Annotated in this window: 46 protein-coding genes and 1 pseudogene (1 of these 47 running past the window's edge); 22 read left to right on the top strand and 25 right to left on the bottom strand. The window is 72.7% G+C overall.

Going from position 1 to position 57671, the window contains the following annotated elements; genetic code table 11:
- Positions 1-411: the start of an MFS transporter gene (locus AB0F58_RS28070; RefSeq protein ID WP_357149212.1), read on the bottom strand. The gene continues 774 nt to the left of window position 1, outside the view; 411 of the gene's 1185 nt are visible here — the first part of the coding sequence; its start codon is at positions 409-411; the stop codon falls past the left edge of the window.
- A gap of 171 nt (positions 412-582) precedes the next feature.
- Here AB0F58_RS28070 and AB0F58_RS28065 point away from each other — a divergent pair, with 171 nt between their 5' ends.
- The 6 genes from AB0F58_RS28065 to AB0F58_RS28040 all read left to right on the top strand — a co-directional run bounded on the left by AB0F58_RS28065 (position 583) and on the right by AB0F58_RS28040 (position 7467).
- Positions 583-2184 (top strand): ABC transporter substrate-binding protein, encoded by a 1602-nt coding sequence (locus tag AB0F58_RS28065; RefSeq protein WP_357149209.1) that lies wholly within the window; start codon positions 583-585, stop codon positions 2182-2184.
- 13 nt (positions 2185-2197) lie between these two features.
- Positions 2198-3127, top strand: a complete 930-nt coding sequence (locus AB0F58_RS28060; RefSeq protein ID WP_357149206.1) for an ABC transporter permease — start codon at positions 2198-2200, stop codon at positions 3125-3127.
- Complete coding sequence (locus AB0F58_RS28055; protein ID WP_357149203.1) at positions 3124-4038, top strand: ABC transporter permease; 915 nt, start codon at positions 3124-3126, stop codon at positions 4036-4038. Before AB0F58_RS28060 ends, AB0F58_RS28055 begins: the two co-directional genes overlap by 4 nt.
- A complete protein-coding gene (locus AB0F58_RS28050; RefSeq protein WP_357149200.1) occupies positions 4025-5929 on the top strand; it encodes an ABC transporter ATP-binding protein in 1905 nt (634 codons plus the stop codon). The genes AB0F58_RS28055 and AB0F58_RS28050 overlap by 14 nt, the downstream gene beginning before the upstream one ends.
- Positions 5899-6498: an isochorismatase family cysteine hydrolase gene (locus AB0F58_RS28045; RefSeq protein ID WP_357149197.1), complete on the top strand. Its 600-nt coding sequence runs from the start codon at positions 5899-5901 to the stop codon at positions 6496-6498. The genes AB0F58_RS28050 and AB0F58_RS28045 overlap by 31 nt, the downstream gene beginning before the upstream one ends.
- 171 nt (positions 6499-6669) lie before the next feature.
- Positions 6670-7467, top strand: coding sequence for a potassium channel family protein (locus AB0F58_RS28040; protein WP_357149194.1), 798 nt, complete (start codon positions 6670-6672; stop codon positions 7465-7467).
- On the opposite strand, the gene AB0F58_RS28035 is transcribed toward AB0F58_RS28040, so the two are convergent.
- The 4 genes from AB0F58_RS28035 to AB0F58_RS28020 all read right to left on the bottom strand — a co-directional run bounded on the left by AB0F58_RS28035 (position 7400) and on the right by AB0F58_RS28020 (position 12125).
- Entirely contained in the window at positions 7400-8449 is a 1050-nt protein-coding gene (locus AB0F58_RS28035) for a 5,10-methylenetetrahydrofolate reductase (protein ID WP_357149191.1), read from the bottom strand. The two genes, AB0F58_RS28040 and AB0F58_RS28035, sit on opposite strands and share 68 nt — an antisense overlap.
- Before the next feature lie 98 nt (positions 8450-8547).
- Positions 8548-9525 carry a D-2-hydroxyacid dehydrogenase gene (locus tag AB0F58_RS28030; RefSeq protein ID WP_357149188.1) on the bottom strand — a complete coding sequence of 326 codons (978 nt, stop codon included), beginning with the start codon at positions 9523-9525 and terminating at the stop codon, positions 8548-8550.
- Positions 9522-10403: an isocitrate lyase/PEP mutase family protein gene (locus AB0F58_RS28025; protein WP_357149185.1), complete on the bottom strand. Its 882-nt coding sequence runs from the start codon at positions 10401-10403 to the stop codon at positions 9522-9524. The genes AB0F58_RS28030 and AB0F58_RS28025 overlap by 4 nt, the downstream gene beginning before the upstream one ends.
- A gap of 3 nt (positions 10404-10406) precedes the next feature.
- The gene (locus AB0F58_RS28020) at positions 10407-12125 is read right to left on the bottom strand and encodes a thiamine pyrophosphate-binding protein (protein ID WP_357149182.1); all 1719 of its coding nucleotides are present in this window, start codon (positions 12123-12125) and stop codon (positions 10407-10409) included.
- Positions 12126-12220: 95 nt separating this feature from the next.
- Here AB0F58_RS28020 and AB0F58_RS28015 point away from each other — a divergent pair, with 95 nt between their 5' ends.
- The 5 genes from AB0F58_RS28015 to AB0F58_RS27995 all read left to right on the top strand — a co-directional run bounded on the left by AB0F58_RS28015 (position 12221) and on the right by AB0F58_RS27995 (position 17616).
- On the top strand, positions 12221-13261 hold the full coding sequence (locus tag AB0F58_RS28015) for an amidohydrolase family protein (protein ID WP_357149179.1): 1041 nt from the start codon (positions 12221-12223) through the stop codon (positions 13259-13261).
- A gap of 146 nt (positions 13262-13407) precedes the next feature.
- Positions 13408-14211: an acetoacetate decarboxylase family protein gene (locus AB0F58_RS28010; protein WP_357149177.1), complete on the top strand. Its 804-nt coding sequence runs from the start codon at positions 13408-13410 to the stop codon at positions 14209-14211.
- A complete protein-coding gene (locus AB0F58_RS28005; protein WP_357149174.1) occupies positions 14211-15185 on the top strand; it encodes an aminopeptidase in 975 nt (324 codons plus the stop codon). The genes AB0F58_RS28010 and AB0F58_RS28005 overlap by 1 nt, the downstream gene beginning before the upstream one ends.
- Positions 15182-16264, top strand: coding sequence for an amidohydrolase family protein (locus AB0F58_RS28000; RefSeq protein WP_357149173.1), 1083 nt, complete (start codon positions 15182-15184; stop codon positions 16262-16264). The genes AB0F58_RS28005 and AB0F58_RS28000 overlap by 4 nt, the downstream gene beginning before the upstream one ends.
- Complete coding sequence (locus AB0F58_RS27995) at positions 16261-17616, top strand: FAD-binding protein (RefSeq protein ID WP_357149170.1); 1356 nt, start codon at positions 16261-16263, stop codon at positions 17614-17616. Before AB0F58_RS28000 ends, AB0F58_RS27995 begins: the two co-directional genes overlap by 4 nt.
- 67 nt (positions 17617-17683) lie before the next feature.
- Here AB0F58_RS27995 and AB0F58_RS27990 read toward each other — a convergent pair whose 3' ends face one another.
- Together AB0F58_RS27990 and AB0F58_RS27985 are read right to left on the bottom strand one after the other, a co-directional pair.
- Positions 17684-18514 (bottom strand): M23 family metallopeptidase, encoded by an 831-nt coding sequence (locus AB0F58_RS27990; protein WP_357149167.1) that lies wholly within the window; start codon positions 18512-18514, stop codon positions 17684-17686.
- Positions 18515-18710: 196 nt separating this feature from the next.
- Entirely contained in the window at positions 18711-19250 is a 540-nt protein-coding gene (locus AB0F58_RS27985) for a hypothetical protein (RefSeq protein ID WP_357149164.1), read from the bottom strand.
- Between the two features lie 135 nt (positions 19251-19385).
- On the opposite strand from AB0F58_RS27985, the pseudogene AB0F58_RS27980 reads away from it, so the two are divergent.
- From AB0F58_RS27980 to AB0F58_RS27970, 3 genes and pseudogenes are all read left to right on the top strand, one after another.
- Positions 19386-19662 (top strand): annotated as a pseudogene (locus tag AB0F58_RS27980) (IS5/IS1182 family transposase); the annotation flags it as partial.
- Between the two features lie 50 nt (positions 19663-19712).
- Complete coding sequence (locus AB0F58_RS27975) at positions 19713-20030, top strand: hypothetical protein (RefSeq protein ID WP_357149162.1); 318 nt, start codon at positions 19713-19715, stop codon at positions 20028-20030.
- Positions 20031-20080: 50 nt separating this feature from the next.
- Positions 20081-21454, top strand: coding sequence for a serine hydrolase domain-containing protein (locus AB0F58_RS27970; RefSeq protein ID WP_357149159.1), 1374 nt, complete (start codon positions 20081-20083; stop codon positions 21452-21454).
- Positions 21455-21653: 199 nt separating this feature from the next.
- On the opposite strand, the gene AB0F58_RS27965 is transcribed toward AB0F58_RS27970, so the two are convergent.
- From AB0F58_RS27965 to AB0F58_RS27950, 4 genes are all read right to left on the bottom strand, one after another.
- A complete protein-coding gene (locus AB0F58_RS27965) occupies positions 21654-24560 on the bottom strand; it encodes a beta-N-acetylglucosaminidase domain-containing protein (protein WP_357149156.1) in 2907 nt (968 codons plus the stop codon).
- Between the two features lie 336 nt (positions 24561-24896).
- Entirely contained in the window at positions 24897-25178 is a 282-nt protein-coding gene (locus tag AB0F58_RS27960) for a 2-oxo acid dehydrogenase subunit E2 (protein WP_357149258.1), read from the bottom strand.
- A gap of 124 nt (positions 25179-25302) precedes the next feature.
- A complete protein-coding gene (locus AB0F58_RS27955; protein WP_357149153.1) occupies positions 25303-26769 on the bottom strand; it encodes a dihydroorotase family protein in 1467 nt (488 codons plus the stop codon).
- Between the two features lie 95 nt (positions 26770-26864).
- Positions 26865-27710: a CoA ester lyase gene (locus AB0F58_RS27950; protein ID WP_357149150.1), complete on the bottom strand. Its 846-nt coding sequence runs from the start codon at positions 27708-27710 to the stop codon at positions 26865-26867.
- 245 nt (positions 27711-27955) lie between these two features.
- Between AB0F58_RS27950 and AB0F58_RS27945 the strand changes: the two genes are divergently transcribed.
- Positions 27956-28495 (top strand): RNA 2'-phosphotransferase, encoded by a 540-nt coding sequence (locus AB0F58_RS27945; protein ID WP_357149147.1) that lies wholly within the window; start codon positions 27956-27958, stop codon positions 28493-28495.
- A gap of 34 nt (positions 28496-28529) precedes the next feature.
- Here the strand turns inward: AB0F58_RS27945 and AB0F58_RS27940 are convergent, their stop codons facing one another.
- From AB0F58_RS27940 to AB0F58_RS27930, 3 genes are all read right to left on the bottom strand, one after another.
- Entirely contained in the window at positions 28530-29126 is a 597-nt protein-coding gene (locus AB0F58_RS27940) for a nitroreductase family protein (RefSeq protein WP_357149144.1), read from the bottom strand.
- Between the two features lie 80 nt (positions 29127-29206).
- A complete protein-coding gene (locus AB0F58_RS27935) occupies positions 29207-29971 on the bottom strand; it encodes a pirin family protein (protein WP_357149141.1) in 765 nt (254 codons plus the stop codon).
- 95 nt (positions 29972-30066) lie between these two features.
- Positions 30067-30627: a YceI family protein gene (locus tag AB0F58_RS27930; protein WP_357149139.1), complete on the bottom strand. Its 561-nt coding sequence runs from the start codon at positions 30625-30627 to the stop codon at positions 30067-30069.
- A 109-nt stretch (positions 30628-30736) separates the two neighbouring features.
- On the opposite strand from AB0F58_RS27930, the gene AB0F58_RS27925 reads away from it, so the two are divergent.
- Entirely contained in the window at positions 30737-31198 is a 462-nt protein-coding gene (locus tag AB0F58_RS27925) for a MarR family winged helix-turn-helix transcriptional regulator (protein ID WP_357149136.1), read from the top strand.
- Positions 31199-31262: 64 nt separating this feature from the next.
- On the opposite strand, the gene AB0F58_RS27920 is transcribed toward AB0F58_RS27925, so the two are convergent.
- The 5 genes from AB0F58_RS27920 to AB0F58_RS27900 all read right to left on the bottom strand — a co-directional run bounded on the left by AB0F58_RS27920 (position 31263) and on the right by AB0F58_RS27900 (position 36907).
- On the bottom strand, positions 31263-33494 hold the full coding sequence (locus tag AB0F58_RS27920; protein ID WP_357149133.1) for an ATP-dependent RecD-like DNA helicase: 2232 nt from the start codon (positions 33492-33494) through the stop codon (positions 31263-31265).
- 66 nt (positions 33495-33560) lie between these two features.
- Complete coding sequence (locus tag AB0F58_RS27915; RefSeq protein ID WP_357149131.1) at positions 33561-33980, bottom strand: DUF6234 family protein; 420 nt, start codon at positions 33978-33980, stop codon at positions 33561-33563.
- Between the two features lie 100 nt (positions 33981-34080).
- A complete protein-coding gene (locus AB0F58_RS27910; protein ID WP_357149128.1) occupies positions 34081-34965 on the bottom strand; it encodes an ABC transporter substrate-binding protein in 885 nt (294 codons plus the stop codon).
- A gap of 155 nt (positions 34966-35120) precedes the next feature.
- On the bottom strand, positions 35121-36083 hold the full coding sequence (locus tag AB0F58_RS27905) for a sensor histidine kinase (RefSeq protein ID WP_357149125.1): 963 nt from the start codon (positions 36081-36083) through the stop codon (positions 35121-35123).
- Positions 36080-36907, bottom strand: a complete 828-nt coding sequence (locus AB0F58_RS27900) for an MEDS domain-containing protein (protein ID WP_357149122.1) — start codon at positions 36905-36907, stop codon at positions 36080-36082. Before AB0F58_RS27900 ends, AB0F58_RS27905 begins: the two co-directional genes overlap by 4 nt.
- Before the next feature lie 172 nt (positions 36908-37079).
- Between AB0F58_RS27900 and AB0F58_RS27895 the strand changes: the two genes are divergently transcribed.
- Positions 37080-38522 carry a M28 family peptidase gene (locus tag AB0F58_RS27895; RefSeq protein WP_357149119.1) on the top strand — a complete coding sequence of 481 codons (1443 nt, stop codon included), beginning with the start codon at positions 37080-37082 and terminating at the stop codon, positions 38520-38522.
- A gap of 62 nt (positions 38523-38584) precedes the next feature.
- Here AB0F58_RS27895 and AB0F58_RS27890 read toward each other — a convergent pair whose 3' ends face one another.
- Positions 38585-40159 carry an FMN-binding glutamate synthase family protein gene (locus tag AB0F58_RS27890; RefSeq protein ID WP_357149116.1) on the bottom strand — a complete coding sequence of 525 codons (1575 nt, stop codon included), beginning with the start codon at positions 40157-40159 and terminating at the stop codon, positions 38585-38587.
- 118 nt (positions 40160-40277) lie between these two features.
- Between AB0F58_RS27890 and AB0F58_RS27885 the strand changes: the two genes are divergently transcribed.
- Positions 40278-40691, top strand: a complete 414-nt coding sequence (locus AB0F58_RS27885; protein WP_357149114.1) for a type II toxin-antitoxin system Phd/YefM family antitoxin — start codon at positions 40278-40280, stop codon at positions 40689-40691.
- A gap of 2421 nt (positions 40692-43112) precedes the next feature.
- On the opposite strand, the gene AB0F58_RS27880 is transcribed toward AB0F58_RS27885, so the two are convergent.
- The 4 genes from AB0F58_RS27880 to AB0F58_RS27865 are packed head-to-tail and all read right to left on the bottom strand — an operon-like array spanning position 43113 to position 50530.
- Entirely contained in the window at positions 43113-44315 is a 1203-nt protein-coding gene (locus AB0F58_RS27880) for a VWA domain-containing protein (protein WP_357149111.1), read from the bottom strand.
- On the bottom strand, positions 44312-46606 hold the full coding sequence (locus AB0F58_RS27875) for a DUF5682 family protein (RefSeq protein ID WP_357149108.1): 2295 nt from the start codon (positions 46604-46606) through the stop codon (positions 44312-44314). The genes AB0F58_RS27880 and AB0F58_RS27875 overlap by 4 nt, the downstream gene beginning before the upstream one ends.
- A complete protein-coding gene (locus tag AB0F58_RS27870) occupies positions 46599-47660 on the bottom strand; it encodes an AAA family ATPase (RefSeq protein ID WP_357149105.1) in 1062 nt (353 codons plus the stop codon). Before AB0F58_RS27870 ends, AB0F58_RS27875 begins: the two co-directional genes overlap by 8 nt.
- Complete coding sequence (locus AB0F58_RS27865) at positions 47657-50530, bottom strand: SWIM zinc finger family protein (RefSeq protein WP_357149103.1); 2874 nt, start codon at positions 50528-50530, stop codon at positions 47657-47659. The genes AB0F58_RS27870 and AB0F58_RS27865 overlap by 4 nt, the downstream gene beginning before the upstream one ends.
- A 212-nt stretch (positions 50531-50742) precedes the next feature.
- On the opposite strand from AB0F58_RS27865, the gene AB0F58_RS27860 reads away from it, so the two are divergent.
- The 3 genes from AB0F58_RS27860 (at position 50743) to AB0F58_RS27850 (ending at position 53921) form a co-directional block, all read left to right on the top strand.
- Positions 50743-51570 (top strand): SAM-dependent methyltransferase, encoded by an 828-nt coding sequence (locus AB0F58_RS27860; RefSeq protein ID WP_357149100.1) that lies wholly within the window; start codon positions 50743-50745, stop codon positions 51568-51570.
- A gap of 83 nt (positions 51571-51653) precedes the next feature.
- Positions 51654-52322, top strand: a complete 669-nt coding sequence (locus AB0F58_RS27855; RefSeq protein ID WP_357149097.1) for a TetR family transcriptional regulator — start codon at positions 51654-51656, stop codon at positions 52320-52322.
- Positions 52323-52331: 9 nt separating this feature from the next.
- Complete coding sequence (locus AB0F58_RS27850; RefSeq protein ID WP_357149094.1) at positions 52332-53921, top strand: MDR family MFS transporter; 1590 nt, start codon at positions 52332-52334, stop codon at positions 53919-53921.
- Between the two features lie 24 nt (positions 53922-53945).
- Here AB0F58_RS27850 and AB0F58_RS27845 read toward each other — a convergent pair whose 3' ends face one another.
- Positions 53946-55175, bottom strand: a complete 1230-nt coding sequence (locus AB0F58_RS27845; RefSeq protein ID WP_357149091.1) for a DUF2786 domain-containing protein — start codon at positions 55173-55175, stop codon at positions 53946-53948.
- A gap of 382 nt (positions 55176-55557) precedes the next feature.
- On the opposite strand from AB0F58_RS27845, the gene AB0F58_RS27840 reads away from it, so the two are divergent.
- Entirely contained in the window at positions 55558-57540 is a 1983-nt protein-coding gene (locus AB0F58_RS27840; protein WP_357149088.1) for a ricin-type beta-trefoil lectin domain protein, read from the top strand.
- Positions 57541-57671: the final 131 nt, after the last annotated feature.

Raw genomic sequence — 57671 nt, 5'->3', positions numbered from 1 at the left:
CGCCAGACCGCGCTGCCGGGCGGCACCGGTGAGGGCCTCGCCGATCACGGTCGGAGGGATGGTCAGCAGTCCGGCGAAGCCGACGCCCTGCACCGCCCGCAGCGCGACGGCGACGCCGAACGAGTCGACCAGCGCGCAGGCGGTGCCGGCGACCGTGAAGAGCAGCAGACAGCCGAGCGCCACCCGACCCCGCCCGAGCCGGTCGGAGAGCCCGCCCAGGAGCACGGTCAGGGCGATGCCCGGTACCGCGATCGCGCCCTGGAGCACCCCGACCGCCGGTTCGCCCACCCGGTACGCGGTAGCGAGTTCCGCCATGGCGGGTGCGAACGTTCCGTAACCGGTGGAGGCGACGGCGGACAGGGCGGTGACGGTCAGGAGCCCGCCGGTGCCGAGCGGTGGAGGAGACGCCACGGGCGGTCCATTCAGCGGAACAATGTTTCGATGAACGTACCGCAGACGTGAGCACAGGTCCATAACGGCACGTCAGGCCGTTGACACTGTCGAGAACCCGGTCCTAGTGTGTAGAAACGCTGTTCCGCTATGCGGATCGATGTGTGAATCTCTTGGGAGAGGGGTGCCGGGATGAGTCCGAAGACGGGAGCACTCGGCCGGTTCAGAGCCCTGAAGGTTTCTGCTCTGGTCGGGGTGGTGGCCCTCCTGGCTACCGCCTGTAGTTCATCCAACGGGGACGGTGAGAACCAGTCGAACTCCTCCCCGGGAGCGGCCGGGGCGGACATCGTGGTCGGGGTCGGGGTGATCAACCCCGACCTTGACGCGTTCTCCGCCACCTCACCGCCGCGTTCCTTCTACGCCTACCCGGTCTGGTCCCTGCTGACCCGGGTCGACACCCTCGGCGAGGGGGCCAAGGTGGTCCCCGGCGTCGCCGAGTCCTGGACCCGGGTCAACGACCTGACCTGGCAGTTCGTCCTGCGCAAGGACCTGAAGTTCGCCAACGGCGAGCCGGTGGACGCCGCCGCCGTGGTCTACTCCACCCGGTTCATGCTCGACCCGAAGAACGAGGCGAGCATCCGCGGCAAGCTCGGCATCATCAAGAAGGTCGAGGCGACCGACGACCACACCATCCGCTTCGACATGAGCGCGCCGGAGGCGATCCTGCCCCGGCTGCTCGGCGCGATGCCGATCGTTCCGCCCAAGGAGCACGCGAAGGTGGGGTCGAAGGCGTTCAACGTCAAGCCGATCGGCACCGGCGCCTTCATGGTGGAGAAGTTCGTCCCCGGCAAGGAGCTCGTGCTGGTGCCGAACCCCAACTCCGGTCAGGGCGAGGCGAAGCCGGCCTCGATCACCTTCAAGGCGATTCCGGAGGACGCCGCCCGGGTGGCCGCTCTCAAGGCCGGTGACGTCGACATCATCACCAAGGTCCCGATCGACGCGATCAAGTCCCTGGAGTCGTCCGACTACCAGATCCACGACGCGGTCGAACCCCGGACCTACGCGCTGGACCTGTACACCGACTCCGGACCGCTGACCGATGTCCGGGTCCGCCGGGCCATCGCTCAGTCCCTCGACCTGGACGCCCTGGTCAAGGGCGTGATGGGCGGCAAGGGTGACGTCGGTGAGGGGCAGCTCGCGCCGAAGTTCATGTCCGGCTACTGCCAGGACGTGACCCGCTGGCCGTACGACCTGGCGGCGGCGAACAAGCTGATGACCGAGGCCGGGGTCTCCGGGCTCAAGCTGAAGTTCCAGACCTCGCAGGGCTTCATCCTCAACGACACCCTGCTGGCGCAGGCGATCGGCGAGATGATCGGCAAGCTCGACGCGGTGGAGTCGGTGGAGATCGTCCCGATGGAGTTCTCCAACTACCTCGACGTCTACTACGGCCGCACCCAGCGGGCCGACATGTTCGCCTGGGGCATGAGCAGCTCGCCCTTCGTGGACGCCTCGGTGCAGCTCGAGCGCCTGGTCACCGGGTACCCCCAGCACAACATCGGCTACTCCAACCCGACCTACGACCAGTGGTTCGACAAGCTGCGCGCCGCCGAGGAGGGTACGCCGGAACGGCAGCAGGCGTTCTGCGAGCTGTCGAAGATCTACAAGGAGGACGTCCCCTCGGTGGCGGTCATGACCCTGCCGGACATCTGGGCCAGCTCCGACAAGATCCGGGACTTCACGGTGGACCAGGCGGGCAACCCGGCCTGGGAGCTGATCACCAAGGTCAAGGACTAGGCGGGAACCGACCGTGGTGAAGCTCCTGCGACAGCGGCTCCTCCAGCTGGTCCTGGTCATCCTCGGCCTGTCCAGCCTGGTGTTCTTCCTGGTCCGGATCTCCGGTGACCCGGCGGCGGCGATCGCCGGGGCGGACGCGGACGCGGAGACCCTGGCGGCGATCCGGAGCAACCTCGGGCTGGACGATCCGGTACTGGTCCAGTACCTGAAGTTCCTCGGTGACCTGCTGGTACTCGACTTCGGCGACTCCTACCAGTACCGCAGCGACGCGATGTCGCTGGTGCTGGACCGGTTGCCGGCGTCGGCGCTGCTGACCACCATCGCGATGGTCATCGCGGTCGGGATCGGCGTGCCGGCCGGGGTGCTCGGTGCCGTACACCGGGACGGGCTCCTCGGCCGGGTCGTCAACGGCCTCGCCATCCTCGGGCAGAGCGTGCCGAACTTCGTGCTCGGCCTCCTGCTCATCATGGTCTTCGCGGTCACCCTCGGCTGGCTGCCCAGCTTCGGCGGGGAGGGGGTGATGAGCCTGATCCTCCCGGCCCTCACCCTCTCCGCCTTCATCTGCGCCCGGCAGATGCGGCTGGTGCAGGCGTACACCCTGGAGGAACTGAGCAAGGGGTACGTCCGGACGGCGAACTCGCTCGGTTACAGCACCCGGCGGATCCGGTACCGGCACATCCTGCGCAACGTGACCGTGCCGATGCTCTCCCTGGTGGGGCTGGAACTCGGCCAGTTCATCGCTGGTTCGGTGGTGGTCGAGTCGGTCTTCTCCTGGCCCGGCCTGGGCCGGCTGATGGTCGAGTCGGTCACCGCCCGTGACTACCCGGTCCTCCAGGCGGGCGTGTTCGTCATCGGCGTGCTCGTCGTGCTGATCAACTTCATCGTCGACCTGCTCTACCAGGTGGTCGACCCCCGACTCAAGGCGCAGTTGGTGACCCGATGAGCACACTGGTGACCGTTCCCCGGCCCGGTAGGGGCGAACCGGAGGCCGAGGCCGTCCCCGCGCCCCGGCGGACCCGCCGCCGGCTGCTGCCGAGGTACCTCGGCGCCCGGATCGCCCTCGGCTTCCTGGTGGTCGGGGTACTGGCGGCCATCTTCGCCCCGGCCGTCGCCCCGTACGACCCGAACGAGCAGTCCCTGCTCAACCGGCTCGCCGAACCGGGGCTGTTCGGCGGCGAGGGCGCCCACCTGCTCGGCACCGACGAACTCGGCCGGGACCTGCTCAGCCGGGCCATCTACGGCGGCCGGATCAGTTTCACCATCGGCTTCGTCGCGGCCACCCTCGCCGGCCTGCTCGGCACCGTCCTCGGTGTCGTCGCCGGTTACTACCGGGGCATCGTCGAGGCGGTGATCATGCGGACGGTGGACATCCTCACCGCGTTCCCGTTCCTGATCGTCGCCCTCGCCGTGGTGGCGGTCTTCGGGGCCCGGCTGTCGGTGCTGATCATCGTGCTGGTGCTCTGGGAGTGGGTGCCGTTCACCCGGCTCGCCCACGCCAAGACCCTGCACGTGGTCTCCACCGACTACTTCCGGGCGGCGGTCGCCATCGGCCGCCGGGGCGTGGGCATCCTGGCCCGGCACGTGCTGCCCAACATCGCCGGCCCGCTGATCGTCGTCTGGACCTTCGTGGTGGCCCGGTCCATCGTCATCGAGAGTTCGCTCAGCTTCCTCGGGCTCGGGGTGCCACCGCCCACCGCCACCTGGGGCGGAATGCTGAGCGCCAGCCGTGGCTACCTCGACACCGCCTGGTGGATCCCGCTGGTCCCCGGCGTGGCCATCACCCTGGTGGTGCTGAGCGTCAACATCGTCGGCGACTGGCTGAGTGAGAGGTGGGATCCGCATGGCCGGCGCTGACGCCGTACCGCTGCTCGAGGTCGAAGGGCTCGACGTCACCTTCGACACCCCCCGGGGCCCGGTGCACGCCGTCCGGGGCGCCACCTGGTCGCTGCACCAGGGCGAGACCCTGGTGGTGCTCGGCGAGTCCGGCTCCGGCAAGAGCGTCTCGCTGCACGCCATCGCCGGGTTGCTGCCGTCGAACGGGCACACCGGCGGGCGGGTCCGCTTCCAGGGCCGCGACGTGCTCGGCCTGCGCGGCGGGGAGCTGCGGAAGTTCTGCGCCGAGAACTACGGCATGGTCTTCCAGGATCCGATGAGCTCCCTGGACCCGAGCTTCACCGTCGGCGACCAGATCGCCGAGATCCTGCGGGTGCACCGGGGCGCGTCGGCGAAGGACGCCTGGCAGCGCGCGGTCGAGCTGCTCGAGGTGGTCCGGATCGACGACCCGCCCCGCCGGGCCGGGCAGTACCCGCACCAACTCTCCGGCGGCATGCGCCAACGGGTCATGATCGCCATGGCGATCGCCCTGGACCCGCCGCTCTTCCTCGCCGACGAGCCCACCACCGCCCTCGACACCAGCGTCCGGGGCGCGGTGCTGGAAACCATGATGGAACTGCGGGACCGGCTCTCCATGGGCGTCGTCCTGATCACCCACGACATCGGCGTCGCGGCGGCCGTCGCCGACCGGGTCGCGGTCATGTACGCCGGCCGGGTCGTCGAGTACGGCACCGCCGAGCAGGTGCTGCACCAGCCCGGTCACCCGTACACCGCCGCGCTGCTCGGGTCCCTGCCCCGGCTGCGGCGGCTCCGCTCCACCCTGACCGCCATTCCCGGCTCCCCGCCGAACGCGGCCCGCCTGCCGGCCGGCTGCTCCTTCCACCCCCGGTGCCGGTTCGCCACCGACCGCTGCGCGGAGGAACTGCCGCTGCCGCAACCGACCGGCGCCGGACAGGTCGCCGCCTGCCACTGGACCGTCGAGCTGACCGCCGACGGCGACCTCGGCTACTGGCGCGACGGTGGCGAGGCGCTCGTCGACACCCGCGCCGGGGCGAACGAGACCTTCGTCGTGGTCGAGAACCTGGTGAAGGAGTACCCCCTCGGGTCCGGCCGGAAGGCCCGGGTGCTGCGGGCGGTGGACGACGTCTCCTTCACCATTCCCAAGGGCACCACCCTCGGCCTGGTGGGGGAGTCCGGTTCGGGCAAGTCCACCACCGCGATGATCATGGCCGGGCTGCTCACGCCGACCGCCGGACGCGTGGAGATCGGCGGCGTCGACATCGCCCGCCTCTCCGGTAAGGCCATGCGCGACGTCCGGCGCAACCTCCAGGTGGTCTTCCAGGACCCGTTCTCCTCGATGGATCCCCGGATGACCATCGGCCAGATCGTCGACGAGCCGCTGCTGGTGCACAAGCGTGGGTCGAAGGCGGAGCGCCGCAACCGGGTCGCCGAGCTGCTCGACCTGGTCGGGCTGGACGGTGACTACACCACCCGCTTCCCGCACCAGCTCTCCGGCGGGCAGGCCCAACGGGTCGCCATCGCCCGCGCGCTGGCCCTGGAACCCGCGCTGGTGGTCCTCGACGAGCCGGTGGCCGCCCTCGACCTCTCCATCCAGGCGCAGATCCTCAACCTGCTCCGTGACCTCCAGGCGCGGCTCGGGCTGACGTACCTCTTCATCGGGCACGACCTCGCCGCGGTGGCGTACATCTCCGACCAGGTCGCGGTGATGTCCACCGGGAAGATCGTCGAACTCGACCGGGTCGACACGATCTACCAGCGCCCGGAAGCGGCGTACACCCGGCAGCTCCTCGACGCGGTGCTCGACCCGGAGACCGACCTCGGCCGGTACCGGGACCGGCCGGCGATCCGGGAGGAGGCGCCGTGCGAGCCCTCGGTCCCGGCGACGCCCTGATCGTCATCGACGTCCAACGCAAGTACGTCTCCGGGGAAGGACCGTTGGCGGTCCCGGACGGTCCCGGACTCGTCGACCGGATCGCCCGTTTCGCCGAGGCGGCCCGACGCCGGGACGTGCCCCTGGTCTGGGTGACCCGGGAGCTGCGACCCGGCGTGTCGATGGGCCGGGCCACCACCGCGGCCAACGGCCGCGCGGTCGACGACCTGTTCCGGGGGCCCGCTGCCGAGCTGCACCCCGGCCTCGGCGCCCGGGACGACGAGATCCGGGTGGTCAAGCCCCGCCAGTCGGCCTTCTACGGCACCGACCTCGAGGGGGTGCTCCGGTCAGTCGGCGCGGACCGGGTGGTGCTGACCGGGGTCACCACCAACATCTGCGTGCAGGCCACCGCCCAGGACGCCCGCGCCCGGGACCTGGACGTGCTGGTGGTCGCCGACCTGACCGCCGCGCTGCCGGTCACCACCCCCGGCTTCGCGCTGTCGGCGGAGGCGGTGCAGCGGGCCACCCTGGCCACCCTGGCCCACGCCGTCGGCACCGTCCGCCCGGCCGGGGACCTGCTCACCGGCTAGTCCTCCCGCCGGGGATCGTGGTCGCGGCTCGCCCGGTCCGCCCTGCTGGCTCCACGACAGCCTGACCCGGCCGCCGGCCCTGTCCGGCCGGACGTGGGTGTCGCCAGGGCAGGTCCGGAGCGCGATCATTGGTCCCGGCCGGGTATTCGGGACCACTAGTGGGGACGGGACATGCGTGACGAGCCAGGGCAGCCAGGGGACCCGCTGGCACGGTGGGAGCAGGTCACCGCGGTACCGCTGACCGTGCTGTCGGTGATCTTCCTGGTGGTGTACGCGGTGCCGATCCTCGACCCCGGCCTACCGGCGGCGTGGCGGACGGTGTGCACCCTGACGACGGCCACGATCTGGGTGCTGTTCTGGGGCGACATCCTGGCCCGGTTCCGGCTGGCGGTCGACCGACGGCGGTTCGTGCGGGAGCACCTGTTCGACCTGGCCGTACTGCTCCTACCGATGCTGCGACCGCTACGCGCCGTACGGCTGATCATGGTCGTCCTGACGATCAGTCGACGGACCGAGACGTGGGCGCGGGGCCGACTCGCCGTGTACGTGGCCATCACCACTCTGCTCCTGGTACTGGTGGCGGCCCTGGCGGTGCTGGACGCCGAGCGGCTCGCCGCCGACGCGAACATCACCTCGTTCGACGAGGCACTCTGGTGGGCGACGGTGACGATCACGACGGTCGGTTACGGGGACCACTATCCGGTGACCGCTGCGGGAAAACTCGTCGCGCTCGGCCTGATGATCGGTGGAATCGGTCTGATCGGTTTCGTCACCGGTTCCCTGGCGACCTGGATCGTGGAACGGGTCTCCGCCGACTCCAGTCGGCCGACGGCCGCGACGACCGAGGACGTGGCGGCCCTGCGGGCCGAGATCGTGGCGCTGCGTCAGCGCCTCGACGGCGTCACCGTCCCGGGAGCCCCGGCCGGGGACCCCGAGCCGCAGGAGGCATCTCCCCGGGGCGGTCCGTGACGGCCGACGGGTCGAGCAGCCGGCGGAGCCCCCCGGCGAGAGTGACCGCGGCGTCGATCTCGACCTTGCGGATCGACACGCTCTCCACGTGGAAGCCGAACGGCACCCCGAGCCGTCGGCAGAAGGCGCTCAGCTCCCGGGCGTTGGCCAGGCACTGCTGGTACGACTCGGCGAGCGGGTCCTCGGCGTGCCGCAGGGCGTTCTCCAACCACCGGGGAACGGCGACGCCCAGCCACTTCAGGAACGACAGGGTCTTCAGCGAGCCGCACACCGACAGGGTGAACACGATCGGCTGTGGCGCGACGCCCCGCTCCCGGCAGGCGTAGTGGTAGTCCGAGACCAGGCTCTTGGTCGCGTCGACGTCGTAGATCACCTGCGAGACGAAGAACGCACAGCCCTGCTCCTGCTTGGCCAGCATCCGTAGGTGCTCGTCCCCTCCCCGGCTGTGCCGCTCGGGGATGGCGACCCCGCCGACGGTCAGGTCGGGCCGGGCCTCCCGGCGCAGGGCGTGGGCCCGGGGCAGCGGGGTGCGGACCGCCTTGGTGCTGGAGGACGCGCCGACGAGGACGGTCGCCACCCGATCCGGATCCGTCGCCTCCAGCCAGTCGCGCAGCTCCGGCTCGGGGTACTTGCCGACGCAGCGGTAGATGATGGTGGGCCGGTGCCAGTCGCGCAGGTGTCCGGCGTGGAAGACCGCCGGGTCCATCGTCGGCAGGTAGGGGAACGGGCGCTCGTCCGGATTGCGGTCGCTCTCGTCGTCGATGTCGTAGAGCAGCAACGCGTCCACGTCCAGCGGCGCGAGCCGGGCCAGCGTGACCCGGGCGATCTCCGCGACCTGCTCGGGGGTGGCGCTGCGGCGGGGTGGCGTGAGCCCGAACAGCAGGAGGGGACGCCGCCGGGCGGTGGCGAGGACGTCGGGCACGGTGCGTCCGGGCGGGGCGGCGGGGGACCGCGGGCCGACGCGGTCCGGACGATCCGACATGTCGCCACAGTAGCCGAGCCACCATGCGGCACCACCGCACGGCGGTGTCTGCCCCACCACCTACCGGCGGTGCCCGCCCGACGAGGGCCGGAGCGGGATCAGTACCCCTTGGTCAGGTCGAATTCGCCGAGCAGCGGTTCGCCGGCCCGCCAGCGGCGCAGGTTCTCGCAGAACTGCGCGACCACCCGTTCGGCCCGGCGCGGCGAGCCGCCGGCGATGTGCGGGGTGACCACCACGTTCGGCAGGTGCCAGAGCGGATCGTCGAGGGCGAGAGGTTCCCGGGCCACCACGTCCAGCCCCGCTCCGCCGAGCCGCCCGTCGGTCAGGGCGGCCCGCAGCGCCGTCTCGTCGACCAACTCGCCCCGGCTGACGTTGACCACGATCGCACCGGGCTTCATCGCGGCGATCCGGGCGGCGTCCAGCAGGTGCCGGGTGGCCGGGGTGAGCGGCACGGTGAGCACCACCACGTCGGCGGTCGGCAGCACCTCGTCCAGCTCGTCCGGGCCGACCAGCAGGTCCACGTCGGGGCCCGGGTCGACCCGCTCCGGTTCGACCGCGACGATCCGGCGGAACTCGAAGCCCCGGGCCCGCCGGGCCACCGCCCGGCCCGCACCGCCGAGGCCGACCACCAGCATGGTCCGGTCGGTGAACTCCCACTGGGTCGCCCGCACCGCGATCCGGTACGCGTCGGTCCACTGCGGCTGGCGGAGCACCGTCGCCACTCCCCGGGTCAGGGCGAGCAGCAGCGCGAAGGCGTGTTCGGCCAGGTGCGCGCCGACGATCCCGCCCTTGGCGGAGACCAGGCGGACGTCCCGGCCGGCCAGGTGCGCGGCGATCCGGTCCACGCCCGCGCCGACCGACTGCACCCAGCGCAGGTTCACCGCGGCGTCGAGCACCTCCGGCTGGACGTCGCCGAAGAGGACGGTCGCGTCGGGCGCGTGCCGGAGCTGGGTGGCCAGGTCACGGGCGACCACGACCGGGTCCGGGGCCGCCGCCGCGCGGATCGCGTCGACCTGCTCGTCGGTCAGCGGCGCGATCAGCGCGTGCGCGGCGGCGAGCACCGTCTGGTCGTTCACCGGTCCGTCTCCGTTCCCAGGTACCGGGTCCGCGCCCGGTTCACCTCGTCGTAGCCGATCATGTTGGTGAACTCGCGCAGTGGCACGCCCCGCGCGGAGACCACGCCCGGCTCGGGACCGAGCAGGTCGGCGTAGGCGTCGGCGAGGGCGCGGGCGGTGGCGAGCACCCCCTGGAGGCCGTAGATGACCACGGCGATGCCGAGTTCCCGGGCGATCTGCGGGGTGAGTTCGCGCTCCAGCCAGCTGCCCGGGGCGACCGCCGCGGCCAGCGGCCGGCCGCACGCGTCCCGGGCGGCCTGCCACGCCTCGAACGGGAAGCCCTCGTCGTGGCGCATCGGGAAGACCACGTCCGCCCCGGCCGCCGCGTACGCCTCGGCGCGGCGCAGCACCTCGTCCACGGTGTCGGCGTTGGTCCGGGCGACCACGGCGGCGTGGGTACGGGCGTCGACGCAGGCCCGGACCTTCGCCGCCGCCTCAGGCAGCGGCACCAGGCTCACCCCGGCCTGCTCGCTCAGCGGCCCCGGTTTGGGGGAGACCTGGTCCTCCAGCATCAGCGCCGCCGCGCCGGCCTGCTCGAAGTCCCGGGCGGCGTAGTGCGCGTTGACCGCGTTGCCCCACCCGGTGTCCAGGTCGGCGATGACCGGCAGGCCGCTGGCCCGAGCGGCGACCCGGACCGCGTGCGTCATGTCGGCCCGGGTGTAGAGGTCGGCGTCGGGCAGGCCGAGGCTGGCCGAGACGGCGAATCCGGAGACGAAGAGGCACCGGAAGCCGGCGGCGGCGGCCATGGTGGCGCTGAGCCCGTCCCACACCCCGGCGGTCGGTACGGGTGGTTCGGCGGCGAGGACGGCGGCGAAGCCGACCGGAGCGTGCACCGGCATCGGTCATACCCCCGGCAGGTCGACGACCACGTCGACCAGGACGGGGCGGCCCTCGCGGACGCCCTTGACCGCTTCGGTGAGCGCGGCGGCGAGGGCGTCGCGCTCGGTGACGGTGAACGCCTCGACGCCCTGGGCGCGGGCCATCGCGGCGTGGTCGACCGCCGGCCCGGTGAGGTCCATGCCGTGCCGGGCCCGTTCGAGATCACCGCCCCGGGTCTGCACCACCCGCCGCTGGTGCAGCCAGTCCGCGCCGTAGCTGCGGTTGTTCACCACCACGACCAGCAGCGGAAGGTGGTGGTGGGCGGCGGTCCAGAGGCCCTGCGGGGTGTAGAGCAGGTCGCCGTCGGGTTGCAGGTCGACCACCACCGTGTCGTCGTCGCGGTGGTGCAGGGCCGCGCCGATCGAGCCGCCGATGCCGAAGCCGAGCCCGCCCGCCCCGGAGCCGCCGAGGTGGCAGTTGTAGTCGACCATGTCCCAGGTGCGCCGGGGCCAGCCCCGGAACATGGTGAACCCGATCTGCCAGGGTCCGTCGCGGACCGCCTCGTAGGTGGCGGCGGCGAGCACGCCCTCGGTGATGCCGCCGTGGGGCGACTCCGGCGGTGGCCCCTGGGCGGCGCGGAGCGAGGCGGTGTGCGCGGTGAGCCACTCCCGTCGGGCGGCGATCGCGTCCGGGCGGCGGGCGACCCGCTCGTCGACCAGGTCGGCGAGGACGGGCAGCGCGACGGCGGTGTCCGCGACCAGGTATTCGTCGGCGCGGATCGGCGGTTCCAGGTCGAGGAAGCCGTTGTGCTTCAGGTCGTTGAGGGTGATCACCGCGAGCGTGGTGCCGGGCCGGGTGAGCAGGTGGAAGCCGCGCCGGTCGTTGTCCACCCGGGAGGTCGCCCAGCGCACGTCCCGGCAGTCCAGCGCGAGGACGAGGTCGGCGGCGGCGAGCCGGGCGTCCCGGTCGGCGGTGCAGTCGGCCCAGTGGCCGGTGGGGAAGTTGTGCCGGCTGCCCAGGTCCACCACGGGTACGGCGAGGGACTCGGCGAGCCGGCGCAGCGCGTCGAAGCCGGACCGGCTCCGGCCGACGAAGTCGGCGAGGATCACCGGCGACTCGGCGGCGACGAGCAGGTCGGCCACCGCCTCGAGGCGATCCGGTGGCGCGGTCGGCGGGGCGAGCGGGGACGGGCCCCAGTCGCCGAGGTCGACCGCGGGGGTGGGCGACTCCTGGAGCAGCGCGTCGAGGGCGACGTACGTCGGACCCGGCGGCTGGGCGACGGCCAGCTGGTGGGCCCGGAGCAGCAGGTCGGGCAGGGCGGCGACCGAGGTCGGCTCGGTGTCCCACTTGACCACGTCGCGGACCGCCTGGCCCTGGAGGTTGGCGGTGTGCACCCAGTCGATCCAGGGGCGGCGGCGGGACTGGTCGGCCGGTCCGGAGCCGCCGAGCAGCAGGACCGGCGCGTGGTCGGCGTACGCGTTGAAGGTCGCCATCACGGCCTGTTGCAACCCGACCAGGTTGTGCACGGCGGCGGCCATCACCTCCCCGGACGCCTTGGCGTAGCCGTGCGCGATGGCCACGGCGACGCCCTCGTGCAGCGCGGAGATCAGCTCCGGGCTGCCGCTGGTGGTGAGGGAGTCGTGCAGTCCCCGGAACGAGGCGCCGGGGTTCGCCGCCACGTACCGGATGCCGAGGCGCTGGAGCAGCGCCACCATCACGTCGCTTCCGTAGGTCAGATCCATCGTCACGTCCCTGTCCGTCGGCCTGTCCCGCCTCCGTCGACTGCGCTACCTTATGAAACACCGTTTCATCAACCGGAACAAGAGGGGTGCGCGTCATGCATCGACCTGGTCAGGCCGTGGATCTGCACAGTCACTGGTGGCCCCGGGAGTTCGCGGCGGCCGTCCGCGCCGGCCGGCGCTGGCACGCCTGGGACGCCGACCTCACCGCCGCCACGCCCCGGATCGTGGCGGGGGAGCGGGACGCCCCGGCCCCGGTCGACCTGTACTCGACCGACCTGGTCGCCCGGCGGGAGCGCCGCGCCGCCGAGGGCATCGTCCGCGAGGCCGCGATGGTCCCGGTCTTCCTGTGGGGGTACGAACTCCCGGCCGCCGAGGCCGAGGCGTACTGCCGGGACGTCAACGCCGACCTGGCCGACGCCCAGGCCGCCTCGGGCGGCACCTTCACCGGGCTCGGGCTGCTTCCCCTCCAGGACCACGACGCCGCGCTGCGGGTGCTCGACCACTCGGTCAAGGACCTCGGGCTCTACGCGTTCAGCATCGGCACCAACGTGGAGGACGCCAACCTGGACGACCCGGCGGTGGTCGGCATCCTCGACCAGGTCCTCGCCGCCGGGGCGGCCATCGTCATCCACGCCAACTGGTACACCCGGGCCGGCCGGGAACGGACCTGCCGGCACATGTTCGACAACTCGGTGGGGGTGCCGCTGGAGGCCGGGTTGGCGCTGGCCTCGCTGATCTACTCGGGTCTGCTGGACCGGCACCCGGGCGCCCGGATCTGCTGCTCGCACGGGGGTGGCTGGCTGCCGTACGGGATCGGGCGGCTCAACCTGCGTTACCTCCAGGGGCGGGACAGCGGCCTGTTGGCCGAGGCCCCGGACCGCTACCTGCCCCGGTTCCACTACGACTGCCTGGTGCACGACGAGCGCGCCCTGCAACTGCTGGTCGAGCGGGTCGGCGCGGACCGGGTGGTGATCGGGACCGACCACCCGTACGGCGGGGACATCCCCGAGGTCGGCGCGGTGCGCTGGATCGCCGACCAGCCGTTCCTGACCAGCCGGGAGAAGGACATGGTGGTCCGCGAGAACGCCACCGCCTTCCTCGACGGCGCCCGCCGGGCGGTCGGCTTCGCCGACTGACGCCAGGGACCGCCCCGGGCCCGCCGCGTGCGGCCCTCTACCGCCGACGGTGAAACCCCTGGTCACGACGATATCCGGCCCTTGACACGTTCGGACGGCCGCGCCTAGCGTTGTGGAACGCCGTTTCGCTGAGTGGAAGGAACGCGATGGCCACGCTCCGAGGGTTCGGCAATCCACTGTCCCCGTCCGGCCGGGCGGCACTCGTCGACGACCCCCCGCACCACATCAGCGCCGACGCCATCCAGGTGATCTACCGGGTCGACCCGGACAGGGCCCGCGCCTACCTGCCCGACGGCCTCGAGCTGCATCCGGACGCCCTGGCGTACGCCTACGTCGCCGACATGGTCAAGATCAGTGACAGCCATCCGGACCAGGCGTGGACCGAGCCGCAGTGGTCGCAGTACCAGGAGGGCATCCTCGGCCTCTACTGCACCTACCAGGGGCAGCCGGGCCGGTTCAGCGCGTTCATCTACGTGAGCGAGGACTGGTCGGTGGTCTTCGGTCACTACATGGGCTTCGCCAAGAAGCAGGGCGTCATCCACAAGACCAAGATCCAGCCGGCGAACCCGGCCCTCGGTCCGGTCGGCCCCGGCACCCGCCTGCGCGGCACCGTCGACCGGTTCAGCCGGCGGATCTTCAACGTCGACATCCAGCTCACCGAGAAGATCGCCGACGACGCGGTGCCCTCGCACGGGCACCGGGTCTACACCTACCGGCACATTCCGTCGCCCAGCCCGGACGTGGCCGACCAGCGCCAACTCTTCGCCCTGGACCTGGACCGGGCCACCACCATCGAGGCCTGGCGGGGCACCGGCGGCGTCGAGATCCTGCCCGACCTGATCAACGAGGACCTCGACGGCTTCCAGCCCCTGGAGATCGTCGACGCCTACACCTTCCAACGCGGCTGGACCACCCGGGCCGGCGCCACCCTGCTGCGAGAGGACCACTGATGACCGACTGGGCCGCCATCCAGGTCGCCAAGGCCGCCGACAACATCGTCAACACCTCGCTCGCCGTCCGCCCCGGGGAGCTGGTGGCCATCGCCGCCGACCACAACTCCGACCAGGCGGTGGTCGACGCCCTGCTCGCGGCGGTCGCCGCCGCCGGGGCCGAGGGCACCCTGCTCGTCCAGCCGGCCCGCGCCCGCGCCGGCGAGCCGGCCAACCGGATCATCGCCGCCGCGCTGGCCGGCGCGGACGTGATCATCTCGCCGACGTCGACCGCGCTGAGCTTCACCCCCGAGCTGAAGCAGGCCCTCAACCGGGGCGCGCGGGCCATCGTCATGACCGGGGTGACCCGGGCCGAGCTGACCGGCGGCGCGGGCGTCGCCGACTACGAGGAGGTCCACCGGATCACCAAGCCGCTCGCCGACGCCATCACCGCCGGCTCCCGGATCCGGGTCACCTCCCGGCAGGGCTCCGACCTGACCGCCAGCCTGGAGGGGGTCACCTGCGGGGTCGGGGCGTCCTTCGCCCGCGAGCCCGGCCAGATCTCCAGCTACCCCAGCGGCGAGGCGTGGAGCGCCCCGGCCACCGGCACCGGCCAGGGCGTCCTGGTCGCCGACGGCTCCGCCCACCAGCTCGGCAAGCTGCGCGAGCCGATCCGGGTGCACTTCGACCAGGGCCGCGCGGTGAAGATCGAGGGCGGCGACCAGGCCGAGGAACTGCGCCGGATGATCGACGGCGTGGAGAACGGCGACAACCTCGGCGAGATCTCCATCGGCACCAACCCGGCGGCCCGCTTCCTCGGCAACATCACCGAGGACAAGAAGCAGGTGGGAACCGTCCACTTCGCCCTCGGCAACAGCGTGGTCGGCGGGACGGTCAAGGCGCCGATCCACGTCGACCTGCTGCTGCTCACCCCCACCGTCGAGGTGGACGGCGAGATCCTGGTCCAGGACGGGAAGATCGTGAAGACCGCATGACCGCCGCGTCGACCCCGGTGGCCGACGTACCGGCCATCGACACGCACACCCACTTCTGGCCCCGGGGGCTGCTCGCCGCCGGCCGGTCCGGGCGGGACTGGTACGGCTGGCGGCCGGTCACCGAGGCCGACGGGCGGCGGGCGTTCGCGCTGGGGCGTACGGTGCTGAACTTCGCCCCGCCCGAGGTGGACCTGGACGACCCGGCGGCGCGGCTCGCCACCCGCGCCGCCGCCCAGGGCATCCGCTTCGAGGCCGTCCAGGTCGCCGGCTTCCTCTTCAACTACCACCTGGACGCGGCCCGGGGTGCGGCGTTCTGCCGGGAACTGAACACCGAACTGGCCGAACTGGAGGCCGCCGCCCCGCAGACCTACCGGGGCCTGGCGCAGTTGCCGCTCCAGGACCGGGAGGCCGCCCTGGCCGTGCTCGAACACGCGGTCAAGGAGCTGAAGCTCCGGCACTTCGTGCTCACCCCCGCCGTCAACGGCCGCAACCTCGACGACCCGCAGATCCTGCCGGTGCTGGAGGCGATGGCCGAGGCCGGGGTGACCGCCAACGTCCACCCGGCGTTCTTCGACAAGCTCGGCGCGGGGGACCGGCTCGGCCGCTACTACTTCGAGAGTTCCTTCGCCGCGCCGGTCGAGGCGAGCATCGGCCTGATGACGGTGATCCACTCCGGACTGCTCGACCGGCACCCGGACTTCCGGATGTGCTTCACCCACGGCGGCGGCATCGCGATCCACTCGCTGGGCCGCTTCGACCACCGCTGGCACATGATCGGCGCGTCCCAGCGGACCATGGCCCGACCGCCGAGCGAGTACCTCGCCGCCGGCAACCTCTTCTACGACGTGCTCGTGCACGACGTACGGGCCCTGGAGATGGTGATCGAGCGGGTCGGCGTCGACCAGCTCACCATCGGCACCGACCACCCGTTCGCCTGGGACCACCCGGGCGGGGCGGCCAACTGGATCCGCGACGCGGACTTCCTGGACGCCGCCGACCGGGAGAAGATCCTGTGGCGCAACGCGGCCCGGTTCTACGGCCTCGACACCACCGTCCCGCCCGGGGCGGCCGGGGCATGACCGACTGCGACGTCCTCGTCGCCGGGGCGGGCGCGGCCGGCCTGGCCGCCGCGCTCGCCGCCGCCCGGGACGGCCGCACCGTCGTCCTCGCCGAGGCACGGGAGACCTTCCGGCAGGGCAGCAACACCGTGATGAGCACCTCGATGATCCCGGCCGCCGGCAGTCGCTGGCAGCAGGCGGCCGGCATCGAGGACTCCCCGGGGCGCTTTCTCGCCGACATCCGGGCCAAGACCCACGACCGGGCCGACCCGGTGGTCGCCGCCGCGCTCACCGCCGTCGCCCCGGAGCTGGTCGGCTGGCTGGCCGACGAGTGCGGGGTACCGCTCGACCTGGTCACCGACTTCCGCTACCCGGGCCACTCGGCGCTGCGCTGCCACAGCGTGCCCGACCGCTCCGGGGCCAGCCTGCACCGCGCCCTGCTCGACGCCGCCACCGGCCGGGACGACCTGCACCTGATGGTGCCGGCCCGGCTGGTCGACGTGCATCTCGACTCCGCCGGCACGGTCCGGGCCGCCGAGCTGGAGCGCCCCGACGGCACCCGTGAGGTGCTGGAGACACCGACGGTGGTGCTCGCCACGAACGGGTTCGCCGCCGACCCCGAGCTGGTCCGCCGGCACCTGCCGGAGATCGCCCACGGCGTCTACCACGGCGGCGAGGCGTCCCGGGGGGACGCGCTGCGGCTGGCCGAGCGGCTCGGCCTGGACACCGGCTACCTGGACGCCTACCAGGGGCACGGGTCGCTGGCCGTACCGGACGCCATCCTGCTCACCTGGGCGGTGGTGATGCACGGCGGCTTCCTCGCCGACTCCGCCGGCCTGCGGTTCGGCGACGAGACGGTCGGCTACTCCGAGTACGCCGTACCGGTGCTGGCCCGGCCCGGCGGGCAGGCCTGGGCGATCTACGACCGGCGTGTCCACGACGCCTGCCTGGCCTTCAAGGACTACCTGGACGTGGTGGCCGCCGGGGCGGTCCGCTGGGCCGACGACGTCGACGCGCTCGCCACCGTCCTCGGCGCGCCGGTCGGTACGCTGACCGCCACCCTGGCCGCCGCCGAGGCCGCCGCCACCGGGGCAGCCCCGGACGCGCTCGGCCGGACCGGTTGGGGTGCGCCGCTACGGCCGCCGTACGCGGCCGTCCGGGTCACCGGGGCGCTCTTCCACACCCAGGGCGGCCTGCGGGTCGACCGGCACGCCCGGGTGCTCCGCGACGGGGCGCCGGTGCCGGGGCTCTACGCGGCCGGCGGCGCGGCGGTGGGGATCTCCGGCCACGGCGCGGGCGGCTACCTCGCCGGCAACGGCCTGCTCAGCGCCCTCGGCCTCGGCTACCTCGCCGGCCGGCACGCCACCGGCTGACCCGAGGACCGGCGATCGGCCCTTCCACCTCCACCCGCTACGCGCCGCCGTGACGCGCCACGCCACATCAACCGATGCCGTCGACCGCAGCCCTCAGTGCAGCGATCGACGGATCCCAGCTGAAGTTCAGGACGGGGATGCCGGAAGCGGCGGCATTGCTGTCACCACCGAGGACCACTGCCCGCGGCTTACCGGTGCCCTGGGGGACGATGAGATACCAGTTGCCCCTCACGTTCGCGATGAACACGTCATCTACCTCCTGGTCGGGCGGGTTCGGGTTGGCGACGTCTCCGACGTAGTTCTCGAAATCTGCCGTCGCGCGGAAATTCGTCGGACTGCCGGTGTTCAGCCAGAGGCTTGTATGCACATGCGGTCCAACGCCGTAGTCACTGCCGTTCGCCGAGGCGCCGGAGTATGCGATCGTCTGGCCCCGCGACACGCGTTGACCGGTTGAGACGATGATCCTCGACAGGTGCAGGTGCCGGGTGTAGTTGCCGTCATCGTGGGCCATCCCCACGACGCGCCCGGTCGCGGTGGAGGTGTCGGTCTTCACGAAACGGATCGTGCCGTTCGCCGCAGCCAGGACGGGAGTACCGGTTCCGACCGCATAGTCAGTGCCCGGCTCACCCGAGGGCGGCGTCCGGTTCCGGTGGTCCTGCCAGGAGCTCGAAATCCGGACAGCTCCGCAGGGCCTCTGGTAGCTGCCAGCAGCCCGAGTGGAGCCGGGCAGCAGTGCAAAGGCGGCCGACACCCCGGATGCCGCCAACGCGGCGCTCGTGATGAAGCCCCGTCTCGAAAGTCCCCGCAGGTAGGCGATACCACCGAGATCCTCGGGCCGCAGATCGCCGTGGCTGACATTCTGAGCGGGGTCAGGGCGCGGCTCCTCGCTGAGGATCATCAATGCAACCTAGGGCCACTTCCCTTTGAGGGCAAGGGTTTCTCTGTGATCGCTCTCGGGAGTCGCGCGAGCCCTTTCCGTGAATGCCGCATCCCCCGATGGGGTTCCGGTCCCCGCGGAGGATGTCCCGTGCTGTGCGGCAGCCGGTGGCCACAGCGGACCGCCGATCCGTCCAGCGGACACGCGGGCGGGCAGGTCATCGTACGGTGAAGCCGCCGTGGCTGACGGTCTGTCCCAGCCAGTCCAGCCAGGCCACCCACAGGGCGTCCCGCTCCAACTCTGCCCTGAGCCTCTGTGACGACGTCCGGTAGCAGCGCAGCGCTTCGTCAATCTCCCTCGCCCCTACCAGCCACGGGCCGTTGCTCATCAGCTTGAACTCAGGGATCCCTGTCCTTCCAGCGACCGTCTGGGCCGAGGCCACCCGTTCGGCCTCGTGGTACGCATCCCGTCGGCTCTGAGCAGCAGAATGCCAGTCGTCGATGCCATCGAACGGCCAAGCGGGGAAGGGCTGCGGGGTTGCCTGGTGGGTCATGCCCGTACGGCGCATACCGTCACGGCAGGAAGCCATGCCGGCGATGTTCAGGTGGAACTGATAGGCAGCCCCAAGTGACTCGTACTCCTCCCAGCATGGAGGAGCGTGCACGCACAGCTCGTTGAGGTCGCAGCAAGCTTCGAAGCGGGCGCGAACAGTCGCAGCAGGTTCGGGTAGATCAGCCCACTCGAGGTCGTAACTCACCGGGATCCCCTTCGCTGTCGGAGCAGCCAGCGCTCGGCGTCACGACATTCTGCCGAGCAGCAGGTGGGCCAGCACCCGGGGGTGCCGAGCGTGTCCCGTGACGGGACACACCAGGCTGCCGGCCGGTCGACAGTGGTCACCGCGGGTCAGCGTGGTGACTCGCCACAGTTCGTCCCGGTGCTGCGGGGTGTCCGAGTGCCGCGGCTGGGACCGGGCCGCCCACCGTCGCAAGCGCGGGTCGGCAGGTGGCCGCCCACCGTTCTTCGACCGAGAGGACTACAAGGCCCGGCACGCCGTGGAGTGCGGTATCAACCGACTGAAACGTCACCGGGCGGTCGCGAGCCGCTACGACACGCTCGCCGTCCGGTTCGAAGCGGTCGTGCACACCGCGGCGATCACCGAACGGCGGTGACCGGCATGGGATCCTCGAACTCCAGCACCGGCTAACCAAGGGACAGCAGCATGGCCGCCGACTACTACGACGCCGATACCGAAAACGGCGACCACATCGCCGACCCGTCCGAGGACGCCTTGTACATGCTGCTGCAAGACCTCGATCAGCCCGACAACACCTTCGTCACCATCAACCCCGCCGACGATAGTGACTGGTACGCCTCGGTCTCCTTGCTCGCTGACGGCAGCTACGAAGTCGAACGCCGGGACCCCAGCCACCACCAGCACGAACACACCACAGAAACCGACATTTCCGCGATCGCTCAAGACCTGACGATCTGGCTGGCCGGCCGTGACCACCCCGGACGGCCAACCAGCCGATCCTGACTTCCAGAACACGCCCCAGAGCTGACCGCAGCGCTGGTGGGGTCGGTACCGTGGCCATCGCCCAACCCGCTCAGGCCGCTCCCTACTTCACGAGGACTCCGCCTGACGGCTGTTACCTCGACGTCTACACGCACCAGGGCTTCGTCTACAGCTCGGCGACCTACCGTACGAGGAGGAACGGTCTGCACGGAGCGGTGGCGCGGTGCTCCGACGGGCAGACTGTCTACGGCTTCACCGACTGCCCCGACCTCCACGGCAATCCGCGCGTCCTCTGGCTGACGCGGGCCGTACCGACGTCGCTGGCGGTCCAGAGGACGGGAGGGGACACGTTGAAGGTCGAAGGGTTCACCGAAGAGGGGTACGACGCCGTACGGGAGGTGTTCCAACGCTTGGTCGACGAGGGGCGGGAAACCGGCGCGGGGTTGTCGGTGTGGCGGGACGGTCGAGAGGTGGTCCGGCTCAGCGGGGGATGGGCTGATGCGGAGCGGCAACGCCCGTGGCGCGAGGACACGCTGGTTCAGCCGTACTCGTTGTCGAAGACGTTCGCCACGCTCGCCGCGTTGGTGGCGGTCCGCGACGGTGCGCTGGGGCTTGACGAGCCCGTGGCGGCGTACTGGAAAGAGTACGGAGTGAAGGGCAAGGAACGGACCACGTTGCGTCAGGTGCTCACCCACCAGGCGGGGCAGCCTCGGTTTCCACAGGAGGCTGCGAACCTGGATCTGCTCGACGATGCCGGGCTACGGGAGAGTCTCGCGCGGACGGCTCCGGAGTATGCCCCGGGCACCGCGCTGGGGGAGCACGCACTGACCTACGGCCACCTCATCGACGGGATCCTCCGCGCCGCCACCGGACGTAGCCTCCAGGAGGTGTTCGACAGCGTCGTGCGACCCGCGCTCGCTCTCGACGCCTGGTTCGGGGTGCCGGACACGGAACTCGAACGTGTCGCCCACCTCGAGTACGCCCGCCCGGACTGGCCGCGGCAACTGCACGCGGCACCGTGGCTGCAGATCCCCGACGGCGCGTTGGACACCCGCCGGACCAACTCCCGCGTCTGGCGGCAGTCGGTGTTCGCCGCGGCCAACCTCCACACGACGGCGACCGCCATGGCCCGCTTCTTTTCCTTCGTCACCAGCGAACACGGGCCCCTGGGTGAGCTGCTCGGCCCGCAGGTGCACACCGAACTGCTCACCTCGCAGGTCACCGGTCATGACCAGGTTTTCGGTACCAGGCTCACCTGGACGCTTGGCTTCCTCCGCGATCGCGGCAAAATCGCCAAGGGTGGTATCGGGGGCTCCGCCGCCTGGTGGTCGCTCGACCACCACCACTCCTGCGCCTACCTCACCCGTCGGCTGGACGACCACTCCCGAGCCGCCGAGATCGCTACCGTACTCGGTGACAACCTGGCCGTGGTCGGGGAGGACTGAGTACCCGGGGCTGTCCGAGAAGCGCTCGATCCGGCACCGAGGTCACCAAGGGCCCCGGCGGTCCTCAGGGTGGCCACGGCGGTCCTCAGGGTGGCCACGGGGTGCAGCTCGTTCGAGCTGCACCCCGCCACCCGGGCCGGGCGGTGCGTCGCCGCGACGCATGGAACCCGTCGGCACTGCCCCGGCTCAGGCAGCTCCGTCAGCGAAGGAACAGGGTTCCCTGCCATCCTGGGCCGTGTGCTGCCGTCGTCGGGAACATCAACCCGCTCGCGAAGCGTCCTGCGTTGATGTTCGTGAAGAGCCTGCCCGCACCGTCGATCGAGACCAGGTCGGCGCGACCGTCCCCGCTCAGGTCGGTCGGGACGGGCAGCATGTTGGCGTTCCAACCCTGGCCCACAGCTGCTCGGGGCCCCAAGCTGGCACGTCCGTTCGTCACGCCCTGGTTGCGGAAGGCAGCAAGCGTCCCGTCCGCCAGGACACCGAGCACATCCGCAGGTCCGTCGCCATCGAGGTCGACGACGTGCACGGCCAGGTGACCGGTCCAGCCCTCACCGACCCGTTGACCGGCAGCGAACATCCCTCCGGTGAAGCTGCCGGTGTTCAGGTAGTGCCACAGCGATCCGTCGGACTTGATGGACACCAGGTCGGCTCTTCCGTCACCCGTGAGATCACCGACGACGGGACGCTCGGCGGTGCTCCACCCCTGGCCGACCTGGATGGCCGGACCCCAGGTGACGGCACCGTTGTTCATGCCGGTGTTACGAAATGCCTTGAGCGTGCCGTCCGGGAACATTCCCAGCAGGTCGGCGCGCCCGTCGTCATCGAGGTCACTCAGGTGTACCGCCAGCATCCCCTGCCAGCCGCCGCCCACCTGGACGCCTGCCGCGAACATGCCAGCTGTGAAGGACCCGGTGTTCCTGAACTGCATCAAGGTCCCGGTGCTGGTCACTGTCAGCAGGTCCGCGAGCCGGTCACCGTCGAGATCACCGACGATGGGCAGCTGCGTGGCCGACCACTCGTACCCGACCGTCTGGGTGGGGCCCAGCTCCGGCCAGTTCACCGTGGTGCGCAGGTTCTCGTACGCGTTCAGCGTGCCGTTTGCCATGACAGCCAGCACGTCGGAGCGCCCGTCTCCGCTCAGATCCACGCTGTCGACGCCCCGGCGCAGCGCAAAGGTCACCAGCGGGTGGAGCACGCCGTGCGCCACCGACTCCGGACGGGAGGCGATGGCGGGAAGGAGGTTACGAAGCTCCTGGCGAAGGTTGTTGGCAATGGTGGTCTGTCCGGCGCGCTCGGCGGTCAGGAGATCCACGGCGCGAGTCGCCGCGTCCGCGAGGCGCACCGTCTGCTGCAACCATGGTCCCGCTCCGGTCGTCAGGCCGGTGTTCATGGTTTGCAGGTCCGTACTGGCCGCCCTGAGAGCAGAAAGCCTCTGCTTGAGTACGGCGGCGGCGTTGTCCACCCCGCTCCCCGTACGGAGGGCACTGCGGAAGCTCCTGATGGCATCGGCCAGCGCCACCGAGTCGGTGTGGTCGATGACGGACGAGCGGTTGATCTCGGCGAAGGTCCGCAGCTGGCTGGCCTTCGGCCCACCGAGGGTGTTGATGGCGCGGGACCAGGAGTCCTCCGGCTGGTAGTGCCCCGGATTCCAGGCGAAGTCGGCGGCCGTGAGCAGGGGCAGCTGCGAGGGGCCCTGCTGGGTCATCTCGTTGAACAGGATTCCTGGAGCAGCGGAGAGCGCAGCCTCGCGCCCGACCAGCGGGCCCATCTGGAGTCGGTCCCAGACCTGGTCGTTGACCGGGAAGTTGTCCCAGATGGCGAGGCGGTGCCGGGGGAACGCCAACTGTGCGTCGTCGAGGTTCTTCCGGGTGATAACCGGCGACAGCACCTCGGGGCCGGTCCAGTACACGCCCACGGCGGTGTCGAGCCGAGTGTCGAACTCGGTCCGGTAGCTGCTGACCGCCATCCCGGCGTACTCGCTGCTGACCGTGTACAGCTGGCCCATGCCTGCGCGGGCTCGGACGAAGTTCGTCTGGACGAAGTTCGTGACGTCGGCCTGTGCCCGAGCCCACGCCGTGACCCCGGTTCCGTATGTTTGGCCGTCGCTGACGCAGGAGAACGGCCGCGTCGGGAAGACGTCGTCCCAGGCGATGACGAAGTGCCGGACCCCGATCTGGTACATCTGGTCGAGCCGGGAGAGGAGGGTGTTGCGCTCCGTGGCGGAGGAGTGGCAGATGCCGCTGCCCTGGTCCAGCGGCATCTCGGGCGAGATCCGGTAGACGAACGCGACATGCAGGCTGTTGGCCCTGGTGACGACTTCCCGCAGTTCGCCGAGTTCCGTGTCCGTGTACGGGGTACGCCAGTTGTTGCTTCCGCTACCCCCCGTGCGCGGGTCAGCCGCGGGCCCGTAGAAGAAGCGGTTCATCTTGTTCCGGGCGAGGACCTCCACCTGTTCCAGCCGGTCGGCCTTCGTCCACCGGGCCACCCCTGGGGGTGGGGGGTTGGCCGAGTCCATCCCGCCGCGGAATGTGAAGGCCGGCCAGTCCTTGATCGTGACCCGCGCGATCGCCGCGCCGGAAGAGTCCGACGTCAGGAGCTGTCTCAGGGTCTGTGCGGCGTAGAAGGTGCCCACCTTCTGGCCGCCGGAGAGCACGACCCGCTGCCTGCCGGCGGAGTCCGTACCGCTGGCCAGCAGATAACCCTCATCCGGCAAGGTGCTCGGCGCGGTGACACCGATTGCGCTCAGGGCCGCCGCGCTGGCGGGCGTCTCCTGCGTTCCGCCGACGTAAACGGTCGTTCCGGCACCCGGATCGGTGCCGGTGACGGTGACGTTCGTGTGGTGCGCGGCGAAGGCAGCCACCACGGCGTCGACGGCCGGCCGGTCAGCGGCTGCGCCACGAACAACCGTCAGAGCGGCCGGTAGGTCGAGCGGGGTCCCGGTAACGGACACTTCCCGTGGCTGGGGACTGAGCGGCGGGGTGGCTGCGGCGCCACTGGCCACGGGCGGAGAGCCGAACAGCGCGACCGCACCGAGAAGCGAGGCGAACACGCAGCCGGCCACTGGGCGTGAAAAGCGCCAGCGTCCCCGACGGTAGCTGCTTCGCATGGGCGTTCTCCTAGGCACTTGGGGATCATGACTGGAGTCGGTGGCAGGTAGCGACTCACCAAGATACTGGGCTAGACCAGCCGGCCCCGTCAACGGCGGCGGTCAACCACATACTCATGATCTCGAATCAACCTGGACTCGCGGTCACCACGGCCCTCTGGCTTGTGGTGACACCACCCCCACGCGCTGCCGCGCCCGTAGGGGTGGTGAGTGGCGTGCGGCGGCGGGAGGCAACCGACCACGTCGTCCCCGGCCCGGAGCGGTGGAGTGAGAGTCCGCGAGCCGATCTGACCGGTCGATGCGGTCACCACGATCCCGGTCACGCCACGACGCTGGTCACGCCACGATCCGCAGCGGATGCTCGAGCAGGTCGGTGCGGGTGGCGAGGAACTGCGCGGCCAGAGCGCCGTCGATGACGCGGTGGTCGGCGGTAAGCGTGTATCGCATCCGGTGCCGCGCTTCCAGGATCTTCCCGGAGAGCGTGGGCTCCGGTGCCGCGGCACCGACGGCGAGGATCGCCCCTCGGGGTGGGTCGATGATCGCCGTGACCGACGTCCGGTCGGCATCGCGGATCACCGGCACCATGAGCCCGGCCGGGGAGGCGACGGCGATGCCGATGTCGACCGCCCGCGCAGCAGGGTTGGGCCGCGGCCCTCGGGGGAGTAGGACGCGTTGACGCCGGGGTGCTCGCCTAGGGCCGGACCGGCTCGCCTGCCGGGCAGAGACACTCCCGGTCAGCGGGTCAGCCGGCGAGCGGACGCCGCAGGTACTCGCCCTGCGGATCGCCGACCACGGTGCCGTCGCGGAGGATGCGCCGTCCGCGCAGCCACACGTCGTCGACCCGGGCGGTCAGCTCGAACCCCTCGAACGGGGTGTACTCCTGGGTGGACTCGCTCTCCTCGGCCCGTACCGTCCAGGTGCGGTCCGGGTCGACCAGGACGACGTCCGCGTCGAAGCCGGCGGCCAGGTCGCCCTTGCGGGGCCAGAGGCCGTACCGCTTCGCCGGGTTGGCGCAGACCAGTTCGGCGACCCGGCCCAGCGGCAGCCCCTGCCGGCGGCCCTCGGTGATCAGCCCGGGGAGCAGGTACTCCGCGCCGCCGAAGCCGGACTTGGCCAGGAAGACGTCGTCCCGGTCGGTGCCGAACTTGGCCTCGTCGCGGCAGCAGGCGTGGTCGGAGACGACCCAGTCGACCTGCCCGGCGAGCACGGCGCGCCAGAGTGCCTGCCGGTCGGATTCGGCCCGCAGCGGCGGGTTGACCTTGCCGCCCAGCCCGGCGGCGGTGTCGTAGGTGGCGATCAGGTGGCCGATGGTCACCTCGCGGCGGAAGTCCACGTGCGGGAACGCCTCCGCCATCCGCAGTGCCGACTCCATGGCCTTCCCGCCGGAGAGGTGCAGCAGGTTGATCGCCGGTAGGCCGGTCTCGTGGGCCAGGTAGGCGGCCATGGTGATGGCCAGCCCCTCGGAGTGTGCCGGACGGGAGGCGCTGTACGCGGCCAGCCCCTTCAGCTCGCCGGCCTCCTCGACCATCCTGGTGTACGCGGCCATGATCTCGGCCGTCTCGCAGTGCAGCGAGAGGCTGATCGCGTCGGCCAGTTCGGGCCGCTCGTCCCGGACCCGCTGCACGCCGCGCATGACGAACTCGAAGTGCGCCAGGTCGTACCGCTCGCCGGGCGGGGTCATCAGGAACGACGCCTGGTCGGCGGAGCGGCCGTGCAGCCCGTGCGAGCCGTAGAACATGAAGATCTTGAACGAGGTGACCCCGAACTCGTCCACCAGCTGACCGAGTTCGTCGATGTGTCCGGCCTGCATCGGGGCGAGGTGGAAGGCGTAGTCAACGTACGCCCGCCCCTCGGCCAGCCGCAGCACCTCGGGGAAGAACTCGGCGTAGCTGCCGCCCCGGTTGAGGTAGTACTGCCCGGTCCGCATGTAGGTCAGCCCGGTGGTGACCCCACCCTGCGCCGACGCCCGGGACTCGCTGGCGGTGTCGACGTCCAACGGGTTGTAGATCCCCCAGTGCTGGTGCCCGTCGACCGCGCCGGGGAAGGCGAGCCGGCCCCCGGCGTCGACCACCTCGCGCGCGTCGGCCGGGTCCAGCTCCGGACCGACCGCCGTGATGGTGCCGTCGCTGATCGCGATGGCCGCCGGGACGGGCTCGTCCGTGCCGGGTCGGACCACCCGCGCGTTGGTGATGAGCAGGTCATGGGTCATGTGCGCAACCTCCTAGCCACTGGGCTCAGGCTAAGCCGGCGGACCGCTCAGCGCAACATCGATCCGTTCAGTGGAACGAGTCACCAACCCGTCGGTCAGCGGCGCGCCCGGTCCAGCACGGCGCGGGCGGACCGGGCGACCGCCTCGTCCACCATGGTTCCGGTGCCCGCCACGGCCACCGCGCCGCCGTCTCCGGCGGCGTACGCCGCGACGATCCGCTCGGCCGTGGCGACCTCGTCGGCGGTGGGGGTGAACACCTCGTTGATCACCGCCACCTGGGCCGGGTGGATGGCGGTTCGACCACCGAAGCCGAGCCGCCGCAGCGCGGCTGTCGAGGTGCGCAGCTTCTCGAGGTCCCGGTAGTCCACGGTGGCCGGGCCGACCGGCGGGGCCAGGCCGGCGGCGGCCGACGCGGCGACCGCCTCGAACCGGGCCGGCAGCAGCTCCAGCCCGTCCGGACCGGGGCGCATCCCGAGGTCGGCGCTGAGGTCCGCCTCACCGAGCCCGAGCAGCAGCACCCGGGGCGCGGCGGCGACCGCGTCGATCCGGCGCAGGCCACGTGCCGACTCGACCCGGGGCGAGACGGCGATCGCCCCGCGCGGCAGGCCGCGTTCCGTCTCCAGGGCGGCGAGCAGGGCGTCGAGCCGGGTCAGCAGCGCCGGATCGTCGACCTTCGCCACCACCACCCCGGCGAGCCCGGGGCGGACCACTGCGGCCACGTCCTCGTCGAGGGCGTCCGGGGAAACCCGTACCCAGGCCGCGACGTCGTGCCCGACCCCGGTGTCGAGCCAGTCGGCGACCGCCGTCCGGGCGGCCGGTCGTTCCGCCGGGGGCACGGCGTCCTCCAGGTCCGCGATGATCGCGTCCGCGCCGGTGCCGGCCGCCTTGGCGAGCATGCGGGGGGAGTGGCCGGGAACGTACAGCCAGGAGCGGGGCACCATCAGGCCTCCTAGATGTGGAACGGTGTTTCAGTCTAGCCGCGACGGGGGTGGCCCCGTGCGGTGGGACCGAACACCTCCGCAGGTGGCGGGCCTGCGCCGGCATCGGGAACGGATGGTCGGCACCGCCGGTCACCGCTGGTGCTCCGGTCGGCGCGGGTCGGGAGCGGTGGTCGCCTCGGGTCCGGTGCGCGCGGCCGGTGATAAACCGGTGGGTCTCGACGGCGTTCTCCGGTGACAATGCCGGTGTGGATCATCGCGACCTGGTACGGCTGAGCAAGCGGATGTCACTGGCCCTGCGGCACGAACCCGGACGCTTCGGCCTCACGCCGGACCGGGGCGGCTGGGTGCCGGTCGCCGACCTCCTCGCCGGGATGCGGATGACCCGGGTCCAACTCGACGCGGTGGTCCTCGGCAACGACAAGCAGCGCTTCGCCCTCGACCGGGGCCCGGACGGTGTCGAGCGGATCCGGGCCAGTCAGGGGCACTCCATCCCGGTCGACCTCGGGCTCACCCCGGCCGCGCCCCCGGACCACCTCTACCACGGAACGGGTCGGGCGGCGGTGGACTCCATCCTGGCCACCGGGCTGCACCGGGGCGGCCGGCACCACGTGCACCTGTCCTCGGACGTCGACACCGCCCGGCGGGTCGGCGCCCGCCGGGGCGGCCCGGTGGTGGTGCTCACCGTGGACGCCGCGGCGATGGCCCGCGACGGGCACGTCTTCTACCGCAGCGCCAACGGCGTCTGGCTGACCGACGCGGTGCCGGTCGACTACCTGACGGCCTGAACGCGGGACCCCTTCGCCCGCTCGGCGGCACCGCTCAGGCGGAAGCGGGCTCCGGGGCCGGGGAGAGCAGCAGGGAGTCCAGCGCGTGCCGGGCACGCGGCGTCCGTTCCCGGTCCGCGAGCGGGGCGGGCAGCCGGTCCGGCGCGTCCACCCGGCCCAGGGCGACCACCACGACCGGGGTGAGTGCCGGGTCGAGCCCGAAGGCGTCCCGTACCGCGGTGGCGTCGAACCCGCCCATCTGGTGCATGGCCAGCCCGTGCGCCTGGGCCTGCACGGCCAGGTGCGCGACGGCCTGACCGGTGTCGTAGAGCGCGTACGGCCGGGGCCGGCCCGCCTCGTCGACCGTGTGGGCGGCCACCAGCAGCAGCGCGCTCGCCGCGCCGGCCCAGGTCTGGTTGCCCGGGTTGAGGGCCGCGTGCAGCCGGGTGAAGTCGTCGGTGTCGCGCCGGGTGACGAGGAACCGCCACGGCTGGCTGTTGTTCGCCGAGGGCGCCCAGCGCGCCGCCTCCAGCAGCGGGTGCAGGTCGGCGTCGTCGAGCCGGTGGTGGGGGTCGAAGCTGCGGGGGCTCCACCGCTCGGCGAGCAGCGGGTGCAGCGGCGCGGAGGTGTCGGCCCGCTTGGGGTGCGTCATGGTGCGTTCCTTGCTGTCGACGGCCCCGACCCGGCCGGAGGCGGTCCGGCCGGGTCGGGGGAGCGTGGGTCGGGCCGGGGTCAGCCGGCGATCGTGGCGTGCATCTCCCAGACCAGGATCTCGGCGGGTTCGGTGGCGGTGACCCGGTGTCCGCCGCCGGCCGTGAAGCGTACGGCGTCACCGGTGCCCAGCCGGCCGGAGCCCTCCAGCTCCACCGCGCCCCGCGCCACGAAGAGGTGCAGGAAGGGCGCGTCGGGCAGCGGCACGCTCCCGCCGGGTTCGAGCCGGGCCGCGTACAGGGCGGCGTACCGGTTGCGGATCCGGATCGCGGCCTCCCCGTCGTGCCGCTCCATCCCGGACGCGACCGGGACCAGAGCGCCGCCGAGCAGGTCGTCGTCGATCTCGAGCTGTTCGTAACCGGGGGTCAGGCCGGTCTCGTCGGGCGCCACCCACATCTGGACGAAGTGCACCGGCTCGGTGTGCCGTTCGCCCTCGATGCGCCAGGAGTCGTTCTTCTCCGAGTGCAGGATGCCGCGCCCGGCGGTCATCCGCTGGGCCAGGCCCGGATAGATCACCCCGGAGTGGCCGGTGGAGTCCTGGTGGACCAGCGAGCCCCGCAGCACCCAGGTGACGATCTCCATGTCCCGGTGCGGGTGGGTGTCGAAACCGGTGCCCGGCGTGACGATGTCGTCGTTGTTGACCAGGAGCAGGCCGTGGTGGGTGTTCGCCGGGTCGCGGTGGTGGCCGAAGGAGAAGGAGTGCTTCGAGTCCAGCCAGCCGGTCTCGGTGACGAACCGTTCCTCGGCCCGGCGGATGTCGACGCGGGGGGTCAGCAGGGTGCTCACGGGAGGTCCTCTCCACTGCGGGTCGGTCGGTGGGTGAGCGGGGGTCGGTCGGGGGACGGGCGGGGGAGCGCCGCCGCTGCGGCGCGCCCCACCGGTCAGGACTGCTTGATCGCGGAGATCTCGAACTCGAGGACGATCTTGTCGCTGACCAGGACGCCACCGGTCTCCAGGGCGGCGTTCCAGGTCACCCCGTAGTCGCGGCGGTTGATGGTCACCGCGCCCTCGAAGCCGACCCGCACGTTGCCGAACGGGTCGGTGGCCGCGCCCTCGAAGGTGAAGGGGACGGTCACCGGGTGGGTGACGCCCCGGACGGTGAGGTCGCCGGTCAGGTCGAAGGTGTCCGCGCCGGTCTGCCGGAACGCGGTGGAGACGAAGGTGATCTCCGGGTGGGTCTCCATGGCGAGGAAGTCGTTGCTGCGCAGGTGCTCGTCGCGCTGCGCGTTGCGGGTGTCGATGCTGGCCGCCTGGATGGTGACGGTCACCGAGGTCGCGCCCGGGTCGTCGCCGTCGAAGACCACCCGGCCCTCGAAGTCGTTGAACGCGCCCCGGACCTTGGTCACCATCGCGTGGCGGGCGACGAAGCCGATCCGGGTGTGGCTCGGGTCGATCGCGTAGACGCCGGTGAGCTGGGCGAGTTCGGCGGTCGGAGCGGTCATGATGTCCTCCTGGGGACTTGATGATGTGTCATTTACGTCTGCCTCAACCTACATGACCCGTCATCCATTCCCTTAATGATGTGTCATCCATCACTGGTAGGGTGGACGCATGACCCGATGGCTCGACGACGACGAACAGCGCGCCTGGCGGGCCTACCTGCAGATGCAGAACCGACTCACCGCCCACCTGGGGCGGCAGTTGCAGCAGGACTCCGGCCTCTCCCTCGCCGACTACGAGGTGCTCGTGGCGCTCACCGACGCCGACGAGGGGCGGCTGCGGCCGTTCGCCCTCCAGGAGCAGTTGGAGTGGGAGCAGAGCCGCCTCTCCCACCACCTGAGCCGGATGCAGCGCCGGGGCCTGGTCGACCGGGAGGGCTGCCCGGGTGACCGACGGGGCGCCTTCGTGGTGCTCACCCCCGCCGGGCGGGAGGCCATCGAGGCCGCCGCTCCGGGCCACGTGGCGACCGTCCGGGAGTTCTTCCTCGACCAGGCCGACCGGGAGGACCTGCGCACACTGGAGCGTCTCGCCGACCGGGTGCTGCGCCGGCTGGACGCCGACGGGCGGAGCTGACCGACCTCACGGCCGGCGCGCCGCGCGGAACGCGCCCCGGTCGCGCCGCCCGGGGCGGGAACCGCTAGCCGGTGATCCGGTGGGTCAGCGCGGTGTGCCGGCGGCCGGTGCCCGCCGTCCGCACGGCGATCGCCAGCGCCTTGCGGGAACCGGCCAGCACGACCAGCTTCCGGGCCCGGGTGACGGCGGTGTAGAGCAGGTTGCGCTGCAACATCATGTACGACCCCATGGTCACCGGCACCACCACCGCCGGGTACTCGCTGCCCTGCGACCGGTGCACCGTGATGGCGTACGCGTGCTGCAACTCGTCCAGCTCGTGGAAGTCGTACCCGACGTCCTCGTCCTCGTCGGTGCGGACGGTCAGCGTCTGCTCGTCCGGGTCGATGGCGACCACCGAGCCGACGGTGCCGTTGAAGACGCCGGCCGCCCCCTTCTCGTAGTTGTTGCGGATCTGGATGACCTTGTCACCGACCCGGAACACCCGCGACCCGTGCCGCCGCTCCGGCGCGCCCTCCCGGTGCGGCGCGAGCGCCTGTTGCAGCAGCGCGTTGAGGTTGCCCGCGCCGGCCGGTCCCCGGTGCATCGGGGTGAGCACCTGGACGTCGCGGGGGTGCAGGCCGAAGCGGCGCGGGATCCGCCGGGCCACGATCTCCACCACCTGCTCGGCGGTGACCTCCGGTTCGTCGCTGGGGAAGAGGAAGAAGTCCGGGTACTCCTCGAAGGTCGGGGCCTGGCCCGCGTTGATCCGGTGCGCGTTGACCACCACGCCGGACTCCTGCGCCTGCCGGAAGATCCGGGTCAGCCGGACCCGGGGGACGGCGTCGGCGGCCAGGACGTCCCGCAGCACCTCACCCGCGCCCACCGAGGGCAACTGGTCGACGTCGCCCACCAGCAGCAGGTGTGCCCCGGCGGGCACCGCCTTGACCAGCTTGTTGGCCAGGATCAGGTCGAGCATCGACGCCTCGTCCACCACCACCAGGTCGGCGTCGAGCGGATTGTCCCGGTCGTGCGCGGCGTCCCCGCCCGGCCGGAGCTGGAGCAGCCGGTGCACGGTGGTGGCCGGCTGCCCGGTCAGCTCGGTCAGCCGTTTCGCGGCCCGTCCGGTCGGCGCGGCCAGCACGATCTTCGCCTTCTTCGCGGTGGCCAGTTCGATCACCGACCGGACGGTGAACGACTTGCCGCAGCCCGGACCGCCGGTGAGCACGGCGACCTTCGAGGTGAGCGCCAGCCGTACCGCCTGCTCCTGCTCCGGGGCCAGGTCCGCACCGGTCCGGGCCCGCAGCCAGGCCAGCGCCCGGCCCCAGTCCACGGCCGCGAAGGCCGGCATCCGGTCGGCCGGGTCGCGCAGCAGCCGGACCAGGCTCGCCGCGAGCGCCGACTCGGCCCGGTGGAACGGCACCAGGTACACCGCCGGGATGGTGCCGCCGTCGCCGGACGGGTTCGGCACCGCCTCCCGGATGACCCCCTCGTCGGCCGCGAGCGCGGTCAGGGCCTCGCCGACCAGGGGCGCCGGCACCTCCAGGATGGTGGCGGCGTCGGTGAGCAGGTTCGGTTCGGGGAGGTAACAGTGCCCGTTGTCGGCGGCCTCGGAGAGGGTGTACCGGATGCCGGCCTGCACCCGCTGCGGGCTGTCGTGCGGGATACCGACCGCCTGGGCGATGCTGTCGGCCGTCCGGAAGCCGATGCCCCACACGTCGGCGGCGAGCCGGTACGGCTCGTTGCGCACCACCGAGATCGCGTTGTCGCCGTACTCCTTGTAGATCCGCACGGCGTGCGAGGTGGAGACGCCGACACCCTGGAGGAAGACCATCACCTCCTTGATGGACTTCTGCTCCTGCCAGGCCGTGCCGATCGCCGCCGTGCGCTTGCGGCCGAGGCCGTGCACCTCGATCAGCCGGCCCGGCTCGTGCTCGATGACGTCCAGGGTCTGTGCGCCGAACGCGGCGACGATCCGGGCGGCCATCTTCGGCCCGATCCCCTTGATCAGCCCCGAGCCGAGGTACCGCTCGATGCCCTGCACGGTGGCCGGCAGCACGCTGGTGCAGCTGTGCACCTCGAACTGGCGGCCGTACTTCGGGTGCGACCCCCAGCGGCCGACCATCCGCAGCCGCTCCCCGGGTTGCACGCCGGGCAGGGGCCCGACCACGGTGAGCAGGTCGGTGCCGGACCGGTCGGTGGCCACCCGGGCGATCGTGTAGCCGGTCTCCTCGTTGACGTAGGTGACCCGTTCGAGCACCGCCTCCAGCGTCGCGCCCCGCACGGGTGCGGTGGCCGGGGCGGGCGGTACGGCGGTCATCGCCCACGATGATGGCAGACCCGTCCGACACCCCGGCGGTGGGAGCGGGAGGTGTTCCGGGTCGGGTCAGCCGCCCGGGCAGCGCGAGTCGCCGCCGCTGTGTTCCTGGCAGCCAACCGGCCCGGACGGTACCGGCGGCGGTGGGGCCAGCTCCCGGACGGCAGCCGCCCCGAGCGGCAGCCCGAGCGCGCCGAGGACGAGCGCCAGGGACAGGTAGACCGCGCCCGTGCGCACCAGCCGTCCGGCGAACGCGACAACGGCGATCACGACCGGGCCACCGGCGGCGGTCAGGTAGAGCGCCAGCAGCGCCAGGTTGCCCCGTCGGCTGGTCTCCGCCGGGCCGCCCCCGCCGCCGTGGTGCTCGGCCCAGCCCTCCAGGCCGATGGCGAAGGTCCAGCCCAGCAACAGCAGCGACGTGAACAGCCAGAGCACGGTCAGCAGCGCCACGGCACCGGCCCGGCGGCGGGTCGACGGCGACGGTTCCATGTCGGGTAGTACATCCGGCCCGGACCGGCGGCGCGTGAGTACCCGAACTCAGCGCCGGGTGGGCGGGGAGACGCACCCGCACTCGTGGCGGCTGCCGGGGTCAGGCCAGCCGGGCGGTCGTGCCGGCGGGGGAGGGGGCTACGACGTCCGGGTGCAGGATCGCGGCGATCGCCTCGACGCCGTCCACCAGCCGGGGGCCGGGACGCACCACGAGGGCGTCGGCGTCGATGGCCCACACCGCCGCCCCGGGAAACCGGGACGCGACCTGCTCCGCCTGCCGGGTGGCGCCGGCCAGGTCGAAGCCGCACGGCGCGACGAGCACCACCTCCGGTGCGGCGTCGGTCAGCGCGGCCCAGGTCGTCGGCGTCGACCGCCCGCCCGGGTGGGCGGCCACCGGCTCGCCCCCGGCGGCCGAGACCAGGTCGGGGATCCAGTGCCCGGCCGCGAACGGCGGGTCCACCCACTCCACCACCGCCACCCGGGGGCGGTGCCGGCCGGCGACCGTCGTCGCCACCGCCGCGAGCCGGCTGCGCAGCGCGTCCACCAGGGCCTCCGCCCGGTCGGGCACACCGGCCCCCCGCCCGACCGCGAGGATCGTGCCGAGCACCTCGTCGAGGGTGTACGGATCCAGCGACAGCACGTCGGCGCGGCAGCCCAGGTGGTCCATCGCCTCGGTGAGCTGCCCCGCCGGGAGCGCGCAGACCCGGCACAGGTCCTGGGTGAGGACCAGGTCCGGGTCCAGCCCGGCCAGCGCGTCGGCGTGCAGGGTGTAGAGATCCGCCCCGGCGGCCCGCTGCGCCCGGACGTACGCGTCGATCTCGCCCGGGGTCATGCCCCGGGTGTCCCGTCCGCCGACCACCACGAGTTTGCCGGCCCGGTCGGCCGGGGGCACGTCGCACTCGAAGGTCACGCCGACCAGGTCGTCGCCGAGGCCGAGCGCGTAGACGATGTCCGTGGCCGAGGGGAGCAGGGAGACCAGGCGCATGACCGTCATCATGCCGGGTGCGGCGCCGCCGCACGAGAGGGCCCCGGACGGCCGTTCGCGGAGCCGCCCGGGGCCGGTGTCCACGCCGGGACCGGCTGCACCGGGATCCGCCGCCCCCGCGCGCGCCGTGGCACCGTCGGCGGACCCGGTGGACCTCAGCCGGTGACGTGCGGGTTCCCGGCGGTCAGCCGGATCGTGAACCCGTCCGTGCCCCGGTACATCGTCACGTGGTTGCAGGACTGGTGGGCGATCCAGAGCCCGAGGCCGCCGTTCGTGCCGTCGCCGACGGGCAGCAGACCGATGAACGGGTCCTTCGGGCCCGCACCGCCGTCGTGGATGCTGACCACGATCCGGTCCGGCCCGCGCCAGAGCCGCAGCGCGACCGGCTCCCGTCCGTGGCGCAGCGCGTTGGTCACCGTCTCGCTCACCGCCACGACCAGGTCCTCGACGTCGTCGGGCGGCAGGTGACCGCGGTCGGCGTCGTACACCGCCGCGCGGGCGCGGGCCGGGGTCGGCCCGACCATCTCCACCAGGGGCGGCGTGTGCTGGATCGGATCGGGCGGCGTGGGCCGGGGCTCGGTGAGGTAGACCAGCGGATCGGTGTACGTCCCGCTCGGCGCGCGCCGCCCGTCGGGCAGCGCGATCCAGGGATGGGTACGCAGCACGTCGGCCATCACCGGCGCGGGCGTGACCCGACGGTCGTAGGCGCACATGCTCCACAGCGGGAAGTCGTCGTAGGCGTGGTTGATCGCCGACTCGTAGCGGGCCCACCAGTCCCAGGTCGCACCGAGAGCGACGGTGGGCAGCTCACCGACGATCCGGATCTGCCCGGCCCCGGCGGCGACGTGGTCGCCCAGGATCTTCCGGTACGAGCGGATCGCCCCCGCCGGTCGGGCGTAGACGTCGCCACCCTCGAGGAACTGCACACCCGAGTCCGCCGGCAACGCCGACCGGACCAGTGCCGCGTGCTGCTCGCCGAGGGAGACCAGGGTCGGCTCGCCCGCCTCGACCCCGCCGAGCAGGAAGGGCAGCACCACGGCGAGCAGATCCTCGTCGGAGTCGTAGCAGATGGCCTCGTGGAGGTAGCCGGTGTGGCCGGCGGGGACGCCCGTCCTCACCGGGGCACCTCCACCTGGAGGCCGGGCAGGTCGAGGAGTTCGGCCACCCGGGCGGCGGCGGACCGGGAGGCGCGCAGGACGGCCACCCCGCCCCGCGCGCGGGCGTGGTCCCGTAGCTGGATCAGGTTGCGATGGTCGATGAAGCGCAGGCCGGTCGCCTCCACCACCAGTCGGCCGTCGGCCGGACGCGGGTCGGCGCGCTCCAGCGCGGCCCGGAACAGCTCGTGGTTCGAGGCGTCCAACTCGCCGACGAGCGCCGCGTGACCGTCCTCCGGCGCGTCGGCGTAGAGCCGGAAGAGGACGTCGTCGGCGTTGGTGCCGGGGTGCAGGCAGGCCAGTTCCGCGACGGCCTGGTCCCCGAGGAGTCGCCGGTCGTAGGCGCACATCGCCGACATCGGCCGGACCCGCATGTACCGGTCGATGAGGTGTTCGTACCGGGCGAAGGCGTCCCGCTGGGCCGGGGTGCGTACCAGCGCGGTGGCGTCGGCGGCCACCCGCAGGCCGGTGTGGCCGGCGGCCAGGGCGTCGGCCGTCGCGGTCGCGTAGGCGCGCACCTGCTCGAGCGGGTCGACGATGTGGTCGTGGGCGTAGGCGGAGTCCAACGGGACGATCCGGGCGGCTCCCCGGCGCAGGGCGTCCCGGATCAGGGGCTCCTCCCGGAGCCGGTCGGCGACCGGGTCCGGCTCCGCCGTGACGTACCAGATCCGCTCGTCGAGGGCGAGGCCCTCCAGGAGGAAGGTCCGGACCCGGTCGTGCAGCGCCGTCCGGTCGGCGTACCGCCAGCACACGTGGCGGTAGGCCGCCTGCCGTGACCCGCCGCTCACCCCGGACACCCCATGGCGACAGTCTAGGTGTCCACGGCGGGGGGTCATCCCGCCGGGCGGATGCCGCCGGGAGCATCTCCGCCGGACCGGGGCCGGGCCCGTCCGGACCGCCGATTGACCCAGCAATCGACGGATGTCATTGTCTGGACATATTCCCCACCCAGGAGGCTCCATGAGAGGCAGAACGCTGACCGCGGCCGTGGCGCTCGCCGTCGCGACCGCGCTGACGGTGCCGTCCACCGCCCCGCCGGCCTCCGCGTCCGCGCTGACGCGGACGCTCGCCCCGGCTGGCCCCGTCGCCCTCGCCGCCCCGGACATCGCGGTGGCCAACGTCCAGGCCCACCTGGCCCAGTTCCAGACCATCGCCCAGCAGAACGGCGGCCACCGTCGCGCCGGGTCCGCCGGCTACACCGCCTCGGTCGCCTACGTCAAGGCCAAGCTCCAGGCGGCCGGCTACACGGTCACCGAGCAGGCCTGCACGAGCTGCGTGTACCGCTCCAACAACCTGATCGCCGAGTGGCCGGTCGGCCCCGCCGACCAGGTGGTCATGTTCGGCGCCCACCTCGACGGCGTGTCGGCCGGTCCCGGCATCAACGACAACGCCTCCGGCTCGGGGGTCCTGCTGGAGAACGCGCTGGTCCTGGCCCAACAGCGGCCGACCATGACCAAGCGGGTGCGGTTCGCCTGGTGGACCGACGAGGAGCAGGGCCTCAACGGCTCGGAGTTCTACGTCAACTCGCTCAGCGCCACTCAGCGCGGCTACATCAAGGGCTACTACAACTTCGACATGGTGGGCTCCACCAACGCCGGCTACTTCATCAACCGGATCACCTCCACCACCGCCGCGCCGCTCAAGGCGTACTGGGACTCGCTCGGGCTCCAGCCGGAGGAGAACCGCGAGGGGCAGGGCCGCTCCGACGACTACCCGTTCCAGCAGGCCGGCATCCCCACCTCCGGGTACGCCGCCGGTGCGAGCGCCCGCAAGACCAGCACCCAGGCCGCCAAGTGGGGTGGCACGTCCGGCGCGTCGTACGACCCCTGCTACCACCGTTCCTGCGACACCACCAGCAACGTCAGCGCGACCGTGCTGAACCGCACCGCCGACGGGGTCGCGTACGCCCTCTGGCAGCTCGCGGTGGGCGGCGGCACGCCGGCTCCCTGCACCGGCGGGGAGGCGGTCGGCAACGGCTCGTTCGAGAGCGGCACCACGCCGTGGACCGCCTCCACCGGCGTGATCACCAACGCGACCCAGCAGCCGGCGCGGACCGGCTCGTACAAGGCGTGGCTCAACGGGGACGGCACCACCCGGACCGAGACGCTGTCCCAGTCGGTCACCCTGCCGGCCGGCTGTACGAGCTACAGCCTCGCCTTCCACCTGCACGTCGACACCGCCGAGACCACCAGCACCCGGGTCTACGACCGGCTCACCGTGCAGATCGGCGGGGCCACCCTGGCCACGTACTCCAACCTGAACGCCGCCGCCGGCTACGTCGCCCGCACCCTCGACGTCGCCGGGTACGCCGGGCAGACGGTGACGCTCACCTTCACCGGCACCGAGGACGCCAGCCTCCAGACCAGCTTCGTCGTCGACGACGTGACGTTGCAGGCCAGCTGAACGGTGGTCTCCCGGCCCCGGGACGGGAGACCACCCCCGGTCCGGTCGTGGCGGTGCTCCGTTCAGCGCTGGGCGGTCGCCGAGGGCGGGGCGCTGCCACCCTGCGGGACCTCCGCCGTCATCAACCGGATGATCTCCGTGCGGTCGGTCTCCGACGGCAGCCCCCACTCCGGCCGGTAGCCGTGCACCTCGGCCAGTGGGGTGGAGGCGGTCCGACCGTCGAGCATCTCCACCGCGTCGGTGGCGATCAGCCCCGGATGCTCGACCCCGCACGCCTCGGCCACCTTCACCAGGTCGCGGCGCAGCGTCCGGATGTAGTTCGCCGCCCGCACCGACTTGAGCGCGGGATCCAGGCCCCGCTCCAGCCAGGGGTTCTGGGTGGCGACGCCGGTCGGGCAGGTGTCGGTGTGGCACTTCTGGGCCTGGATGCAGCCGATCGCCAGCATCGCCTCCCGGCCGACGTTGACCAGGTCGCAGCCGAGCGCGAAGGCCACGATCGCGTTGTCGGGCAGGCCCAGCTTGCCCGCCCCGGCGAAGACGACCTGCTCGTGCAGACCCCGCTCGGCGAACGTCCGGTAGACCCGGGCGAAACCCTGCTGGAAGGGGAGCGAGACCGAGTCGGTGAAGATCAGGGGCGCGGCTCCGGTGCCGGCCTCGCCCCCGTCGACGGTGACGAAGTCGACGCCCCGCCCGGTGTCCCGCATCAGGTCGGCCAGTTCCTCCCAGAAGCCGAGGTCACCGACGGCGGACTTGATCCCGACCGGCAGCCCGGTCTCGGCGGCGAGCAGCTCGACCCAGTCGAGCAGACTGTCGCAGTCGGCGAACTCGGCGTGCCGGGACGGGCTGACACAGTCGCGGCCCACCGCGATGCCCCGGGTCTCGGCGATCTCCGCCGACACCTTCGCGCCCGGCAGCAGTCCACCGAGGCTGGGCTTCGCGCCCTGGCTGAGCTTGATCTCCAGCGCCCGTACCGGTGCGCTCGCCACCACCTCCCGGAGTCGGTCCAGACTGAACCGCCCCTGCTCGTCCCGGCAGCCGAAGTAGGCGGTGCCGAGCTGGAAGATCAGGTCACCGCCCCGGCGGTGGTACGGGGACAGGCCACCCTCGCCGGTGTTCTGGAGGCAGCCGGCCAGCGCGGCGCCCTGGTTCAGCGCCGAGATGGCGTTGCCGGAGAGCGACCCGAAGCTCATCCCGGAGATGTTCACCACGGAGTCGGGGCGGAACGCCTTCGGCCGCCCCCGCGCCGCGCCGAGCACCTTCGCGCACGGCAACCACACCTCGTGGCCGGCCGCCGGCGACGACGGTGGTACGGCCCGGCCGAAGGTCCGGTGCTTGATGATCGGATATCCGGCGGTGTACTCGATGTCGTTGTCGGTGCCGAAACCGAAGTAGTTGTTCTCCTTCTTCGCCGACGCGTACACCCAGCGCCGCTGGTCGCGGGTGAACGGCCGTTCCTCGTTGTTGCCCGCCACGATGTACTGGCGCAGCTCCGGCCCGATCGCTTCGAGCAGGTACCGGGCACGCCCCAGCACCGGGAAGTTGCGCAGCAGGGCGTGCTTGCGTTGCAGGAGGTCGTGTGCGGCGAGGGCCGCCACCGCTGCGGCGGCGGCGGGTACGGCTCGACGTGCCCAGGTCATGCCGGTCACTCTTTCCGCGATCGGTCGCGCTCAAACTGGGCCCGGATTCAGTGCGGCCGTCCGGGGGCGGGACGCAGTCACCGCGTTAAATGTCGTACCCCGGTTGCAGTATGTCCGCATGGCTGTTCCCGCTCTGGCACCTGGCCACGACCGGCCCCGCTCACTGCCGCTGCGCGAGGTCCGTACCCGGCTGACCCAGCTGGTCGCGATGGCCGAACTGACCGACACGGTTACCCTGGTCACCCGCGACGGCGACCCCCGTCCCATCGCCGCGATCGTGCCGGCGTCCGCTGCCCGGAGTGCGGCCCAGGCTCGGGCCGACACCGACCGGGTCGCCGCGGTCACCGCCGGTTGGGCCCGTCGCCTCGACGAGACGCACCGGCAGAGCGCCCGCCGGCACGCCGCCGAGTTGCGGGCCGTCACCGACGCGCTCGCCGAGGCCTGGTCCGAACTCGACCGTCGGGCCGCCCCGGGCGGCGATCCGACGCTCGCCCGGCTGCGCGCCGCGCACGCCGACCTGCTGCGCGACTGACCGACCTACCGAGTACGCCGGGTCTGCTCGGGCCGGCCTGGCCCTCGGGCACGCAAGTCGCCCCCCGAGCGTGCGAGCGCCCGTGCGGTTGGCCTGACCGGGGCGGCGGGGATAGGCGTTTCGACGGCTGTCGAGCTGCCCCGTCCGTGCTACCGCCCGCCGAGGCTGCGGCGGGTGGCCGGGTGGCTGCCGTTCCGCTGCCGTGCCCGCCCACAGGTGACGCTGCGGCGGGTGGCCGGGTGGCCGTCGTCCCCCTGCCGTGCCCGCCCAGGGCGATCCTGCGGCGGATGGCCCGGTGTGAGCCTGTGGGCGCATGGGCGGGGCAGCTCCACACTGTCGTCCCGCCAACAAGGTCGGCCCGCCAACAAGGTCGGCCCGCCAGGGAGGGGCGGCCTGTCGGGCAGTGTGGCTCGCCGGCTCGTCGGACAGATCGGCTCGTCGAGCAGGACGGCCAGCCGGGCATTGCGGCTCGTCGGCTCACCGGGCAGGGCGGCCCGTCGGGCAGGGCGGTACCTCTACGCGCCCTGTCCGCCGCCGGGGACCCGTCGGCGCCGGGTGGTTCTGCCCGCCCACCGGCCTGTGGTGTGCAGCACGGTGGTCGGGGCGGGGGCGGCTGACGTCGGGTGGAGCCCGGCGTTCTGGCCCACCGCCTGACGTGCAATGGGGTGAATCGCCGGGCGACTATGGCTGAAGTATTCATAACGGACTTAATGATCAACCAATCGATTGACGTTCTTGCGCGGGGATCTATTGCTCGGTAAGTTTTTCTCCGGTTCGCGGATGCCTCGGTCCCCGACTCGGTCGGGACGTGTCCCCTGTCACAGAAAGTGGGTTCTGTGAAGAGGAAACACTGGGTCCCCGTGCTGCCCGGCGACGCCCACCACAGTCGTGCCCGGCCGTGCCCGGACCTCCTGCCTGGCAAGGAATACGGACGTCCGGCCGGGCCGCCGGCACCGGGTTCCGTGACCGGTCGGGAGGCATTCCCGCCCTATTGATCGGTGGCTGCTTCTCCGGTCGGTGATCGCGTCTCCGCCGATTCGTCGGCAACGCCTGCCGGCCCGCCGAAAGTGAACCGGCCAGCGACGGCGGCCGGTACGGCGTGTCGTGTGACGCCCCGGTCGGGGTGCCGGTCCCGCCGTCCGACTGTCCCTGTCGATTGTTGAGGTGACGTTCGTGCGCGACGTGGAATGCTGGTTGTCCGCTGGGGCCGATCCGGCCGAATTCCCCTATCCGACGGTCACCGCCGAATATCTGCGGGTCGGTAAACACTTCGTCGAACGGGACGTCCTGCTCTGCCTCGACCGGGCGCGCGCGGCGTCACCTCCCGACCAGCGCCCCGGCGCGGCCCGGTTACGCCGCTTCCTCGACTGCGCCCTGGACAAGTGGGACGGGCGGTACGACTACCACACCTACCTGGCCCTGCCCGTGCTGTCGATGGCGATCGAGGGGACCGGCGAGGTCACTCCGGGGCGGGCCCGGCGGCACCGCGACCGGCGGTACCTGCACCTGCTGGCGGATCTGCTCCGCTTCGAACTGGACGTCGAGGCGGGCCGCACCGACGTGTTGCCCGAGCAGCGTCCCGACCGTGACCGGCTGGTCAAGCGACTGCGGCTGGCGGTCCGCGCCACCCAGCCCGCCCTGGCCCGGATCAGTCCCCTGGCCACCGTCACCGCGCGCGACCCCCTGGCCGCCGCCGCCGAGGTCTGCGCCGCTGTGGAGGCCACCACGGCGGAGCGGCGCGACCTGCGGCTGTCCATGCTGCCGGTCTACGTGGTCCACGACGAGTACCTCTTCATCCGGGTGCTCCAGTCGTACGAGGCGACCTTCGCCCTGCTCGTCGTGCTGCTGCGGGCCACCCGGGACGCGCTCCTGCGGGGTGCCGCCGGGCCCGCCGCCGCGCACCTCGCCACGGCGACCGAGGCACTGGCCGGCTCGGGACCGTTGTTCTCCCTGCTGGCCACGATGCAGCCCGAGTCGTTCCGGACGTTCCGGGCGTACACCGAGGGCGCCAGTGCCATCCAGTCGCACAGCTACAAGCTGGTGGAGTCGCTCTGCCGCACCCCGGACCAGGACCGGCTGGACGGCGCGGCCTACCGGTCCGCCCCGGAGGTCCGGCAGCGGGTCCTGGCCGGGCAGCCGACCATCGACCAGGCGTACCGGAGCGCGGTGAAGGGGGGTCTGCTCGATCCCGCCGAGCGGGCACGGGTCGCCGACGGGATGCGGGCCTTCGCCGAGGCGTTGCTCACCTGGCGTCGGACGCACCACCGGCTGGCGGTACGGATGCTCGGGGCACGGTCGGGCACCGGCTACACCGAGGGGACGCCCTACCTCGCGGCGGTCCGCGCGGTGCCGGTGTTCCGGACGGTGGACGGCGGACCGGCCGACGCGGCGGTCACCGCACCGGCCGGTCCGCCGTCCGGGTCACCGATCGGCGAACCGTTCCGCGAAGGCCACCAGGTCACGGCGTTCGATGGCGGCGGCCATCAGGTCGGGAAAGGCGTCCGGCGTGCAGGCGAAGGCCGGCACCCCGAGGGCGGCGAGCGCGGCGGCGTTCACCCGGTCGTAGGAAGGGGCACCCTCGTCGGAGAGCGCCAGCAGGACGACCACCTGAACCCCGGCGGCGGTCATCTCCGCCACCCGGCGCAGCATCTGCTCCCGTACCCCGCCCTCGTAGAGGTCGCTGATCAGGACGAAGATGCTGTCCCGGGGACGGGTGATCAGCTGCTGGCTGTAGCCGATCGCCCGGTTGATGTCGGTGCCCCCACCCAGCTGCGTGCCGAACAGCACCTCCACCGGATCGCTGAGCTGGTCGGTGAGGTCCACGACCGCGGTGTCGAAGACCACCAGTGAGGTCCGCAGCGACCGCATCGAGGCGAGCACCGCGGCGAACACCCCGGAGTAGACCACCGAGGCGGCCATCGACCCGGACTGGTCGACGCAGAGCACCACGTCCCGCTGCACCGCCGTGGTGCGCCGCCCGTACCCGACCAGGCGTTCGGGGATCACCGTGCGGTGCTCCCGCTGGTAGTGCTTGAGATTCGCGCGGATCGTGCGGTCCCAGTCGATGTCGGCGTGCCGGGGGCGGTTGATCCGGGTGGCCCGGTTCAACGCCCCGGTCACCGCCGCCCTGGTCTGCTGCGCGATCCGCCGCTCCAGCTCCTCGACCACCCGCCGGACCACCTGCCGGGCCGCCTCCTTCGTCTGGTCCGGCATGACCCGGTTGAGGGAGAGCAGCGTGCCGACCAGGTGTACGTCCGGCTCGACCGCGGCGAGCATCTCCGGCTCGAGCAGCAGCCGGGTGAGGTTCAGCCGTTCGATCGCGTCGGCCTGCATGACCTGTACGACCGTCGACGGGAAGTACTGGCGGATGTCGCCGAGCCAACGGGCCACCCGGGGCGCGGAGCCGCCGAGCCCGGCCGAGCGCCGGGACGAGCCGCCCTCACCGTCGCCGTCGTAGAGGGCGGCCAGCGCCCCGTCCATCGCGGCGTCACCGCCGGAGAGACCGCCGCAGGCCTCCTCGGCGGGACCGCCGAGCAGCAGCCGCCAGCGGCGCAGCCGCTCCCGGTCCGCGGTCCCGCCGGACCGGGCGCCGCCCTCCTGGCCGGCGTCGGTGGGGGTGGTCATGAGATCTCCCGTCCGAGCAGGATGCCGAGCGTGGGCAGGACCGCCGTCGCCCGGTCGTGGTCGAGGCCGGCCGCCGGGGCGTGGTGCACCGGTCGGTCACGGTGTGCCACCCGGTCGCCGATGGACCGGCGCTCCCCGGCGGCGAAGCTGCCGAAGGTGCGCCGCAGCAGCGGTAGGACCTCGGTGAACGAGTCGGTGGGGATGCCGGCCAGCCACTCGTCCACCAGGGACAGCAACGCGTCGTCGTGCACCAGCAGGAGCCCCCCGCCGCCGAGGAATCCCTCCACCCAGGCGGCACCGTCGGCCGGGGCCACCCCGGCGGTCAACGGCAGACCCATCCGCCGGCGTACCTCGGCGCGTTCCAGCCGGCCGGCGTCGTGCAGCAGCCGGACCAGCCGGCCGGAGAGCAGGCCGTGCAGGTCGTCCCGGTCGGCGAGCGAGGCGAGGGTGTCCAGCCAGGGCTCCCGCGCCTCCTCGTCGAGGAGGTTGACCGCCGCGTGCACCTCGTCCAGGTGCCCGCGCAGATCCCGGGCCGCCGGGTCGGCGAGGCCGACGACCGCGGCGGGCAGGCCGGCCCGGACCCGGGCCAGCAGCCCGGTGGTCACCTCGGCCAGTCCACCCAGTTCGCTGCGCCGGACGTCGCCGTAGCGCAGCGTGCGGACCAGCGGCGGGATCGCCGCCATCAGGTGCGCCACGTCGGCGTCCAGGGCCGCCCGGGTGTCCAACGCCCGCAGCACCGGGGGGTAGGCCTCGGCGAGGTCGGCGAGCAGACAGACCTCGACCAGCGCGGTGACCTCGGCGAGACTGTCGGCCGCCCGCGCGGTGGCGGCCACCGCGGCGGTGGCCGCGGAGACGACGGTGGTGCCGTGCGCGCTCGCCTCGACCAGCCGTACCGCGAACTCCGGCTGCCAGCGCAACCGCCACTGCTCCCGGAACGTGCCGGTGCCGCGCCGACGCCGGTCCGACTCGCCCCACGGCACCCCGAGCACCCGCAGCCGGTGCAACAGCCGGCTGCGGGCCAGGTCGTTGTCGCGGCGCAGGTCGAGGTCGAGCGGGCGTTCCAGGGCCTCCGGCTTGAGCCGCAGGCTGCGCTGCTGCGCGGCGAGGTCGCGGGCCAACGGCACCGCCGGCATGTCCTCGGGTACGCCGCCGAGCCGCTCGCCCACCACCAGCCGCCGGCTGATCAGCTCCAGCCGCAGCGGGTCGCCCTCGCAGAGCACCGCCGCGCTGGCGTCGGTCAGTTCGGTGAGCCCGGCCAGCGGCCGGCCGCGCAGCGTGGCCAGCGTCTCGGCCAGCCGGGCCGCCTCGATGACGTGCGCGGAGGAGGCGGGCACCCCCTCGTCGCGGAGCACCCCGGCGGCGGCGACCAGCCACCGGACGACCACCTCGTCCTCGGAGGTGAACAGGTGGTGGTACCAGCCGGGGGAGCGGACCCCCGCCGCGTAGCCCTGCCAGGACGCCAGCCGACCGTACGTCCAGGGCACCCAGGTGAAGGTGACCTTCGCCTTCCGGCGCCCCCGGAGCAGGGCGGCGTCGGCGCTGGCCGGCACCTTCCGGGTCAGCGCGGGCACGTGCCAGGCCCCGCAGACCACGGCGATGTTCCCGTGGCTGCGCCGCACCTGCCGCAGCACCGTCCGCATGTGCGCCTCGCGGAGCAGGTCGTCGGGGTCGTCCGGCACGCCGTCGCGGATCGCGGCCATCGCCTCGGCGATCGCCGGGAACGCCGGCGCGCCCCGGTGCTCGACCACGTCCTCCCACCAGCGTTCCGGGTCGTCGTAGCCGGCCGCGGCGGCGAGTTCCCCGATCGGGTCGACCGGCCGGCGCGGCGACGGGTCGTCGGTGCCCGCCCCGGCCTCGGGCCCTCCGGCGTCCGCCTTCGCGGGGTCACCGGCCCCGGGCCCGGCGTCGTCCGCGTCGTCCCCGTCCCCCGCCTGCGCGCGGTCCCGGTTCGCCGGCTCCGGGCCGTCGTCCGGTTCGGCGAGGCGGTAGGCGTACGGCAGGTCGAAGAAGCGCACCGGCACGTCGTGGGCGACCGCCCACCGGATCGCCTGCCACTCCGGCGAGAAGACGGCGAACGGCCAGAACCCGGCCCGACGGGGATCGTCGGTGGCGTACCCGAGCAGGGCGACCGGCGGCTCCAGCGATTCTTCGGCCACCCAGCGCAGCAGCTCGTCGGCCTCGGGTGGGCCCTCGACCAGGAGGATGTCGGGGCGCTGCTCGGCCAGGGCCGCCACCACCGCCCGAGCGGACCCCGGGCCGTGGTGGCGGATGCCGTAGAACTGCTCAGGCATCGCGGGCGGCGCGGTAGAAGGGGCGCCACTCCTCGCGCTCGCGGACCACGGTTTCCAGGTACTCCCGCCACACCACGGCGTCGGAGACCGGGTCCTTGATCACCGCGCCGACGATGCCGGACGCCACGTCGCCCGGCCGCAGCACGCCGTCGCCGAAGTGCGCGGCCAGCGCGAGCCCGTTGGTGAGCACCGAGATCGCCTCGGCCGTGGAGAGGGTGCCGGTCGGGGACTTCAGCTTGGTGCGGCCGTCCTCGGTGAGCCCGGTGCGCAGCTCCCGGAAGATCGTCACGACCCGGCGGATCTCCTCGACGGCGGCCGGCACCTCCGGCAGGTCCAGCGAGCGGCCGAGCTGCGCCACCCGCCGGGTGACGATGTCGACCTCCTCCTCGGCGGAGGCGGGCACCGGCAGCACCACCGTGTTGAACCGGCGGCGCAGCGCGCTGGAGAGTTCGTTGACGCCCCGGTCCCGGTCGTTGGCGGTGGCGATGATGTTGAACCCGCGCTGGGCCTGTACCTCGCTGGTCAGCTCCGGCACCGGCAGGGTCTTCTCGGACAGGATGGTGATCAGGGTGTCCTGCACGTCGGACGGGACCCGGGTCAGCTCCTCGACCCGGGCGATCGCGCCGGTCTCCATCGCCCGCATCACCGGGCTCGGCACCAGAGCGGCCGGGGACGGGCCCTCGGCGAGCAGCCGGGCGTAGTTCCAGCCGTACCGGATGGCCTCCTCGGCGGTGCCGGCGGTGCCCTGCACCAGCAGCGTGGAGTCGCCGCTGATCGCCGCCGCCAGGTGCTCGGAAACCCAGGTCTTCGCGGTGCCGGGCACGCCGAGCAGCAGCAGCGCGCGGTCGGTGGCCAGGGTCGCCACCGCGATCTCCATCAGCCGGCGCGGCCCGACGTACTTCGGAGTGATCGTGGCGCCGTCGCCGAGCAGGTAGGTCACCACCGCCTGGGGCGAGAGCCGCCAGCCCGGCGGGCGGGGCCGGTCGTCGGTGGTGGCCAGCTCGGCCAGCTCGGCGGCGTACTGCTGCTCGGCGTGCGGACGTAGCGCGGTCAACGGAACTCCTTGTGGATCTCGGAACGGAAGGCGAGGACGGCGGCGAGCTGCCCGACGGCGCGGACCCGGCTGGGGTCGACACCGTCCCGGGCCAGCTCGTCGGTGAGGTGGTGGACCCGGTCGGCCAGGGCGGGCGTCGCGGCGGTACCGGCGATCCGGCAGAGTTCGGCCAGGTACCAGCTGTTCCGCCCCTCGGCGCGGGCCCAGACGTCGACGGCGTCGACCACCGCGCCGGAGAGTTCGGGGGACCAGTCCTGGGTGAGCATGCCCAGCAGGCGGTTGGCCCGACCCGGGTCGGTGCGCAGGGCGTCGGCGACCAGGCTGCCGAGGCGCTCGGCGGGCAGCACCTCGTAGAGCTGCCACCGCAGGGTTTCCGGCAGGGTGTTGCGGCTCTGCCGGCCGGCGGGGCCGACGGCGGCGGCCAGGGCGTCGGCCCAGTCGCCGGCCCGCTCCTCCACGGCGGCCCGGGCCCAGCCCCGGTGCAGTGCCGGTCCCCAGTCGTCGGCGGTGGCCAGTGCCACCACCTCGGCCGGCGTCCGGGCGAACGCGGTGGTCCAGGTGGCCAGGGGGGTGCCGGCGAGCACCTGCTCCAGCAGCCAGGCCGCCACCCCCGTTCCCCGGGGCGGCTGCGGGTCCACCCCGTCGCGCCGCATCGCCGGGTCGCACTCGCGCGGCGGGTCGACCGTCAACCCGCCGGACGCGTCGAGCCGGACGGCGGCGGTCGCCCGTGCGGTCATCCGGCGGCGCAACCCGGAGTCGGGCAGTTGGCGCAGCAACGCGACGGCGGCCTGCCGCACCTCCTTGCGCCGGTCGTCCAGCACGCCGTCGAGGAAGGCGTCGTCGGCGGCGCAGAGCCCGACCTCGAGCGTCTCGACGAAGCGGGCCCGGTCGGGGGCGCTCTCGGCGGCGAACCCGCCCGCCAGCAACTCGCGGGCGGCGTCCGCATCACGGGCACGCAACCGGGTCAGGTACGCCACCCGCTCCCCGGTGGTGCCGGTCGTCCAGTCGTCCCCGCCGACCTGCCCCGCCGGGCCGGCCAGGTCGAGGGCCTCGTCGAACAGGTAACCCCACTCCGAGCGGAGGCCGGCGAGCCACCGGCCCCGGCGACCCCCGAGCCGGCTCAGCAGGGGACGCAGCGACCGGTGCCGTCGGCCGACGTCCAGCAGGGCCGGCAGGGTGTCGGCCGGGACCAGCCCGCCGTGCCGGTCGGCCAGGCGCAGCCACTCGGTGAGCAGTTCCTGCTGGACCTGGCTGCCGCCGGGCGCGCCGCCGTCGGTGAGCAGCGTGCGCAGCCGGACGGTGGCAGGGGCGGGCAGGGGCGGCCTGGACTCCGCGGGTGCGGCGGGCACCCGGCCGCTCCCGTCCGCCGGGGTGGCGCCGGCCCGCCGGTAGGTCAGGGCCACCGCGGCGGCCTCCAGGACGCCGGCCGCGCCGTCCCCGCCCGCGCCGAGCGGTCGTCCGCCCACCGCCATGGCGCCGTCCCACGGTCGGCGGGCGGTGCCGACCAGCGCGGCGGAGAGGAGTTCGGTGGGGAGTTCGGCGGGATGCCCGTCCGCGCCGGCCGGTGAGCCCGCCGGGGCGAGCAGGTGGCACCCCTGGGACCAGGCGGCCAGCGGTCGCAGCCCGGCCGGCCCGAGTTCGGCGGCGAGGTCGACCGGCTGGCCACCGGCCCCGGCCAGCAGCCACCACGGCTGGTCGTGCCCGGCGGCCAGCGGCAGCGCGTCCCCGGCCTGGTCGACCAGGCGGCCCTCGCGGGTGGGGACGACCCCGGCGAGCAGCACCGGCACCGACTCCCGCCAGGGGTCGGCGGCGAGGCCGGCCGAGTACGCCGCCAGGGCGGTCCGGACGTCGACGGCACCGGTCGGGGCGGCCATCGGCACCGGAGCGCCGTGCCGGGTGGCGACCAGGGCCCGCAGCGGCAGGGCGCCCGGATAGAAGCACAGGTCGGCGTCGATCTCGGTGCCCGGCACGAGGTCGGCGGGGAAGGTCTGGCCGGGTGCGGCGAACGCCAGGACCAGCGCGAACCTGCCGCTTTCCGCCCCGCGCAGCCAGATCCGGCGGGTGGTGACCTTGTCGTCGGCGGAGTCGACCTGCCCGAGGACCTGCCACCGGTCCCGCAGCGGCGGGGTGGCCAGCACCTCCTCGGTGGTGACCGGGTAGCCGACCCGCGACCGGACGGTGGCCGCCAGATCGTCCGGGAGCGCGTCGAGCCGGTCGTGGGCGGTCACCAGCAACCGGATCAGGCCGAGTTCGCCGAGGAGCCGGTCCGCCCAGTGTGCGCCGATGCCGGTCGTGCGCCCGACCCGGCGCACCGTGCCGGCCACCGCCGGGGCCTGCGCGTCGACCAGCCGGGCGGCCACCGCCTCGAACGGTGCCGGTCCGGCCTGTTCGGCCCCGGCGAGCCCCTGGTCGACCTGGTCGTCGAGCCACCGCCGCAGCTCGTCCAGGCCGGCGGCCACCCGGGTGGCGCGCTGTCCGGCCCGTTTGGCGGCGGCGGCCGGGTCGGCCGGGCCGCTGCCGGCCGGCGGCCTGGCCGCGCGGGTGGCCCGCCCGGCCTGCCACTCGACCACCCAGTCCGGCGCCTCGGCGTCGCCGGCTCCGGACTCGGCCCAGAGCAGCAGCAGACCCAGGGCGTGTTTGCAGGGGAACTTGCGGCTCGGGCAGGAGCAGCGGTAGGCCGGCCCGGACAGGTCGACGCAGACCTGGTACGGGTTCTTCCCACTGCCCTTGCACAGCCCCCAGAGCACCTCGCCGGTCAGGCCGGAGGCCGACCACTTGGCGGCGCCGCTGACACTGCGGGCGGCGCGGGCGGCGGCGGGATCGGGCGCGACGGCGAGGACCTGCGCGGTGGACCAACGTTCAACAGGCACCGGCGCACTGTAGGAGACCCGTACGACACGGACCCCGGCGGTACCTGCCCGCGTCGGCCCCCCGTCGCGCACCGCGACCGGGGCGTGACCGGCAGGTGAGGGCCGGTCCGGCCGGCCCGCCGGCCCCGGCGAGGGGGCCCGGTCGGGGCCGAGTCGCCCGGGGCGCATCCTCTAGTCTCCTTAGGTCAGACCCGAGACCAGGGGAGGCGACCGTGTCGCGCAGTGACGCCGTATCGCGGAGCGGGTCCGCGCCGTCCGGAGTGGACACGTCGGTGCCGCACTCCGCCCGGATCTACGACTGGTGGCTCGGCGGCAAGGACAACTTCGCCGTGGACCGGGCCACCGGCACGGCGATGCTGGAGGCGATCCCGACCCTGCGGATGATGGCCGCCGAGAACCGCCGCTTCGTTCACCGGATGGCCCGCTACCTGGTCACCCAGGCCGGCGTCCGACAGTTCCTTGACGTCGGCACCGGCATCCCCACCCGGCCCAACCTGCACGAGGTCGCCCAGTCCGTCGCCCCGGAGACCCGCGTGGTGTACGTCGACAACGACCCGATCGTGCTGGCGCACGCCCGGGCCCTGATGATCAGCAGCCCGCAGGGGCGCAGCGAGTACATCCACGCCGACCTGCGCCACCCGGAACGGATCCTCGCCGAGGTCTCCCGGGGCGACACGCTCGACCTGACCCGGCCGGTGGCGCTCACGCTGATCGCGATCCTGATGCTGCTCGGCGAGGCCGACGACCCGCTCGACCGGGTCCGGGCGCTCACCGACGCGCTGCCGTCGGGGAGCTACCTGGCGATCACCCACCCCACGCCGGACTTCAACCCGACGGCGGTCGAGGCGGCGGTGGCCGCCGCGACCGGCAACGGGATGACCCTGGTGCCGCGTACCCGGGCCGAGGTGGCGCGGTTCTTCGAGGGGTGGGAGCTGGTGGAGCCGGGCATCGTGCCGGTGCCGGCATGGCGACCCGACGGGGCGCCGCCGGACGACCCGGAGGCGGTCTACTACTGGGCCGGAGTGGCCCGCAAGCCCTGATCCGTCACCCCGACGGGGGATGGGATCCCGGTCACACGAAACTACGTTGCAGTCCCTGCAAGTTTGCTCGTACCGTCATGGCCGTGACCACCACGGGGGAGGGTCGCCGCGACCGCCGGAAACGGCAGACCCGGGCGACGTTGAGCACGACCGCGCTGCGCATGGTCGCCGAGCACGGGCTCGACCACGTCACCGTGGACGAGATCAGCGAGGCCGCCGGCGTGTCCCCGCGCACCTTCTTCAACTACTTCACCAGCAAGGACGAGGCGGTCATCGGCGACGCCGTGGTCGACGAGGAGCGGCTGGTGGCGCGGCTGGCCGCCGTCGGCGCCGAGGTGCCGGCGGTGGCGACCCTGCGGACCGCCTTCGCCGAACTGGTGGAGGACGTCCAGGCCGACCGGGAGCTGTGGTGCCTGCGTATGCGGGTCGTCGAGCGGAACCCGGCGCTGCTGTCCCGCCTGGTCACCATCGGGGTGCGCAACGAGCGCACGATCACCGCGGCGGTCGCCGCCCGGCTCGGCCTCCCCGAGGACCACGACTACCCGGCGCTGGTCGCCGCCGTCACCGGTGCCGCCCTGCGGACCTGTCTGGGCCAGTGGGCCCGGGGCGACGGCGCGCGTCCCCTGACCACCCTCGTCGACGAGGCGTTCGCCGCCCTCGCCGCCGGCCTCCCGGAACCCCGCACCGCCCGTGACCCATCGCAGCCCCCGGCGTTGTCCGACCCGGGGGGACTCTCCCACAACCAGAGTTAGGAAAACTCGATGACCGCTCCCGCCCCGCCAGCGGGCGTTGCCGACGCCGTCGCCGGGCGCATGTCCCGTCGCGAGGTGCTCCAGGCCCTGTCCGGTCTGATGGTCGGCCTCTTCGTGTCGATCCTCGCCTCCACGGTCGTGGCCAACGCGCTGCCCCGGATCATCGCGGATCTGCACGGCAGCCAGACGGTCTACACCTGGATCGTCACCACCGAACTGCTCGCCATGACGGCCACCGTGCCGCTGTGGGGCAAGATGGCCGACCTGTACAGCCGCAAGCTGCTGATCCAGCTCTCGCTGGGACTGTTCGTGGCGGGCTCGCTGATCGCCGGCCTGACCCCGAACGTGGAACTCCTGCTGGCCAGCCGGATCGTCCAGGGCGTCGGCGCCGGCGGCATGACCGCGCTGGCGACCATCGTGATGGCCGCGATGATCCCGCCCCGGGAGATGGGCCGTTACGCCGGTATCTTCGGCGCGGTCTTCGGCGTGGGCACCATCGCCGGTCCGCTGATCGGTGGCGTGCTGGTGGACACCTCGTGGCTGGGCTGGCGCTGGTGCTTCCTGATCGGCGTGCCGTTCAGCATCCTGTCCATCGTCCTGCTCCAGCGGACGCTGCACCTGCCGGTGGTCCGGCGTCAGGTCCGGATCGACTGGGCCGGCGCGTTCCTGATCACCACCGGTGTGTCCACCCTGCTGGTCTGGTCCTCGCTCGCCGGGCAGAAGTTCGCCTGGGCGTCCGGCTGGACCGCGCTGATGGTGCTCGGTGGGCTGGCGCTGCTCGCGGCGGCGATCGTCGTGGAGTCCCGCGCCGCCGAGCCGATCATCCCGCTGGACCTCTTCCGCAACCGGACCGTCTCGCTCACCACCGTGGCGAGCATCCTGGTCGGGGTGGCCATGTTCGGTGGCACGGTGTTCCTGTCGCAGTACTTCCAGATCTCGCTGGGCAAGTCGCCCACGGTCGCCGGCCTGATGAGCCTGCCGATGATCTTCGGCCTGCTGGTGTCGTCGACGGTGGCCGGGCAGCTCATCACGAAGTACGGCCGGTGGAAGGGCTTCCTGGTCGGTGGCGGCGTCACGATGACCGTCGGCATGCTGCTGCTCGGCACCATCGACGCGCACACCAACATCCTGCTGCTGTCGATCTACATGGCGGTGCTCGGTGTCGGCGTCGGCATGCTCATGCAGAACCTGGTGCTGGCCGCCCAGAACGACGTACCCGCGCACGAACTCGGCGCCGCCACCTCCATGCTGACCTTCTTCCGCAGCATGGGTGGGGCGATCGGGGTGAGCGCCCTCGGCGCCGTCCTGGCCAACCGGATCACCTCGCTGATGACCGAGAAGCTCGGCCCGCTCGCCGCCGGTGGTTCCAGCGGCGGCACCCACGAGGTGCCGGACCTGTCCACGCTGCCCGGCCCGGTCCGGCAGATCGTGCAGGAGGTCTACGGCACCGCCACCGCCGAGCTGTTCCTGATCGGCGCGCCGATCGCGCTGCTCGCGCTGGTCGCCGTGCTGTTCATCAAGGAGAAGCCGCTGCACACCCTCAGCGGCGACGAGCGGCGCGCCCGTGAGGAGGCGGCGGGTATCGCCCCGACGCACTGACCGGCGACCCGCACCGGAGCGCGGTCAGCGACCTGACCGCGCTCCGGGACCCCGGCCGTCGCGCAGCCGGCCCGCCGGCCGGGTGGCGGCCCCCAGCACCGCCCGGTCGGCGGCGGCGGTGCCGGAGGACCAGCCCTCGGCGTCGCGTACCGTCAGCCGGCCCCGGGTGACGCCGGGGAAGAGCGTCTCCACCCGCTGCCGCACCGCGTCGGAGCGGCTGGCCAGCACCGGCAGCAGGCGGTCGCCCCCGTCGGCCCGCGCCGCCTCCCGGCTGGTGCGTTCGGTCGCGGCCCGCAGCCGCTCCCCGATCCGCAGCGCGTACGCGTGCAGGAACGACTCGTCGTACTCCCGGGTGCGCCGACTGCTGGTGGACCGCCGCTCGGTGCGTCCGCGCAGCATCGCCGAGGTCGCCTGCACCAGCAGCGAGGTGTAGAGCACCTCGACCGCCTCGAGGTCGGCCGGGAAGCCCAGCACGGTGCTGAAGCCGAGGTCGTCGGACCAGACCGCCTCGCACCGGTTCGCCGCCGCGACCTCCTGCACCAGCAGGGCCTTCGTCCCCGCGTACGGCGGGTCCGTGCCGAGCCGGACGCCGCTCGGCTGGTCGGCCGGACCGGTGTCGAGCAGGACCCGGTCGATGCTGTGCCGGGCCATCAACTCCTGGGCCTTCGCGGTCAGCGCCTCCGCCTCGGCCGGAAAGCCCGTCGACTCCGCCTTGGCCAGCAGGGCGCGTACCCGGTCGAGCATCCGGGACCCGCTGGGCCCCGGTGGGGCCGTGGCGGCAGCCGCGCCGGGTGGCGGCCGGAGGACCGCGACCGGCGGCAGCCCGTCGAGTACGGCCAGCACCTCGACCACCTCGCGCAGCACGGTCACCCGGTCCAGCCGTTCCCGGGCGGTCCAGTCGGCCAGGTGCCGGGCGTCGTCCGCCCACCACACCCGGGCGTCGAGGGCGGCGAGCTGCTCGTCCCACCAGGCCGGCGCGTCCGCCTGGCCACGCCGGTCGGCGGCGAGCACGTCGGCCAGCAGCCGGGCCGGTCGGGCCCCGGCGCGCCGGGCCACGACGCGGGCCACGTCCGCCGGCTGCCAACCGCGTGGCCAGAGCCGGCCCACGGTGCGCGCCAGCCGGGCGGCGAGGGCCGCGTCCACCACGGCCGGGTCGCCCACCACCAGCCGGTCGAGCTGCCGCTCGGCGAGCCGTACGTCGGTGCCGCGCGTCGCCGCGAGCGCGTCGCCGATCAGCGCGTCGACGTCCGACACGGCAGGCTCCCTCTGGCCGGTCACGGCCGTCTCTCGAGCGGGTACGGCCGAGGTCGACCGTCTCCGCACAAGTTACCGCCGCCGCTCGGCGCCCCCGCTGCCGGTTCCGCCACGGATTACTTCAAGTTCTGAAGGAAGCATCCGGGATCCATTGACACTTGTCTTTGTAGCGTGTTTCCTTCCTGGTATCGCGGTCGTGACGTCCGGGCAGCGTCCGACAGCGGACCGGAACGTCGGCAGGCGCGCGTCCTCACCGCGTGCCCGGACCCGGCCGAGGACGGTGGCCCTCCGGGAGCGACCGGGGTCTGCCACGCCGCGCGTCGACGGCCGGCGCCCGGTGCGCCGCCGGCAGGCGTGACCACCCCACGAGCAAGGAGACGCCATGCCCCGAGCAGCCAACCCACCACCGGCGCCGTCCGCCGCCGGCGCGACGGCGCGATCCGTCGGCGTTCCCGGCGGTCGCCGAGCCCGCGCCCGACGTACCACGGTGACGGCCGGTGGCCTGACGGTCGCGCTGGTCGCGGCGGTGCTGACCATCACCACCGCGCCGTCGGCGATGGCCGCCGGGGAAACGGTCGCCGTCCACCTGACCACCACCTCGGACTCCGGTGGCCGGACCGTGACCCGTGGCCTCCAGCAGCAGCCCTCGGTGACCTTCGCGCCGAGCAGCGCCCCCGCCACGCACACCATCTCGGTCAACGAGAATGTCCGTCACCAGCAGTTCGTCGGGGCCGGAGCGTCGATCACCGACACGACGGCGTACCTGTTCCGGGGCGGGCCGATCAGCGCCGCCACCCGCGACGCGGTCATGCGGAAGCTGTTCCACCCGGTCGACGGCATCGGCCTGTCGTTCGTGCGCAACCCGATCGGGGCCTCGGACCTGTCCCGGCCGGGCCACGTGTCACTCGACGACACCTGCTGCGACCTCAACGACTTCGGGGCCAACGGGTACGACACCGACGTGCGACTGCTGACCCAGCAGGCCCGGCAGCTCAACCCGCAGTTGCGGGTCAAGGGCGTGCCGTGGAGCGCGCCGGGCTGGATGAAGGACAACGGCCGGATGGACCAGATGGGCTGGCTGAAGTGGGAGTACTACCCGCTGTACGCCCAGTACCTGGTCAGGTACGTCCAGTCGTACCAGGCGGCCGGTGTCTCGGTGGACTACCTCTCGGTGCAGAACGAACCGAACTGCTGCCAGGCGGCCAACCCGCCGGCGATGAACTATCCCGGCATGTCGTGGAACCCGGCCGGCCTGGTGGAGTTCACCAAGAACCACCTCTACCCGGCGTTCCGGGCCGCCGGGATCACCACCAAGGTGATGCACTTCGACTGGAACTACGGCGACTACGCCAGCTTCGGCTCCCAGATCGTGGCCGACGCCGCCCTGCGCACCGACCCGCTGTCGGCCGGCATCGCCTGGCACGACTACTTCGGCAGTCCGTCGGTGGGCACCCAGGTACGTCAGCAGTACCCGTCGATGCCGCAGTTCAGCACCGAGCACTCCGGCGGCACCTGGGTCGCCAACCAGCACAACGAGGACATGGGCGACATCATCGAGCACGCCCGCAACTGGTCGAGCGCCGAGGTGAAATGGAGCCTGGCGCTCAACCAGAACATGGGGCCGCACAACGGCGGCTGCGGCACGTGCACCGGCCTGGTCACCGTCCAGGAGGGCGGCAGCCGGGCCGGCCAGGTCGACTACACGATCGAGTACTACACGATGGGTCACCTCACCAAGTTCGTGAAGCCGGGCGCCCACCGCATCGACTCCACCGACAACGGCACGGTGCAGAACCTGGCGTACGTCAACCCCGACGGCTCCAAGGCGCTCATCGCCCACAACGGCGGCACCGGCAGCCAGTCGATCCGCGTGGTCTGGGGCGGCCAGTCCTTCACCTACACCCTGCCGGCGCGCACCTCCGCGACGTTCACCTGGTCGGGCAACCAGTCCGGCGGCCCGACGACGCCGCCCCCGAGCGGGGGCACCGGCCAGATCACCGGCCTCGCCGGCAAGTGCGTCGACGTCGCGGGCGCGGGTACCGCGAACGGCACCGCCGTGCAGCTGCACACCTGCAACGGCACCGCCGCCCAGCAATGGACCCGGGCGACCGACGGGACCCTCCGCGCCCTCGGCAAGTGCCTGGACGTGGCCGGGCCGAGCACGGCCGACGGCGCACAGACCCACCTCTGGGACTGCCACGGCGGCGCGTCCCAGCGGTGGACCCACACCGCCAACCGTGAGCTGGTGAACGCGTACGCGAACAAGTGCCTCGACGTGACCGACCGCAACCCCGCCGACGGCACCCGGCTCCAGCTCTGGACCTGCCAGGGTGACACCAACCAGAAGTGGACCCTGCCCGCGTAGCGGCGCACCTCGAGCGGGAGTGCCGCCGCCTCCTCGGCGGCGGGTCGCGCACGAACTCCACGAAGCACAGCGGCGCATCATCCTCGACCGGCGGCTCCTGCCCGACATGCTCGCCTGGGAGCGGCTGCCAC

Origin of the sequence: Micromonospora sp. NPDC023956, from assembly GCF_040639195.1 — a bacterium.
In the GTDB taxonomy this organism is placed as follows: domain Bacteria; phylum Actinomycetota; class Actinomycetes; order Mycobacteriales; family Micromonosporaceae; genus Micromonospora.
The sequence above is the reverse complement of the archived record's forward strand: the minus strand, read 5'-3'. Positions and strand labels throughout refer to the sequence as shown.

Bases quoted from the DNA above. Each gene is read 5' to 3' on its own strand.
- AB0F58_RS28065 (WP_357149209.1), top strand. From the start codon at position 583: ATGAGTCCGAAGACGGGAGCACTCGGCCGGTTCAGAGCCCTGAAGGTT.
- AB0F58_RS28055 (WP_357149203.1), top strand. From the start codon at position 3,124: ATGAGCACACTGGTGACCGTTCCCCGGCCCGGTAGGGGCGAACCGGAG.
- AB0F58_RS28050 (WP_357149200.1), top strand. From the start codon at position 4,025: ATGGCCGGCGCTGACGCCGTACCGCTGCTCGAGGTCGAAGGGCTCGAC.
- AB0F58_RS28040 (WP_357149194.1), top strand. From the start codon at position 6,670: ATGCGTGACGAGCCAGGGCAGCCAGGGGACCCGCTGGCACGGTGGGAG.
- AB0F58_RS28035 (WP_357149191.1), bottom strand. From the start codon at position 8,449: ATGTCGGATCGTCCGGACCGCGTCGGCCCGCGGTCCCCCGCCGCCCCG.
- AB0F58_RS28025 (WP_357149185.1), bottom strand. From the start codon at position 10,403: ATGCCGGTGCACGCTCCGGTCGGCTTCGCCGCCGTCCTCGCCGCCGAA.
- AB0F58_RS28020 (WP_357149182.1), bottom strand. From the start codon at position 12,125: ATGGATCTGACCTACGGAAGCGACGTGATGGTGGCGCTGCTCCAGCGC.
- AB0F58_RS28015 (WP_357149179.1), top strand. From the start codon at position 12,221: ATGCATCGACCTGGTCAGGCCGTGGATCTGCACAGTCACTGGTGGCCC.
- AB0F58_RS28010 (WP_357149177.1), top strand. From the start codon at position 13,408: ATGGCCACGCTCCGAGGGTTCGGCAATCCACTGTCCCCGTCCGGCCGG.
- AB0F58_RS28005 (WP_357149174.1), top strand. From the start codon at position 14,211: ATGACCGACTGGGCCGCCATCCAGGTCGCCAAGGCCGCCGACAACATC.
- AB0F58_RS28000 (WP_357149173.1), top strand. From the start codon at position 15,182: ATGACCGCCGCGTCGACCCCGGTGGCCGACGTACCGGCCATCGACACG.
- AB0F58_RS27995 (WP_357149170.1), top strand. From the start codon at position 16,261: ATGACCGACTGCGACGTCCTCGTCGCCGGGGCGGGCGCGGCCGGCCTG.
- AB0F58_RS27990 (WP_357149167.1), bottom strand. From the start codon at position 18,514: ATGATCCTCAGCGAGGAGCCGCGCCCTGACCCCGCTCAGAATGTCAGC.
- AB0F58_RS27975 (WP_357149162.1), top strand. From the start codon at position 19,713: ATGGCCGCCGACTACTACGACGCCGATACCGAAAACGGCGACCACATC.
- AB0F58_RS27965 (WP_357149156.1), bottom strand. From the start codon at position 24,560: ATGCGAAGCAGCTACCGTCGGGGACGCTGGCGCTTTTCACGCCCAGTG.
- AB0F58_RS27955 (WP_357149153.1), bottom strand. From the start codon at position 26,769: ATGACCCATGACCTGCTCATCACCAACGCGCGGGTGGTCCGACCCGGC.
- AB0F58_RS27950 (WP_357149150.1), bottom strand. From the start codon at position 27,710: ATGGTGCCCCGCTCCTGGCTGTACGTTCCCGGCCACTCCCCCCGCATG.
- AB0F58_RS27940 (WP_357149144.1), bottom strand. From the start codon at position 29,126: ATGACGCACCCCAAGCGGGCCGACACCTCCGCGCCGCTGCACCCGCTG.
- AB0F58_RS27930 (WP_357149139.1), bottom strand. From the start codon at position 30,627: ATGACCGCTCCGACCGCCGAACTCGCCCAGCTCACCGGCGTCTACGCG.
- AB0F58_RS27925 (WP_357149136.1), top strand. From the start codon at position 30,737: ATGACCCGATGGCTCGACGACGACGAACAGCGCGCCTGGCGGGCCTAC.
- AB0F58_RS27920 (WP_357149133.1), bottom strand. From the start codon at position 33,494: ATGACCGCCGTACCGCCCGCCCCGGCCACCGCACCCGTGCGGGGCGCG.
- AB0F58_RS27915 (WP_357149131.1), bottom strand. From the start codon at position 33,980: ATGGAACCGTCGCCGTCGACCCGCCGCCGGGCCGGTGCCGTGGCGCTG.
- AB0F58_RS27910 (WP_357149128.1), bottom strand. From the start codon at position 34,965: ATGCGCCTGGTCTCCCTGCTCCCCTCGGCCACGGACATCGTCTACGCG.
- AB0F58_RS27895 (WP_357149119.1), top strand. From the start codon at position 37,080: ATGAGAGGCAGAACGCTGACCGCGGCCGTGGCGCTCGCCGTCGCGACC.
- AB0F58_RS27890 (WP_357149116.1), bottom strand. From the start codon at position 40,159: ATGACCTGGGCACGTCGAGCCGTACCCGCCGCCGCCGCAGCGGTGGCG.
- AB0F58_RS27885 (WP_357149114.1), top strand. From the start codon at position 40,278: ATGGCTGTTCCCGCTCTGGCACCTGGCCACGACCGGCCCCGCTCACTG.
- AB0F58_RS27880 (WP_357149111.1), bottom strand. From the start codon at position 44,315: ATGACCACCCCCACCGACGCCGGCCAGGAGGGCGGCGCCCGGTCCGGC.
- AB0F58_RS27875 (WP_357149108.1), bottom strand. From the start codon at position 46,606: ATGCCTGAGCAGTTCTACGGCATCCGCCACCACGGCCCGGGGTCCGCT.
- AB0F58_RS27850 (WP_357149094.1), top strand. From the start codon at position 52,332: ATGACCGCTCCCGCCCCGCCAGCGGGCGTTGCCGACGCCGTCGCCGGG.
- AB0F58_RS27840 (WP_357149088.1), top strand. From the start codon at position 55,558: ATGCCCCGAGCAGCCAACCCACCACCGGCGCCGTCCGCCGCCGGCGCG.